Here is a 41,951-nt window from a genome sequence, read left to right as displayed (position 1 = left end):
GCTGCTTTATCTGTGAAGGCATCAGTGCTGAATGTTTTGTCTGAATGCACAACTTGTGATGCTGCAAAAACGCTTGAACTGATTAATAATGTTGCTGCTAGTGCTGATACTGTGGTTAATTTTTTCATTGTAGTGCCCCTAATAATTTGTTTATAAGCTATCTATTTATAAGCTTTATGTTGTTGTCGCTACCTATTGGCGTTCGCGACTTACGCTATGTTCTATTCTTTGTTTTTTTCGTGCTTTTTTGTTTCTATTTTTTACATTACCAAGCGCTGATTAGTTATCGCTTCTTAATGCTTTGTAGTTGTAATCTACATTGACAATAGCGCGGTATTCTACTTGTCCACGTGTTTGTGCAAATTCTTCAATTGATACGCGAGTATCTTTAATTTTTAAGTCTTTAGTTGGTGTTGTAGAGATAAGAACCAACTCGTGACGTAATTTGTTTTCAGGTAACTGTTTAAGTTGGTTTACATAATTAAAACCGGCTTCATAAGCTGCTGCTTTATTTGTGAATGCATCAGTGCTGAAGTTTTTGTCAGAATGAACGACTTGTGTACCAGCAAAAACGCTTGAGCTGATAAGTAGAGTTGCTGCTAGAGTTGTTAATTTTTTCATTTTGAATACCTTAAATAATTTGTTGATACATATTTGTATTGAATGAGTGGTTAATGCGTTACCGCTGTTTCCTCACTCGATGTAGCTATTATGCCTATCATTTATGTGACCGTCATCACTCTATTTTTCCATTCATTGTGGCTTTTTTGTCACCAATCGAATTTAGAATGAAAAAAGCTAAGTGATTGTTCACCGTTTTACCTTGTTGTTTATTTACCTGTGACGTGGGCTTGTTTCTTCTTGCTCACTCACATTAACAAGGTTTGAATCAGCCAACTCCTTTGCGTCATCTTGTTTTAATACACACTCACTTCAAAAGACCTACTTAGTGGGAAATAAATTTCCTTTATTGCAAATATTTTTTGCAAACCGTGTATTTATTCATCTGTTATCACCTGACAACAACGGTTAAGTTTTATCCCTTATCGGTCGTTGCTGAGGAAGATAATAGTCTTCCTGGGGTTAATAGCAGGTTAAGAAATGACAAATAATTGAATTAATTTATCCATCCTAAAAGTGGTGATACGGATGAGAAGAAGAAAAGGTTCACTTTGCGGTGATAAGAGTTAACCCTAGTTATAATAGCGCCTAGGTAGGTTTTTTGTGATGAATAGGAGGGGATAAAAATATTTTAAAAGTGAGGTTAAGCAATTAAAAGAGGGGAAATGTCTTCTTTTTATCAAACATTAAATCAATGAGAGCAATGCTTGTAAGCGTATTACGTGGTAAAAGATTTAAATAAAAAATCGAAGCTTATTTATTACATCTTTATTATATTTTTATTGCATTTTTATTGTAAGCTAAATTAGCCAACAAGGTTAAATAAGGTGTTAAGCTTACATGTGAAAATAAAAAATAGTGTAAATAAAGTTAAATAACTCTTGTAGAAATGACTTAACATATGCGTTTTTTGTAGTTAATAAGTAGAGTTATGTTATTAAAAAAAACATTAAAAAATGAAACTTATTTATTGAGTGTGAAGATTTTTTCAGGCTATACTTTCTACAATAGAAAGTAGGTTAATCGTTAGAAGGTAGCCTAATGGTGTCCATACGTCACCATTGGTAAGTGGCCAGAAAAAAGCCAATAATTCCGAGTTAATCGTCAATATTTTGCTAAGTTCATTACTATATTCATTACTAAATTAAATGCTAGATTGACTGTCTGAGGGAAACTGCTTTATCGTTGATACTGGTGGTTATAATTGAGTAGTAATAGTTGAGTAGTAATAATTGAGAAGTAGATTAATACAGTTAATTCTTTATCGAGTCATTAGGTTAAAACGGCTAGTCTGGAGGTTCGAGTTAACGACTGAATAATGTATATTGCTTGCTAACGAATATAAATATAGTTAAATAAGAAATGAAATAAAATTGCTGCCCACTAACAAACTGGCTAAGAAAGTAGATAAGCAGCAATGTTGGTCATGGTTAGTGTCTATTTAAAACATTAAACCAAGCTTAGTTTTGTTTTTTTATTGTGGTGTAGTGGTAATCCACATCAACTACAGCACGATAAACAACTTGATCACGCGTTTGAGCAAACTCTTTAATCGTGACTTTTGATTTATCAATAGTCAGATCTTGTGCTGGCGAATTACTGATCACTGTTAACGCGTGGCGTAATTCGTTCGCTGGCAATTTTTTGAGTCCATCAAGGTAGTCAAAACCTGCATCATAAGCTGCTGTTTTATTTGTGTACGCATCAGTGCTGAATGTTTTGTCTGAATGAACAACTTGTGTTGCTGCAAAAACACTTGAACTAACTAATAGTGCTGCTGCTACTGCTGTTAATGTTGTAAAATTTTTCATGTTTATGCCCTTAATAATATTATTTATAAGATATATGTTGTCGCTACCTATTGGCGTTCACGACTTGTTTGTGTTTTTCTTTGTTAATTCTGTTCTTTGTACTGCTAAGCGTCGATTAATTGTCATTTTTTTTCGTGGTGTAGTTGTAATCAACATTCACTATTGCGCGGTAAGCAATTTGTCCGCGAGTTTGCGCAAATTCTTCAATTGATACGTTAGTGTTGTTAATTTTAATGTCTTTAGTTGGTGTGGTAGAAATAAGGACCAATTCATGACTTAATTTGTTTTCAGGTAACTGTTTAAGTTGATCAACATAATCAAAACCTGCTTCGTAAGCCGATGCTTTATCTGTAAATGCATCAGTACTGAAATTTTTATCAGAATGTATTATTTGCGTGCTTGCAAAAACACTTGAGCTAATGAGTAAAGTTGCTACTAGAATTGTGAAGTTTTTCATTTTTAATGCCTTAAATAATTGGTTCAGTTCTTGTTAATGAGTTGTTTGAGTTGAATGAGTTATTAATGTGTTACCGCTACCGCTACCGTCTCACTCGATATAGCTATTATGCGCTTCATTTGTGTGATCTTCATCACCTTTTATTTCCATTCATTATGGATTTTTTGGTCATTAATCGAATGTTAAATGACCAGGTTTACTCAGCATTCAACTTGAATTAAAAGAGCATAAGTATGTAGCGGCAAAGTAGCCTGCAATGCCATTTTTAAAGATTGGCCATTTAGGTTGTAAGCACATATTTTTAAAATATTGACAGCGGGTTCACGTAGTGAACTGATTGAAAGTTAATCATATTTTTCTAGTCTGGATATTCGAGCAGGTGGCGAAATAATGCAGCTGATTAATAGCGGCTATAAGCATAAAGATGAAGAGCTAATGGTTAAATTAAGTTTTTAGCGGTCAGTCGTCAGCCATTAGCTATTAGCTATTACCCTAAAGTGACAGAAATAAAGATGTTTCTGCGCGGTTTATTCGGGGGAGTCTAATTTGAAAATTCTGTTTACAAAATAAAGTTGCGTGGTGACCGTCGATAAGGATTAGCTATTTGAGCGGTATAAAGTTTAAAAGTTGAAAGGACTTGCTAGCAATAGATCGCATTATTGTTAGCAAGTAACGGTTATAGCTTTTGTCATTCTATTGCTTTTTCATTAAATAGCTTCAGCCACTCTGCAACCATTTTCATATTATAACCACAAATCCTTAATAGGTGTGTCAGGGCTAAAATGATACCCCACTTGCGCCTGTAGCAACTCCGCAGTAGCAATTGCATCGGTTAAGGCGTCATGTGGTTGATAAGTAGGTAAATTATAGCGCTTTCGACTTTGCCCTAGGCGAATCGAGGCTGGCTTTTTGCCACGTAATCTATTTAAAAATCCAGCTGCTAGTTTTCTTTGAATGTTAGATTCTATTTGCATAGTATCAACTACAGGGAAAACAATGCCTTCTTTAAAAAGCGCACGTAAATGCAAATCTAAGAAAGGGCGCTCGATATTACGGTAATGAACCACTACTACTTTACCCGCTAACTGCTCAAGTAACTGATCTAGAATACGCCTTAAGTCCGGTGCACCTTTTAAATCTGAATGGGTGATCCCATGAATAATAATAGAGTCTTCTTGTAACTTATCTTTAGGGTTAATAAACCAACTTTTAGCTTGATTACAATAAATGCGTTTTAAGGTAAAAGGTACTAAACCAATACTAATAATGCTATTTTTTTTAGGATCTAATCCTGTAGTTTCAAAATCTAAAGCAACAAATTCAATGTCTTGAAGTTTTGTATCGTCATGATATGTGCCCACATCATAAAACTTCTTGAGACGTTCATCCTTGCTTAACTGGGCTTTTAACTTTAAAAAAGCAGACCAGTTTAAGACCTCTTTGTTAATAAAATTATACATAGACGATCCTTAAAGAGTGGCACTATAACGATATTTTAAGAAATTTTGCGCGTTACTTAATACTAAAAACGCATCCTTTAAATTTCGTCTTTCAAAATCAGACATATTTTCAGGTTCAATATTATTATCAGGCTCAATATCCGATTCAATATCTAATGCTTGGTGACGTAATCTTACTAACGAAATAAGCTCCATGGCATGCTGTAAATCTTCACCTTTAGATTTAGGTAAAATGCCTGCTTCAATAATATCTTCCAAACGGTCAAAGGAGTTTTGAGATTGAGAACCAATGGCTAACGCATGCACACGAATTAAGTCTGCAAGTGGTGCTGTTCCGCGACGTTTTAAGTTGATGGAATTATTATGACGACCATCACTTTCCATCACAAAATCTTTAAAGAAACCCAGAGGTGGTTTTCTATTCAGCGCATTACGGGCCAAACAAGCCAAGAAACGATTGTTCTTTTTGGCGCGACGTAAAATAAAGGCATTTAAATGCTCAGCCCATTTTATGCGTCCATAAACACCGGTTAAATCAAAGAAAATATTACAATTTAATAACGCTTTCGGATTTGGATTATCAATCCAACTAGCAAAGCATTCTTCCCATTCGATTTGCGTTTTACGAAACTCTGGATTGGTGGCCATAATATCACCGGTACAATAAATGTAACCGCAGGCCGCTAAACCATCGCAAACAAAGTGCGATAATTTCTCAAAATATTCACCGTGTACTGCTGGGTCATAACTATTATCAAGAATAATGGCATTATCTTGATCGGTTACCATCAATTGTTCATCACGGGCCATTGAACCCAATGCTAAGAAGCAAAATGGAATAGGGGCCGGGCCAAACTCCTCTTCCGCCAATTCTAATAAACGTTGTTTAAAGCTACGTCCAATCTCTGACATCGCACGCCCAACCATGTGCGAGTTCGCATCTTCGTTCACCATACGGACAAAACAATCTTTCAACTGTTTTGATAATAGAGCAAGATCTTCAGGGCTTTGTTGCTGGAAAATGCTACTAACAAACAACAAACTATTTTGAGATTCATAGCGAATAATGTCAGACACTTCAATTAAGCCAATCGGTTTTTTATTTTTAAGCACAGGTAAATGATGCACGTTGTTGCGTAGCATGATCAACATGGCTTCAAAAATATAGGCATTATGATCTAAAGAAATCAGTTCTGTAGACATGACCTCAGAAACGGGGCTATCAATACTTAAGCCTGCAGCAATCACTTTTGCACATAAATCATGTTCGGAAATTAAACCCACTAGGTTATTTCCTTCACTGTCATCGAGGCTCGGGTCATTAATTAAAGCGGCGGATTGATATTCTTCTGCCATCATTTGTGCAACCGCTTGCACACTGGTATCAATCGGAACAATCAAAGGTTCGCGTGTAATTAATTTTTTTACTTTTGAAGTGGTAAGCGCATTGGCATCATCACTATTACTTTCTACCGCTTGTTTTAAACGAGTACTATCTTCTGCTTCTACGAAATCAGCAAAGGATTCAAAACGCTCACATAAATCATAAAAGATAACCGCTGGAATGCAGTATAAAAGGGTGTCTTTGGTGGTTTTAGCGGGAAAACGTACTTTATTATTGGTGAGTAGCCCCATTTGCCCAAATAATTGCCCTTGGTCTAGACGATTATAGAGATTGCCATTACGACGAAATAATTCAACAATACCGCTGCGGATCATATACAACTCGCTAATCTCATCCTTAAAATCGATGATGGTTGTATTGGCACGGAAATAAGATATTTCAACACTTTGTACCACTTCAGCTAAAGCTTCTTCGGGCAGTTCATCAAAAGGGGCGTATTGACTGATAAAGTCTTTTATTTCTAATAATTCAACGTCCATAGGCTACTCATTATATAGGTGAGGGTTTTGTGCGATATTACACAACTTTTATTGACTATGTTAGCGGCGACTGATCTTTCCTATCTATTTGTTTAAAAAATATCTTAGCAAATGAAATAGCTATAATTGATCGAGCCTATAACGCTTATAAATTGTTCATAATGAAGTGGTTAATGACGATTAATTCAATGCTTAGGTAAATCTATCAGTATTAGAAGGCGCACTAAATATTAACTTTATGTTATATAAACCTAGGTTGTCTTAACCAGTAATTTAAAGCACTATATTGTTCTCGTATGTGCACCTTAAATATCACACTAAAATAATACTTTAATGGCCTGTTTTTTTTCATTGCTATGACCATGATAAGGGTAATGTAGGATTATTAAAGGACGTCCATTTTGCACAGAGTTAAAGGCCACATCGCCTTTGCTCATATTGATTGACTAATAGTGATTGAGTAGTAGCTATTGCTAACAATGGCTATTAATTGCATCACGATTAACTGTTATTAATAAGGAAATATAATGACTGACTCAGAAGCTCGCCGCCCATTAAAAGTGCGTGATTTGACGATTATGAATAAAATAGCGACGGCTTTGAGTAAGCCTAATATTTCACCTAATCAAATATCAATAGCTAGTATCTTTTTTGCACTACTAGCAGGGCTTTGTTTACTTTCGATAGGCGCTGGCGCAACTATCTGGCTGAGTTGGTTAGCTGCTTTATTGGTGCAATGCCGCCTATTATGTAATTTATTTGATGGCATGGTAGCCATGGAAGGGGGAAAATCAACATCATCTGGTGAATTATTTAATGATATTCCAGATAGAATTGCGGATCCCTTGATTTTAGTCTGTGCTGGTTATGCCATTGCTAGCTTGCCATGGGCGATTGAACTCGGGTGGTTAGCCGGACTATTGGCGGTTAAAACGGCTTATGTGCGTGTGTTAGCAACATCTATCGGTGCACCAACTTTATTTACTGGCCCAATGGCAAAACAACATCGAATGGCGGTGATCACCTTTGTCTTGCTATTACTGCCTATCGAAACATCAATATTTGCAACACAAGGATATGTTTTACTCCTTGGCCTATCGATTATCTGTTTCGGTTGTTTACTGACTTTATATAAACGCGCTCGCTCAGCATACCAATATTTAGAATCGCCAGAGCAAAATCAACACACCAAACGTCAGCACACCCATACTCAACACAACAATACTCAACACAACAAGCCTCAAGACAATAATACTCAACACAACAATACTCAACACAATAATCCTGAGCACAATAATCGTCAACGCCATAAGCATGAGGACAATACTGATGTTTAATATACCGACTCACTCTTTTTATATGATGATATTTGTAGTGATCTTACTGGTCACGGGTTCTTTAATTCGTTGGCGTTTGCAGGTAAAAAATCCACAAACAGATTACTTAGAACTAAAACAACGCATTCAATCTTGGTGGTGGATGATTGGCATTTTATTTGGCATTTTATTAGCCCCCACAACCATCTCCATTATCTTTTTTGCGCTGTTGAGCTTTTTAGCGTTAAAAGAATTTTTTTCGATCATGCCCACTCGACAAGCCGATAGACGCATTTTATTATGGGCCTATCTTGCCATTCCATTGCAGTATTATTGGGTTGCTAGCAACTGGTATGGCATGTTTCTTATCTTTATTCCTATCTACGTGTTCTTATTTTTACCAATGCGCGCAGTGTTTATTGGAGAAACCAAAGGCTTCATTCGCTCTTTAGGGACTATTCACTGGGCAGTCATGCTGTCGGTATTATGTGTTAGTCACATTGCTTATTTATTACAACTTCCCGTTAAAAATGAGCAAGCCGGAGCATTGGGATTAGTTTTATTTCTGATTTTTATCACTCAGTTTAACGATGTATGCCAATATATTTGGGGTAAAACCTTAGGTAAACATAAAATAATTCCTAAAGTAAGCCCTAAAAAAACATGGGAAGGATTTATTGGAGGAGTGATAACCGTCACCCTTATCTCTGGTTTTGTTGCGCCTTACTTAACGCCACTAACAATGGTCCAAGGCTTTGTAGCTGGTACATTAATCGCAATCAGCGGATTTGTGGGCGATGTGGTAATTTCGTCGGTTAAACGAGATTTAGCGATTAAAGACAGTGGTACATTAATTCCAGGCCATGGCGGGTTATTGGATCGAATAGATAGCTTGATTTATACGGCGCCATTATTCTTCCACTTCCTCTATTATTTACATTATTAACCGGTATCAGGTGAGGGCATCTCGAATACGTATTACTTTTCATCAAATAAGCGTGCTCGTGAATATCAAAGTAGGATTTAATAAGGATTATTAATGAACCGATTTTTAAAAATATTATTTTTTGCACTATTGGTTAAACCTATGGTCTTGTTGGGTTTAGGTTTAAATGTGTTTTTTAAAGCGAAACTGCCTAAACAGGGACCTGCGATTGTTGTTGCAAACCATAACAGCCATTTAGATACCCTCGTCTTGATGAGCTTATACCCATTAAGTCAAATCCATAAAATAAGACCCGTTGCCGCCGCTGATTATTTTTTAAAAAATAAACTACTGGCTTGGTTTTCATTGAACATTATTGGCATTATTCCAATGCAACGTAAACATATACGCGATACGTCAGTCTTATTTGCACAATGCCATCGTGCATTAGACGACGGAGATATTTTGCTTTTATTTCCAGAAGGTTCTCGTGGTAAGCCAGAACAACTCAGTGATTTAAAGCGTGGCGTACACCACTTAATTAAAAGCAGAGAAACACTAAAAGTAGTACCTGTTATGATGCATGGCTTAGGCAAAGCGTTACCCAAAGGTGAGATGATTTTTGTGCCATTTAACTGTGATGTAGTGGTAGGAGATGCAATCCCATTTAATAGCGATGCAAAATGTTATATTGACTCCGTTAGCGATGCGTTAACTCTGCTATTAACCTTGTGTATGACGCGTCAATCTGTTGTAAAAGACGATTTAGAATAACATTGTTCGTACTCATGATAGTCACCGTAGCAATGAAGCTTAAGATTATTGTTATAACTATCGCCAGACTTTGAATTAACCCAGGATTAAATCCATTATTAATTCAAATTCAATCCAAGATAACCATACACAATCTCATGTTTTAACTTAGCACTATTTATGACTATTTTATCATTTTCAAAAAGGATTTTTTAATGGGAATGTCGACAAGATTAGACTTGTTTATTGATGTTGTTCAACACGGATCCTTCGCAAAAGCCGCTGGAATACGTAATATTGACCGCTCTGCATTATCGAAACAGATAAAGTTATTGGAAGATGACCTAGGGGTGCGTTTATTAAATCGATCAACGCGGTCAGTTTCGCTCACGGATGCTGGCAAGGAGATATTTAAACAAGCTGAAGCAATGAGAGAATTATTGGCTAATACCCAGCGCCTCGCAGATTCCTTTCATTCAGAACCCAAAGGGTTACTGCGTATTACCTGCCCAACGTTATTTGGTAAAATGTATATTCAAAAAGCCGTGGCACTGTTTATGGCCAAGTATCCACAAACTCATATCAAATTAGTATTTGAGGATAAACGCTCGGATATTATTGGTGAGCGGTTTGATATTGCTTTTCGCATCGGACCGGCTCGAGACTCAAACTTAATTGCTCGTAAGTTAGCGGGAGCTAAGTTCGCAATACTGGCCTCTGAAAGTTTTATTAAAACCTACGGTGAACCGAAAACACCTGAAGAACTTATTAAATTACCTGCAATTATCTATGCCAATGGTGAAAATACATTTAATAAATTAACGCTCTCAGAAACACCTGGCAGCGATCAAATGCGTAGTCATAATATGGTCGGGCGTCTCGAGGTCAATGAAATAAGCGTTATCATTGATGCGCTACAAGCTGGATTGGGTTATTCACAACGCGGCTTATTTACTTTAGATAAAAATATTAAAGAACTAGGGTTAGTACCGTTACTCACAAATTATAAACTAGAGACGAGGGATTGGGGTGTTTACGCTGTTTATCCCCACAGAAATCAAACGCCTCTGGTGAAGTTATTTATTGAAATCGTAAAGGAACTAGTCGGCTCTCCGCCGATATGGGATAACTATATTGATAACTTTGATCAAATGTATAAATAGGCTAAAAGTATAAATAGTCGAGAGACATAAACAGACCTGATCTATAAATAATTTGGATGTATATAAAGCAACGTCATAAACAAAAAAAAATGCCGCTAACTATGTAAGTCAACGGCATTTTCGGTGATGAACCTTTTCTTATCGTTATAACGGTAAGTTATAACGATAAACTAAATTAGTTTTGTGTTTTGATTGTAGTGAAGTGGTAATCCACATCAACTACTGCACGGTAAGCTACTTGGTCACGTGTTTGAGCAAACTCTTGGATCGTTACTTTTGATTTATCAATGGTTAAGTCTTGTGCTGGTGAATTGCTGATCACAGTTAGTTCGTCTAGGCAAGCCGTGTATTTATTCATCTGTTATCACCTGACAACAACGGTTAAGTTTTATCCCTTATCGGTCGTTGTTGAGGAAGATAATAGTCTTCCTGAGGTTAATAGCAGGTTAAGAAATGACAAATAATTGAATTAATTTGTCGATCGTAAAAACAGTGATACGGATGAAGTAAACAAAAGGTTCACTTTATAAAGGCACTAATATCAGGTCGTGTGGGCTGGTTTCGTTGGGAGGAGTTAATGGTAGCTATATAGTAGTAGACTTTATATCGACTCAAAGTCTCATCAGTTTTGTATTAATGTCTAATTTTCATAAACGGCTAAGTTCAATCAAATCAACTGTTTCAACTGGTTTATCTCATTAACAATCATTAAAGGAAAAAATGAAAAACAAACAGGATTAATAGGTTTAGCCGTTGTATAAAAACACATAAATTATTTTCAAAAACGGTTTGAAAATCATAACAACCATTAAATTAAAGCCTGTGAGGAGTACAAAAAACAAACAGAAAATACTTATTATCCTGCACAGTAAGTCACTAAACCACACTATAAAACAGATCAATCATTAAGAGTCGGCATAAACAATTATCGATATTTTATGTTCAAGGTAGAGTTCTTAGGTATGTTTAAGAAAGCATTTACTGGTGACCATACGACACCGTTAAATAAATCATGTAAAAATACAGGTTATTGCAATATTAATTCAAAAAATAAGTGTTAGGAGAGAATAAAAAAGAGGGAGTTTAAACTACTGTGTGGGCTATTTTAGCCTTATTATGCAATAAGGCTTTATTAGCTGTACCCATTAATAAACGGTTTAACATTGCATTAAGTTAAGAGTAAGTTATAGAGGCTGATAGCGCTGGATAGGCTAACTAATAATGCACAGAGACCGACCATTAATGAGATGTAGCGTTTTGTCCAAATCGCATTTTTGGTTGTGAGTTCAACATCGAAGGCGAACTGTTGATTACGAGTTAACGATAATATATATAAAGAAATGGTAAAACTGATCAAACTTATTCCACTAATAAAAATGTAACTATGTTCTTGGTTATAACTTAATTTCAGCACAAGCAGGGCGTTAATCAATACAACAAATACAGTCCTAAACCATGACAATGTGGTGCGTTGGGTTTGTAGGCCACTATCTCTTTCGCGAGGTTTCATATAAACAGTAGTAAATAAGCCATGACGAATGAAATGATAAACATGATCAAGCTGATCACATTTAATACCTTGGTATAAGGAAGTTCTGCTTCTTTCCTCATGGCTTTTTCATTTTGGCTCCAACGTCGATAAGCAAAATAAGCCAAACTCGCGGCAAAAATACTTAACAGCAGCACGATTATGTCTCGATACGCTTGTGGTGCCAAGTTAGGTGTTAGTTGATCAATCGCAACGGCAGAGGCTAAAAACGCCAACGCAGTACGTATCCAAGCTAAAAAAGTACGCTCGTTAGCGAGTGTGAAGCGGTAGTCTGGTGATTTCCCGCATTTTTTCCAAGCCATATAATACCCTTTTAAATCTATGTGATATTCATAATCAGTGTCAATAAGTTAATAACTGAAGATGTTAATGCGCAGTGCGCGGTGTTTACATTCTTGTCCTTAAGCATAAAATGAAACACGACTGCGCAATATCGTTTATAAAAATGCTTCAGCTTCTGTTACTGCATATTGTTTAGAATCTACCTCTTCAGCATCTATTATGGTCGGTTCTTCTTGCCCTATCGCTAACATCTGTTTGACTAACCTTTCTCTCATTACCTTAACAACCCGCTGGTGGCTTCTGTACCCTATAATATTATTCAATTCCCATGGATCAGCTTTAATGTCATACAGAAAGTCATCGATAAAGGTGTTATCGGGGAGTTGTCTAATACTGTATTTCCAGCGAGACGTTCTTACGCAACGACCTACATGAGACTCACTGATTTCCGCATAGATATGCTCTCTGAAATTATTGTCAGTTCGATTCACAAGCGGAAGAATAGATTGGCCACTCATGTCATCAGGTACAGGAATCCCACAAGCATCTAATAAAGTAGGAGGAACATCCACCAAGCTAATGTTATTGGGAAGGCGCCCGCCGTGACTAAATTGTGCTCCAGACCATACCATTGGTATTTTTAAAGAAGAGTCATGACATGAGCGTTTATATTCGGTATTTCGTGTTTTGAAATGACAACCGTGATCACTAGTAAATAAAACAATGGTGTTTTCTAATATACCTAAACTTCTGAGGGCATCTTTTACTCTTCCGTAGGCTTCATCTATTCTTTTTACCATTCCATAATAACCCGGTAAATGTTGAGCAGAGGTACCGCCCAGCGCCCTTAAATCAGGTGGCGTCCAAGCATCAATATAACGTGATTGATAGCCTGTTGGAGCAGGGTAATCATCTCTTGTATTTTGCATGTGGGGTTCGAGTAATGACACCATCATAAAGAAGGGTTGATCTTTCTTTTTATCAATGTGTCTAATTGCTAAGTCGATGGTTGCATCGACACGGTAACCGGGCAACCTGACTTCTTTTCCTGTTTCATCAAATAATACAGTTTCATAGGCATCTGAAATAAACTCAAGAATATTAGCTGCACACCATGTTTTATATCCGCCTTGCGGTTCTTTAAACGGGGCGGTATCACAGGCATTAAGGTGCCATTTACCGAAGTAGGCAGTTTCGTAACCTGCATCGTTAAAATGATGAGCAAGTGTTCGTTCAGTGGTTGGTAGCACATCATCATTTGTATTGCAGTTAATCTCTGATGAGTATTTTCCGGTTTGTAAAGCAGCTCGTGCAGGTAAACATACAGGTTGTGGCGTGAATGCATTTTCACAGTGCGTCCCTGTCATCGCATCATAATCAATGTTTGGAGTGAGATTTAATGGGTTACCGTGAACACCTAATGTGTCTGCTCGTTGTTGGTCAGTAAAAAAGATCAAAACATTTTTTTTATTTTTAGCCATTTTATCACTCCTTATTTAAATTAGATTTTGTTTTGGGATAGTATTCCCTACGCTTTAAATATGGACAATACTACTGAGTTGTTCATGTGATCAAGTTCTCGATTGATATTATTTTGTAACTATATATTAAATAAATTTGATCTTAATCGCACTATTATTTTAATTAAAGCTTAATATTTAACGAGTTTGAAGCAGTTTGTTAACAATTTGATTGCAAGTTATTAACAATTATACTTAAAAGTAGTTAGTTAGTTATTATTACATTTTAATGAAGTGATATGGACAATAATATTAAGAGGTGCACGATGAAGCAATGTATTAAGAAGATCACCACATTTATTTCGTTAGGGTTGTTTGCCTTTTCGGTTCAGGCTAAAGCTGATGATTGGCCACAAAAACCAATTACAACGGTTGTACCTTGGGCTGTAGGGGGACTAGCTGATCAAGTTAATCGAGCAATGGCTCAATTTGGTGCTGATGAGTTCGGCCAACCTATTATTCCAACTAATCGATTAGGTGCCGGTGGGGTGGTAGCGCTCACGGAATATCTTCGTGAAAGACCGAACACCACTAAAATAATTTATGGTAGTGAAGGTAATTTTTCAATTAGTCCAAAAACCAATAAAGTCGCTTATAAATGGGAAGACTTTACGCCTATTATGAATATTTATACTTCGTCTTTTGTATTAGTTGCTACTCCTGATTCTGGTATTAAATCCTTTGAAGATCTAAAAAATTACGGTGCTGAGAAAAAGGTGTTATTTGGTGTTAATGGCCTTAATGGTACTGAGTTTCTAATTATTTCTGCTTTGTTATCTGAAATGGGCATTGATTATGAAGCTGTTGGTTTTAATGGTGCAAATGAAGCGATGAACGCAACGATTGCGGGTGATGTTGTTCTCGCGGTAACGCATGCTTCATTAGCCAAAGAGTATGTTAAAGCTAACAAGTTGGAAGCGCTGGTCGTTTTTGATGAAAAACCCTTAAAAACAGATGTCTATGATTTACCTCCTGTGACTGAATATGGTTACGATACTTGGATAGTTAATCGGATGATGATGCTGACTCGTAAAGGTACCGATCCTACTTTAGTGAATAGTATTCGAGCACATTTTTTAAATATTCTAAATAATCCTGAGTTTATAGCGATTGCTGATAATTTAGGTGTGAATATCGATCCTGTTGATGGTGATGCATTAAATGAACATGTCATGACAACCATTGATAAAGTAGAACGTTTTTGGGAAATGGCTAAAAAATAGTTAGAGGAGTGTAGAGATGAAAATGACGTCCAATATCTTAGGTGGCCTTTTATTTGTGGGGATATCTTTATTTATTCTATTAGTGATACCCGATCAGGTACAAGCGAGTAGTCAAGTAGGGATAAATGCACAATCCTTTCCTCGTTGGATCGCCACCTTGATGTTGGTCTGCAGTGTTTTCCTGCTCGTTAATGAAGTCAGACTGCAAAGAAAAAACGGCTCTATTAACATCTCGGCGTTTAATGTTGATTTTAAAAAAGAAATTAGAGCCGTTTTATTTATTGTATTGATTGTCGCTTATGCATTGGCGACTCCCTTTATTGGTTTTTTGTTTGCTTCCATGGCGTTTAGCGCGCTGGCATTACTCTTCTTCAACATTACTAATATTAAATTTTATATATTCTTAATGGTTTGTTGTGTGGTTGTGCATTACGTTTTTAAATTTTTATTGCTCGTGCAACTGCCTTAGGGAGTTAAGATGGATAATTTATTTATAGAAGGCTTTATCGCTTTTTTCACCGTTTCAAGCTTTGTTTATCTTAATCTTGGGTTGTTATTGGGATTAGTGTTTGGCTCTATTCCTGGTTTAACAGTGATGCTGTGTTTAGTTTTGTTTATGCCGTTCACTTATACGATGGATGCTATTGCTTCATTTATGTTTTTGTTGGGGATCTATTGTTCAGGCAGTTATGGCGGTTCAATTTCTGCGATATTAATAAAAACACCGGGTACGCCTCATGCTGCGGCCACTATGCTAGATGGTTACCCTTTAGCACGTTCAGGCAAACCTAAAAAAGCATTGTTAACAGCGCTGTATGCTTCTGGTTTCGGGGGAATATTTAGTGCATTAGTATTGTTATTTGCAGCCCCATTAGTGGCTAAAATAGCACTTAATTTTGGACCTCCAGAGTATTTCATTTTATGTGTTTTTGGTTTGCTTATTATCTCGGGGGTCAGTAGTGGTAATTTACTCAAAGGCATTATTGCTGGTTGTTTAGGTTTATTATTATCTACCGTTGGTATGGATAGTATTAGTGGCGTATTTAGGTTTACCTTTGATGACTTTAACCTTTATGGTGGGTTAAATTTAGTGATTGTTCTGATTGGTTTATTTGCTATATCTGAAACCATTTCCAATGCAAGTAAGTACAGTAAAACGGTGAAATATGCATCGATAAAAACAGATGACAATAAAGATGATGTATTACCATTAAAAGAATTCTTTAGCTCTTACCTCACGCTCTTACGTTCATCTGTTATTGGTACTGTGATAGGTTGTATACCGGGAACAGGTGCCTCGATGGCTTCATTTTTAAGTTACGATACCGCAAGAAGAAACTCTAAAAACAAAGCCGCCTTTGGTAAAGGATCTGAAGAGGGGATTGCGGCGGCTGAGTCTGCCAATAATGCAGTTACAGGCGCTACGTTGATTCCTTTGTTAACACTGGGGATCCCGGGAGATGCTGCTGTTGCTATCTTATTGGGAACACTCATGATTAATGGACTCACACCGGGGCCTAATTTATTTCAGGAGCATGGAGTAGAAGTTTATGCGGTGATGATTGGTTTGATTGTTATTAATATATTTATGCTAATACAAGGGCGTTTATTGATGCCTTTCTTTGCCAAGATCACTAAAGTTGATTTCTCTCTATTAACACCTTTAATCGTGATATTTTGTTTTGCTGGTACCTTTTCAATCAACAATACGATGTACGATATCTTTGTCGCGATTATTTTTGGTGTTGTTGCTTATGTACTAATTAAACTTGATTTCTCGCCTATTCCTATTTTATTGGGGTTAGTGTTAGGTAATCTAACGGAAATGAATTTAAGAAGAACGGTGACAATGGCACAAGGAGACTGGTTTTTTGTTTTATCTAGACCTGCTTCTTTAGCGTTAATCGCCATATTTGTTTCACTTTTAGTTTGGTTTGCTTATTCTCGTTTACGTCAGAGAAGTTTGGCAAGTAAAACCGAGGAACAAATAGCATAAAACCTAATAGCCATTAACGGACATTAGTCATGCACATGATGCAATGGTAACGAGCTAATGGTATTGATTTAGTAATGGTGAGAATCTAAGAATGCTAATGCAAAGTATTAAAGAAAAACGGCTAATTTAGTTAGCCGTTTTCTTTTTTGAATTGATTGGGGCTTAAGCCAACGAATCGTTTAAATACCCTAGAAAAGTATAACGGGTCACTGTATCCGACTAATTTTGAAATATCAGCGATTGAATCACCGGTATTAACGAGCATGTTTTTAGCACAAGATATACGCTGTTCATCTCGCCATTTTAGAATGCTGACATGGACTTGTGTTTTAAAAAGATTCATCAGCCTAGATTCAGATAAACCTACCTGTTCTGCCAAATATTCAATGCTGAAGTCTTTGTCTAAGTTACGAGACATTATATCGATCACTTCTAATACGCGTTGGTCGTAACGTTCTCCGCAGATACTCGGTTGCAATGATTTACAGATAATAATTAATTTTTCTAACCCTGCATACGCTAGTTCTGTACTTAATGGTAAATCACTTTTTATGTTTTTTTCAATACGAATAAAACAGCTATTAATGACATCAATGTCTTTTTGGTTAAGGATATGCGAGGTGTAAGTATCACCTATCATTTTATCCCATGACAACCACTGCTCCCAATGTGCTCTAGGTCTGAAGTAAACCCAGCGTCTTTCCCATGATTCAAATAGTGGATTGCGTGAATAATAATGAGGAACACCGGGCGGAATTAATAGAATGTCATTCTCTTCAACAACAAATGTTTCGCCTTCACAAACGATAACACCACTACCTTTTGTGGTGATGTTTAAGGTGAAACCTTTCATGCCATTAGGTCTATTAACTAAAAAGTCAGTTTCATTATCTAACTCGCTATAGGTTCGGCCTGACATTAAATCACTGCCAAATTCATAACCTGGTTTTGATGGGTCAGTTTCCACATTAAATCCTTCTTTTGATCAGTTACTAGTATACACTTTTACAACCTACAGCCGTTATTTGATAGATCTCAAATACATGTTTTTTCAAGGAGTTGTTTTACATTAAAACAAAAATAATAAAACGATACGTTTATATTTTGCTAACCTTTATGTCGTTGAAATTATTTGCTATTGGCCATCTCTGAATAAGGGCTCAATTTTAATTTCGACCAGTCGCTTAATGTATTGATAGTTTGGTCGGGAGAAGGGGCTGTATAGGCTAATGCCGCAATCGAAAGTACCTTTACTAACGTTAAGCTTTTGTTTTTAAAATCAGCAAGTTTCAGTGCAGATCCAAATGAACGTTTGATGGTGACGTTACTTAAATCGACACTATAGAGTTCGTCTAATGTTAAGTGAATAACTCCTCCCAGAAAAACAAACCCACCGGAAAGCCAAGCAATGATCACTGTCTGTTCTGATGTTTGTGGAGCTAATCGCCATATAATTTGCGTTGTAAATAGTGCAATCAATAAAACAAATGACAATGAATGACAACTTCCTCTATGTACGGTTATTTTTTCAAAAATAGGTCTGACTAAGTATCGCATCAATGCGTACACCAAGAGGGGTAACGCAATCAGTTCAAGTAAACTTAATTGTTGAAACTCTACAAAGCTGATCATGTCACTGCTCACGTACCGGAGGACGATTAAGACCGCACTGAATGCAAACAGATTGAAGATGATATCCAATGATGTGGAATTGTCTGAGTCTATATCGGGTAATAACCCGCCAATGGTGCCTAAAAACCATAGACCAAGTGCGGTATTGAGATTGATATGTTCGGCTGATAAAAGCGTTGCTGCTGCAAGGCCGGTTGCCACTGCTGCGACATTAAAATGCGTATTAAAATTTGCCATTATTTTCTTCTGTAGAATATTTTAAGCGCATTCTAACAACTGTGGTCACGTTTAAAAATGAATATTTCTACTTAAATAACAGAATCTTAAACGCTTAAACTTTAATAAGGTTGTGTTACTTTTGTTCAATGCTGTTATTTTTAAAGCCAACCTTGAACAACCTAGCTTGGTAACGCTCACTTCGATTTAAGCCGTTAATTTTTGAAGTGTGAGGAATATTTGTTATAAAGTCCGTATTCTTTTCTACTCTTTTAAATGTTTTTTTCACTTTACTATGGGAAGCCTGAAGCTAAATGACGTTATCACTATTTGAAGATGAACCGCCTATTGACCTGATTAATAATGATGGAGTGGTGGCCTGTTGGCAGCAATTGTTAACGGAAGATGAAGCTTCTGCGTTATTTGATGAGTTATTAAATGCCGCCATTTGGCGACAAGAATCAATCACTGTTTATGAACAACGTCATTTACAACCCCGTTTGACGGCTTGGTATGGTGACTATGGTGTGAGTGCTGATGGTGGTTATCAGAAGTTATATCAAACGGTGGAGTTTACTGCGCGTTTGTTGTCATTAAAAAGCCAGATAGAAGCCGTGACCGGTTATCGTTTTAATTGTGTATTGGCAAATTTGTATCGTGATGGACAAGATTCGGTGGGATACCATGCTGATAATGAAAAAATATTAGGGGTAAACCCTGTGATTGCTTCTTATAGTTTGGGGGCTACACGTCGGTTTTTATTAAAACATAATCAAGATAAGTTACAAAAGGTGGCCTGTGAACTGCAACATAATAGTTTGTTATTAATGCATGGCGAGCTACAGCATCATTGGCAACATTGCATTACTAAAACTCAACGCAATGTTGCACCACGCATTAATTTAACCTTTAGGCTGATTAAACCACTTTAGCAGCTATTAGTAGATGCAATCAGGCTAGTACCTTTTAAATTCAATGTAAAAAGTGTTATCAGATAATGACTAAAGCGATCAATGTTTCATTGCTTAAGCTGCTATTTGATAAGACTCTTTACTCGCATGTTTCGCTTTACGGTTAAATGAACCTTTGCCTTTTTTCGCTTGAACGACTCTCATACTAAAAATCTTACTGGTCACTAATGCGCCCATTGCTGAGTGATTAATGGTGCCACGACCAAGCTCGGTTTGTTTTTGTGTTTTTGCTGAGGTTTGGTTTACATCTAGGCTTGATGCCTGTGCTTTTAATCCTTTGTTACGTTTTGCCATTAGTTGTCTTCTCCTTTGAAGTGCGGCGATGTAGTACTTTTACGCTCAGTGATATTAATTGCAATAGTAAAATTAACAATATTTATTATTTGCTTCAATCGTGCTGAGATAAAAGGGCTGTAGTGGTTCATTTTAATGGGCTGATGATGCTAACGACTTTTATTGTTAAGTAGTTAGTTTATTGTTAAGTAGTTAGTTTATTGTTAATTGGTTAATTGGTTAATTGGTTAATTTATTGGTTAATTTATTGGTTATGTTGCTCAAAGCCTCTTTGATGGAGAGGTAAAAGAAGAAAACATGCTAGCAAGCAGTGCCTGATAACATGTTTTAATTGGATGGCTTATTGCTATTTATTGCGTTAACAATTTAACTAGCACGTTAGGTGTGCTGATTGAACAATAAATTAGTGGCCTGTTACTACTTGAACTGCGGGTTTAATATAAAAACCTAATATTTCATATTGGAAGTACCAAACGGTTACTGAAGCAAAGTAACCAACGAGGATCGTCCAAGAGTATTTCATGTGTGCACCAAAGGTATAAACGCCTTTTAGTTTACCCATTACACCAACACCTGCCGCAGAGCCAAAAGAGATCAGACTGCCACCGACACCAGCGGTTAATGTTACTAGCATCCATTGTGCTAATGGAATATCGGGTGATGATTTTAATACCGCTGACATGACTGGTACGTTATCAACAATGGCTGATAAAAAACCGACACCTACATTGACGTACATAGGATCAAACATAGTATATAGTTTCGCGGCATGGGATAAGAAACCTGCAAAGTGAAGTGCGCCAACGGCTGCCAGAATACCAAAGAAAAAGAGAAGCGTGTCATTTTCTACTTTGGAAACAGACTTATAAATTTGAATATCATTATTATGATATTTTTTTAGTGTGTATGCATAAAGCTGTAATAATGAAAGGCCAAATAACATGCCCCACATCGGTGGTAAATGCATCAATTGTTTTCCTAATACCGCTGCTGCAATGGTGAAAATGCCAAGGCCAACAATTACTTTACCACCCTTGTGAATTTTAACGGGTTCAGCACCTTCGATTTTGGCAGGACGACCCTCAGGCACAAAGCGAGAAAGCAAGAAAGCGGTAATAGCCCAACCAGTAATAGATGCAGGAAAGAGGAATAAGAAGTCAATGAATGAACCTTTGCCTGCTGACCATGCCATTAAGGTTGTAATATCACCAAATGGTGACCATGCACCGCCTGCATTAGCTGCAACAACGATATTGATAGCCGCTGGAACAAGAAAGGCTTTGTTATCTTTTTCTATGGTAATCAATACGGTTGAGAGAATAAGGGCGGTTGTTAAGTTATCGGCTACTGGTGATATAAAGAAGGCTAAAAAGCCGGTTGCCCAGAACAGTTTTTGATAGCCAAAACCAGATTTGAGTAGTTTTTCTTTTAATGCATCAAATACATTCCTTTCAATCAGTGCTTCGATGAAGGTCATCGCTACAAATAAGAAGAAGAAGATCTCTGCAATTTCTAATATCAAATGTGCAATTTCAGTATCAAATGCTCTGAAATCGAGTCCGTTAAATGCGTAGTACCCACCGAGTAACATAAACATGAATGTGCCGGTGAACAGTGCGGGTTTTGCTTTGTTTATATGATACTTTTCTTCGGCTGCAATAAAGTAATATCCTACGACGAAGATGGTTAATAATAGCCAACCAAATGGTCTAACCGCTAAATCAACGGCATGAACTACGCCCTCTACGCCTTCTATTTTTGTTGTCATTTTATCTCCTTTAAATAGTGCAAGCACTCATCAATTTTTATTATTATCTGGACAAATTTTGAGAAAGGTTTTTTTACGTTATTAATCTGAAGCTTAAAAGTTTAATCACTTTTGTGTTTAAAACCTTATCTTCGGTCAATTTATTGTTCATTTGTATGATGATTTAGAAAATAACTATTTTATAAAAGTGGTTATGCTTGCTGAAATTTGCTGAGTTTTTGCTTATGGTCTTTTTTGTATCAGTGTCGATAAGCAATGGTTGATAAAAGCTGGCGTGGTTTATTAATTTTTGCAAAATCATAGATATAGGCTTTTTTATTATTAAAAAGAGTTTGTAAAATGTGATCTACGTTATATATTGTTGATAACTCGGACTGTTATTTAAGGCCCATCATGGACTCGATTCTTATCATCATCGCTATCTCATTAGCGATCGCTAGTATTATTAATATTGTGCTGACTAAATTCGCTATTTCACACATAGTGGGTTACATCATCACCGGAACAATTATCAGTAATATTTTTGATTTCAATGGTCATGCTGACCTTTCATCACTAGAGTTGATTGGTGAATTTGGTATCGTCTTTTTGATGTTTACCATTGGTTTGGAGATGTCTTTTTCTAAATTAAAGAAGTTGAGAAAAATCATTTTTTTGAATGGTTTTGTACAAGTCGTCGCCAGTTCTGCGATCATCTTTTTAATCGCTTTTTACTTGGTTAAACTTGATACCACTTCTGCCATTATCATTGCCTTAGCTTTTAGTTTGTCATCCACTGCGATTGTGGTGACCTATCTTAAAAAATCCAAAGACATTGTCACTCCTTACGGCGAAAAGTCGGTGGCGATTTTAATCTTTCAAGACTTAGCGGTTATCCCTATTTTGTTATTGATTGGATTTTTAGCAAAAGAAGGGCTGTCAGTAGGCGATGTACTATTAAAAACCTCGGTTTATGCCTGTTTAGTGATTGCATTTATGTTTACTTTAGGCAAAAAAATAATTGAATGGCTATTACACTTTTCAAGCCGTGCTCGCATGGAAGAGATGTTTCTTGGCTCTGTATTAACCATTGTATTGGGCGCTTCTCTGGTAGCGCATGAAATGGGATTTACTTACTCTTTAGGTGCTTTTATTGCGGGGATGATCATTGCGGAAAGTCATTTTCATGTGAAGGTTGAATCTGATATTGCTTCTTATAAAGATCTCTTATTAGGTGCCTTTTTCTTTTCGATTGGCACCAAAATAGATGTGATGTATTTTCTAACTCACTTGCATTTAGTGGCCGGCGTACTCGTTTCTGCGATGTTGGTTAAAGCCACTGTTGTGTATTTTTTGATAAGACAAGAATCGAACAAAAGTGATTCGATAAAGTCGGCATTAGCACTTTGTCAGGTTGGTGAATTCTCTTTTGCTATTTTTGCATTAGCCACTAGCCAAAACTTATTATCACAAGAACTGGGCGGTTTTCTTATTTTGGTTGCTGTATTGTCGATGATTATCACTCCCTTTATGGTCAACAATATCTATAAGTTGTCAGCTTTGTTTGTCACTGAGTTTTTCGAGGCAGATAAAATTACGCCGGTTACTATTGAGCAACATACGATTATTTGTGGTTTTGATACGTTAGGGCGAATTGTGGCTAAAGAGCTACATACTAAAAATCAACGTTTCTTGATTATTTCCGATAACTTACAGCATGTTTTAGTGGCGAGAAAAAGAGGCTACCAAGCGTATTTTGGTCATTTAGACAAACAACCTGTACTGGAATCGCTCAAGGTAGAACTGTCTTCTAGTATTATTTTGACGGTTAACTCGATCAGAAATATCAAGATTATTTGCGAATCCGTGTTGGAATATCACCCTCAAGCAAATTTGATTGTGAAGATTAACTCCTTAGATGACAAAGAAGAGTTATCGGATCTTGCTATTAGCTCATTTGTTCATGCACAACATGAAACTGCGATGTTGTTAGTAAAACAAAGTCAACAGACTAAAGAACTACCTTCGTCAATGGCCGCACAACAAGGTTAGTTGGCCACTTACCTATAGAGCGATTAGATAGTCCTAAAAGGTATGGTGACTAGGTAAGCGATGGTTATTGATGTTGCTGAAAGGTACGGTTATCAGGTGTCGTTGAAAGGTATAGCTGAAAGGTATAGCTGAAAGGTGTTGCTGAAAGGTATAGGTACTAGGTATAGCTACTAGGTATCGTAGAAATTATAGTTACAAGCAAGTTTGCTGCAATTCCATTTGCCGTAAACTTGTTTTTAGTTTGTTCTGGTTTGTGAGAAGATTATTTACAACTTATTTTTGTACTAATAAATGTTTTGCAAGGTAATTTGCTACCGCTTCATCATCACATCGACCAATCACTTCTAGGTTTGGTAAAGCTTCTTTAACTTTATGGTGTGCCGTCTCCATGATTAAACCTTTACCTGCCATTGATAACATTTCAAAATCATTCATGCCATCACCAAACGCAATACAGTCCTTTAGTTCATAGCCTTTCATTTTAGCAATCGCTTGCAATGCATGACCTTTAGACACACCTTTATCCATAATTTCAAGACAGTTTGGAGAAGAGAAAGTGATATGCACTTTATCCGCAAATTTAGCATTTAGTTGCGTTTCTAGTAAGGCGAGTTTGTCGTGGTTTTTTTGCTCATGTTTGATGAATATTTTTGCAACGCCGTCTACAGGTGGGTTGTTGATATCAAATACTTTATAAGAAAAATGCGCTTCGTTGCTGGTATCGTAAAAATCTTCTCTACTCACTAACCAATCATCATTTCGATATAAGTTAGCTTGTAGTGTTTTATCCGCGGCCAATATTTTCATGATGCTTTGTATTGTATCTGCTGCAATGTTTTGTTGAAAGATGAGGGTGTTCTCAGTGTCATGAACTCGTGCACCGTTAGAAGTGATCATAAAAGCGGGAATACCCACTTGCTCACGCATAGCTGCAACATCCACATGATGGCGGCCTGTCGCAAAAATAAAGGATTTGCCCTGTTGATGTAATTGAGTGAGGATCTGTTTGGTATAAGTGGTAATTTGGTGTTCTGATGTCAACAAGGTGCCATCGAGATCTGATGCAACAATTTGATACATATACATTCTCTATTTGATTGGTAAGTGATTAATATATTCAACCTTATTACCTCAAAATGCAACTTGCAAATCCCATCTGCTTTTCTTCCTATTCTATGAATGACGTTTCTTTATTTTTTGCGTTGGCATCACAACTTTGATTGTACTTTTCACCTGTTTTAATGACAGGTTTTAATTGCTTTGAGTTATTAATAACAGGGGAAGCCATTTCAATAAAGTTACCTATTGTAAGCGTTATAACGACTGATCTCGATGTATTTTTATGCGAATGTTTTTGATAATTATTTTAGAACTTATAGTTTTTTTAGCAGTCGATAGTTATGAAAGTTATTGTTTTATCAACTTAACCGTTGTGAGCTTTCGATTACTTTTCCACTTTTGGGTAGTTTTTCAATCAGTAAAAGTTAGCTTAATTTCTACTGTATTAGTTTTTATTACCTCCGAACATAAATTGGCTAAGTTGTCTGAAAGATAATTTTAATAAAATCATGAGCTTTTATATTTTATTTTGAAATTCACTAAGATTCTTATCTATTTAGCTGGTGGTTTTTGCAACCATCGCTAGTTAGTGACCTTTGGACCTAAATAGAGAGTACCTGTACGACCTAATTAGACAGTGCTTTTACCCATAACTTAAGAGTTTAAATATATGTCATTATTATATAAGTCTTCACGTTTTAAATTTTGGAAAAACCTGAGTGTAATGAGTTTTTTATTACCTAGTTTATCAATCTCAATCATTTCCTTAGCTGCGCAAGCAGACTCACCAAAAGAGGTGGATCCAGTGAAGCCACTTTACACAGTGAACGGTAAATTTGACCGTAACACTGTTGCAGATATCGCACGTAAATTAGCTAAAGCACCTTACAAAGAACCGGACCTTACTTTACCGACCAGTTTACAGGAGTTGAATTACGACGAATATCGAGATATTCGCTTTAACCCTACCTCTTCTATTTGGGCGAATACTGAGCTGCCATTTCAAATGCAACTTTTTCATCGTGGTTTTTACTTTAAAGAAACCGTTGAAATAGCGATTGTTGATGGTGGGGAATCAACTCATTTACGTTATGACCCTAGTCTATTTACAACCGGGGAAGTGATGCAAAAACCATTGCCAACGGGTGATATTGGTTTTGCGGGATTGCGTCTGCATTATCCGCTGAATAATGCTGACTACTTTGACGAATTGGCGGTGTTTCAGGGCGGTAGTTATTTCCGTTCTTTAGGTAAAGATCAAGCCTACGGATTATCATCTCGAGGTTTGGCGTTAAAAACAGCAGAGCCTGAAGGTGAAGAGTTTCCTAGTTTCCGTGCCTTTTGGATTGAAAAACCTTCCGCAGAGAGTACGTCGATTGTTGTATATGCGCTGTTAGATAGCCCAAGTACAACAGGAGCCTATCGATTTACCATTCGTCCCGGTGACAATACTGTGATGGATATTGAAGCAACACTTTTCCCGCGCGTTGATTTAGATAAAGTAGGGTTAGCCGCCGAGACAAGTATGTTTATGTTCTCTTCTTACGGCCGAGCAAATGTTGACGATTTCCGTCCACGTGTGCATGATTCTGATGGGTTATTAATTATTAATGGCCGTGGTGAACGTTTATGGCGTCCGCTACGTAATCCCACTAACCTTCAAATTAGTGCTTTTGCAGATAACGCACCCTTAGGGTTTGGACTCGTGCAACGCGACCGTGATTTCAAACACTTTCAGGATTTAGAAGCGCATTATGAACGTCGTCCAAGTTTGTGGGTAGAGCCCGTCGGTAATTGGGCGAAAGGAGCGGTAGTTTTGGTAGAAATTCCAACCGAGTCTGAAATCAATGACAATATTGTCGCTTATTGGTCGCCTACTGACATTATTCCTGCTGGGTCTGAGTATCAATTTTCCTATCGTTTATTTTGGGGAAAAAAGCCGACGGTTGAACAAGGCGAAGCCATCGTTGATTCTACAAAAAGTGGCCGCGCAGGTATTAATGGGCCAACACCCAAACGCTTATTTGTTATTGATTACACGTTCCCTAATCCCTCACATAATGATAATCAGCAAACGCCTAAAGCAGTTATCAAAAATTCAGCGGGTGTAGTTGATAATATCGTCGTGACTGAAAATCCTCATAATAGCGGTTACCGTGTTACTTTCGAATTAGATCCTTTGGATGTTGAATTGATTGAATTGCGATTAGATTTACAGTTTTCCGATGACCGTAAAGCGGAAACGTGGATGTATCAATGGACAAACTAAGCGCTGTAAAAGCTGGCCATTCTGCATCTAGCCTTGATCCGAAAATTGACGCGCATGTTCAACCCTGTGCATTTGATATTAAGCTGGGCATGCCCGAGGAAAATATCGGGGATATGCCTGCTCAATCTTTAGCTGTATGTAATGCTGAGCATAAACACTCGCCAGTGAATCCAAATGGTTGCCGTTCCCACACATGGCGACGCTGGTTGGTATTAGGCTCTGCTTTATTGTTATCGGTGTGGGGCATTAATGAAATGCGCTCGGTACTGACAATTGAGCAGGTGACCTTTGTTCAGTACTTATTCCTATTGTTATTTGGTTTAACCTTTAGTTGGATCACCGTTGCTTTTACCGGTTCGATAGTGGGTTTCTTTTTAGTTGTTCGTCAGAGACGCGCGATCCCTACGCGTTTAACCGCGAAGTTAATGGGCCGAACTGCGGTGTTAATGCCGACCTATAACGAAGCCCCTGAGCAAATATTTTCGTCCATTGAAGTGATGGCATCTGCAATTGGTAAGCTAGGAGAAGGCAACGCTTTTGATTGGTTTGTTATCAGTGATACCACCGATCCCGAAATTATTTTAGCCGAAGAGGCGGGGTTTCATTTACTACGTCAGCGTATGGGTAAAACGGTTAATGTTTATTATCGTCGTCGACCTAAAAACAGTGCCAGAAAAGCTGGGAATGTAGGCGATTTTTGTCGACGTTGGGGTAGTAATTACGACCATTTATTAGTTTTAGATGCCGATAGTTTAATGGAAGCTGATACTCTCATTGAGTTAGCGCGTCGTATGGAAGCGGATCCTGATACTGGATTAATTCAAACCATTCCTCAGTTAATTAATGGCACTACGTTAATGGCGAGATTACAGCAGTTTGCAACCTGCGTGTATGGCCCCGTTGTTGGAACTGGCCTTGCCTGGTGGACGGATAAAGAAGGTAATTTTTGGGGACATAATGCGATTATTCGTCGCGAAGCGTTTATGTCTGCGGCAGGGTTACCTGACCTTAAAGGGCCACCTCCTTTTGGTGGTCATATTCTTAGCCATGACTTTGTGGAAGCCGCTTTAATTCGACGTGCTGGTTGGAGTGTGATTATTGCGTCGGATCTTGGTGGATCTTATGAAGAATGTCCTCCTTCTATGACTGATCTTGCTATTCGAGACCGTCGATGGTGTCAGGGCAATTTACAGCATAGCCGTGTTATTACTGCTAAAGGTTTGCACTGGGTGAGTCGTATGCACTTGCTGACTGGGGTGATGTCTTATTTAGCTTCGCCATTATGGTTGTTATTGATCATGGTGGGGTTAGGGCTTTCTTTACAAGCTGAATATATTCGACCTGAGTATTTTGCGAATGAATTTTCATTCTTTCCATCTTGGCCAACCATGGATGCTGCGCGTGCGTTGAGCTTGTTTATTTTCACAATGGTTATTTTATTTACCCCTAAAACGTTGGGTTTTATTTCATACCTCATTGATACAAAATCACGAAAACGTGCGGGTGGTTTTATTGTCTTAACGCTTAGTTTTATGCTTGAAGTGATTATGTCTGCTTTGATCGCACCGATTATGATGTTGATTCATAGTGGTGCCGTTATGTCGATTTTGATTGGACAAGATTCAGGTTGGAATCCCCAACGTCGTGGCGATGGTAGTTTGCCGATTAAGTACCTAATCTACAGGCATCGTTGGCATATGACGTTTGGTGTGTTTTTAACCGTGGCTGCTTATTTCAATTCTTTAGCGTTATTAGCGTGGTTGTCGCCCGCGATTGCTGGCATGTTGTTGTCAGTACCTTTATCTATGTTGACTGGTTCTTGGAGATTAGGTGCGGTGCTCAAAAAAATGCATTTGCTACGTACTCCTGATGAAACTCAAAGGCCGGCTATTCGTCAATCTATGGATGAGACTGTGCTTATTTATCATGAAGCGATTAAGGCCAGCCCAGACTTAGTGGAATTAGTCAGCGATCCACATTGGTACGCATTGCATTTAGCGTTTATTGACCGTGTTCCAGCGCGTCCTCTTGGACAAGTCAATGCTGTTGAAGCAACCGCAACTATGAAGATTAATGAAGCAACAACGATCAGTGAAGCGGTTAGTTATTTAACTAAACAAGAGCAAGCTCTTGTACTCGCAACTCCTGAGTTATTCAAAGCCTTATCTCGTTTATCTGCTCAATAAAACTAGTGCATGCGCAGGGGCATTATTACGGACATCATTATGTAAAATTATGGACAGCTAACAAAGTTATTCCGTTAGCTGTCCAATGTTAGTGTCTGAGCGGGTGTTCTAGTTAAAGTTTCTATATTAACTACCTATGTCAACTATCTATATTAACTATCTATGCGACTTTCTCTGCTAAATATATAATCTTAAGTTCTGGTTTACTTCTTCGATTAACGAGTTCGGTACTTCATTCTCGACTGCTAATGCTTTCCATGTTGAGACTATTTCAATTGTTTCATCGATCACTTCGTTGATTCTTGTTTTAGTAAAAATAGGGCTGAGGCGTTCAAATTGATAGAAGTCTTCACGGTTAAAGTTTTCACGTTTACCCGCCAAACTCATCCAGTGACTATTTACCCATTTATTACCAGGCTTGAAGCTGTATGCAATATCGTAAGCTGGTGATAATGCCCATTTCTCTTGTTCATTTAATATAAAGGCGAAGTTCTTAGCGTGATCATCATGGTTTCTTGCGACCACATTAAACACCATGCGTTTAAATATCTGCATCGCTTCTACTTGGCTTAATCTTAATTGACGCGCGATACCTATTAACTCTTCATAGGAAAATGAGCCGGGTTGTTTATAACTGACATGGGCAAGACCATTGAGGGTTTGTGTATGAACTTTTTGATTACCAATCCTATCAAATCGTTGTGTAATGAAATGTCGTCTTGCACCTTCATTTAACAAATGACACTCGGTCATCGTAATTCCACAACGACGGGCCATTAAATAATAAACATACTCCATGGCACCAAAACCCATTGGGTCACCGAACGTTTCATTATTTTTATTGTGTTCACTAACACCGTCAAACTTCATTAAATAATGTTTAAAACCTGCTGGTACTTGGGTTTGCCCTGATCTTACTTGGGTGAAGTTTTTATTAAAAGCCAACACCGCTTTAGGGCGTGCGCCACCTGCACTCATACCCACAGACATGAGCGCTAACATGGCCTCCTTATCCTGTTGATCTGGGTGTTTTAGTTGTGCACTAAAGTTGCCTCTTTCGGTTAGTATTTCTTGTGCGACGGAGACTAATGATTGTATTTCTATTTTATTGGATGCGTTGAATTTTTTAACTTGAGTCGCAGGGGAATAAGTTAATGCGCCCATGCCGCGTTTGCCTGTATATTGCAGCCTTTCAAGTGGCGAGATACTTTCTGGTGTGCGACCTTGACTTGCAACCCATGCATTAAGCACTGAGTTACCAAAGTCATCGGGTAATGAATCTGCTATTAATCCGGGCAAACCTTTAAAGGTCGGTTTATCCAGTCCTGGGAAGCTATAGATATTTTTTGATAAGGGCATCTTAAGCGGTGACAGCTCAATACCTGTGCGAATAAAACTGGCGTTATATTCAAAAGCACCCAAACCTGTTTCGGTGTTAAAGCTGAGTGCACCGACTTCATGATCTTTATATTTAACACTGACTGCTTCTACCATTCGAGTTCACTCTCTGCTTTTTTGTTGCTTAGTTTATTCGATTCAAGTGACCTTTTGGACGCACGTTTACGTTCAGTCCCTTTCATTTTTGCAATTTGGATTGGTGAAGCGGGTTGTTCTGGCAGAAAGAGTGCAAGCTGATCTAACAAACCGAGGCCTTGCATGACAGCAATCATTGTCTCTAGTTTGGTTCGGCCTGCTTCTACATTCACAATGGTGTTTTTAGATAATCCCACCATTAAAGCGAGTGCTTCCTGTGAAAGGTTTGCATTCAATCGGGCTTGTTTGAGGCGTCTACCTAATGTTTCAGCGATGGCTCTTGGGCTATCATTACTATTCATGCATCCTCCGTTTTTATTAATAGTACACCACTTAATTACAATTTAAAGTCTATTATTACCATTAAAGTAGTCATTAATCTGATTATTTTACATTAACTACTATTTTGTTGGTTGTTATGGTGTTGGTGTTTAATTTGGCGCATGTTAAGTGCCATTAAAACGGTGTTTATAGGTGTAAATGACCAATAACAACCAGGTTTATGGTTGTTGCATGGTTTGTTGTTAATGTTGTTAATGTTGTATGTAGATTATTATGTAGATTGCTATATAGGTTGGTGATGGGAAGGGCGATATCGGGTGATGATGGATGGCTCGACAATATTATTATTGCCGAGCCAGTTTTGTGGAATCGTTAAGGTTTGTATAGCAGTTAAGATGTGTAATATCGTTAAGGGGTATATAAGGGCTGAGGTTTATAAAATAGCTCTGATTTATACAATAGATTTACACATTTTTTGCATATCTCGCCATAACATTGGCACCACAATAATAGTTAGTAACACATTAGAAATCGGGAGAGATAACCAAACACCATCGATGCCTAACCATTGTGGTAAAAAGTATAAAAACGGTAATTGTACCGCAATGTTACCTATTGAAATTGATAGGGCTTTAGCCCCTTGGTTGACCGACATAAAATAAACAGTAGCAATAAATAAGAATCCATCTAAGTACAATGCAAATAGATGTAAGCGCAAACCTGTTTGTGTTTCTGCTGCTAGTTCAGCGTCTGCGTTACTGAATAAATGAATGAAAAGATCCGGAAAAATATTGAGTATTAACACGATGCCAATACCTAAATAAAGCACAACTTTTAATGCCAATATGACCGTAGCTTTGATCTTCTCAGTTTGTTTGGCACCGAAATAAAAGCTGACGGGTGGTTGCATACCATTAGCAATCCCCTCTGCTGTTACATAATACAGCGTGGCAATGTAACCAATGATAGCAAATGCACCGACACTAACAGATGAACCGTAGGCCATTAATAACTTATTATGCAGTGCAATCACTAAGCTGAAATACATAAACATAAATAAGCTCGATGCACCTAAGGAAATGATTTTTATTGCGACATCGAGTTTTAAGCTTAATCCTGCCAGCGTTAATTTAGTCTGTGCTTTTGCTGAAAAGAAATAAGCAATCCCGATACAAAACACCAATGATTGTGAAGCGATCGTCGCAATTGCTGCACCTTGCAAACCCATCGAATGGATCCCAATTAAGATATAATCGAGCGCAATATTAACCAGTGCACCAAAGATCATTAAACCTGTCGCAAAATTAGGACTGTTGTCGTTACGAATAAGCATGGGAATAACCGCAGCGGCAATAGCAAAACCAGCCCCCCAAACAAAAACACTTAAATAATCCCGGCTGTAGCTGAGTGTATTACCGGTAGCACCTTGTAGATTTAATAATGGGTCACTCAACGTGCTGATTAAATAAGTGGATAATGCCGCGAGTATGATAATTAACCAAAGGCTATTAACTAACACTTGATACGATTTGTGAGCTTTTTCTTGGCCCCGATAAATTGACATTAAACTGCCGCCGCCCATACCAACCATTAATCCTAACCCGATGATCACGCCAATGATTGGCATGGTCATATTAATGCCTGCTAAGCCTTCAAAGCCAACATAATGACCAACAAAAATACCATCGATAACTTGATATAAGCCATTAACCACCATGGCTGCAATAGAAGGAATTGCATAGCGCCAAAACACTTTACTGATAGAGTCATCAGTTATTATTGGTTCGTTTGAAACGTTAATTTCAGACTTCACAGACGCTGTTAGTGGTGGGAGATCTATCGCTTGGTTTTGCATTTTATTCTCTACTTTAATGATGCTGTTAACTGTTTTGTATTATGTGGTGATGTGCTGATATTTTGAACTGTGGTCGGTATTGAGACTGCTATTAATTGTGTTATAAACAGTGCAATTGAAAGTTCACTCAATATGAAAATAGAATGAGATTGAAATTAATCAGACATTATTGTTAGCCGTATTATGCTTGTTAATTAGATTGATGGTAGTTAATATCTATCCGTTATTCGGATGGTTTTCGCGTGTTCTTTAGTCTCGTGCTTTAATCACGTACTTTAATTATGTTAAACAAAACGGTGTGATGATGAATTGGACGTTAGATCAACTAGAGGCGTTTGTCCTCGCAGTCAAACAAGGTTCGTTTTCTGCTGCTGCTCGCAAGCTAGGTAAAGCACAATCTAGGGTGAGTACTGCTATTGCAAACCTAGAAGCAGACTTAGGGTTTGAACTGTTTAATCGTGATGCTCGCTTACCGGTTTTAACGCCGCTAGGTGCGGAGATGTATATTGAGGCGCAAGCGGTGTTATCTCAGTGTCAACGCTTACAAGCACGTGCTTTGACTGCAAACGAGGGGGAAGAGTTGGCGTTAACCATTGCGATTGACGAAGCGGTGCCTATCCTTAGTTTTGAATCGTTCTTTAAAGAGGTGAGTGAGCGTTTTCCGTTATTAAAGTTAACCATTATTAATGGTTCTCAAGATGATATTGCTAAATGGATTGAAGATAAAACGGCAGACTTTGGGATTTTATTTCATTTACAGCCACTGAGCCAGGATTTGGAATTAGAAATCATAAGTCAATTTAAACACGCCTTAGTAGTCTCTACTGATCATCAATTAGCAAAGGTGCCGGTGCCTACTTATGCGCAATTAAACCAACATCGGCAATTAGTTATCCGTAATCGTTTAGGCGGTACTCCCGAGAAGTCTATTTCCGTACAGCATTGGTATGTGGATAGTTATTACCATATCAGCGGGTTAGTGGCCCGAGGTATTGGCTGGGCATTGGTGCCTGAGCATATTGTGAATGATGAGTGGCATACCGGTAAGTTAGTGAAACTTTCAACGCAACATATTCCGGATTCATTGATCGTTGAAATGGGTATTGTTAAACGCGTTGATACGGGTAAAGGACCGATCATGGCCTGGATGATTGAAGCGATTAAAAATATATTCAAATAACGTCATTCATTTTATAGCTATTAAAGCTTTCGTAAACCTCGCTGTTATGACTCGCTGTTATGACTTACTGTTATAAATAGGGCCTTTGTGAATGTTGTGGCTATATAGCTTGAATGTTGCGTCGTTAGCAATACAAGTTGTTAGCGCATGAAAGGTCATAAATATATGATATATTAATCCTTTTTATGATTGAAGAAACTTATTTGCACGGTCATGATAAGTATAAACTGAATATAGACATTAACTAAATACGAAAGCAGCTGCTATTTATAGCTTTGCTATAGGTGGTATGCGGATACCCACACTTAACTTTGGGGATGAGATGGCATTTAATATTATGGGTAGTGATATTTATCTACCAAAACAAACCTGGAAAGGTGAAGACTTTGATTCACATCTAGGGTTAAAGCCAGGCACAAGTGAACACAAATACGGTGTTGAAAAACGCTATATTGCCTCAGGCCATGAAACCGCTATCTCCATGGCTGGCGAAGCGGTTCTAGGCGCATTAAAAAATGCCACTCTGCACATTGATGATATTGATTTCATTATTTATGCCAGTGCTACACACCACCAAACCTTACCCTACGATGCTGCGGCCGTATTAGCGTATCTGAAGGCGCCTACAAAGTTAACCAGCGTTGATATTAATAGCTCCTGCTTATCATTTTTATCTGCATTAGATTATGCACAATGTCTTTTCCTCGCTAAACGCCATCAACGTATTGTGATTGTCAGTAGTGAATGTGGTACGGGTATAACACTTAATAAAACTACGCCTGCCTCTATTGAAGTCGCCACTTTATTTTCTGATGGTGCCGCCGCTTTTGTATTGCAAGCAGAGCCTTCAGCAAAAGGGTTTACAGGGGCATATTTTGAAACTCACCATCAAGGCTATGAACTTTGCCAAGTGAGAGGAGGCGGTAGTGCTGTCAACCCGCACACTCATTCTCATGCTGATTTATTAGCGGCCAGCCAATTTGAAATGAACGGTAAAGCATTATTTAGACAGATGGCGATAGCGATGCCAGCGTTTTTAGAAAAGGGGTTGCAACTAGCTAATATCAATAAACAATACATTGATTATTTATTGCCGCATCAAGCAAGCCATCGTGCCATTAATAAGTTACCGCGGCTCACTGGTTTTGCTAAGCATAAAGTAGTCAATAATGTAGCGCAGTTGGGGAATCAAATTGCGGCATCATTACCTATTAACTTGCATCTGTTACGTCAACAAATCGCACAGAGTAGAGAGCAAATAAGCTCATCGGAAAAGCCTCATACCGTTTTATTGTTTGGGACCGCGGCGGGTTTATCATTGGGAATGGGATTGTTAACACTATGACTGCAGATGCTCTTCACAAAGCACGAATGAAGATATTGGTGACTGGCGGTACAGGCATGCTCGGTAGTGCAATTATTCGTTTATACCATCAGCAACATGACTTACATTTTATTGGTCGTAATGAAAAGCTCGTTAAACAATTAACAGATAAATACCCCGTGACTGGCCATGTTATTGATTTAAGCGATCAACAAGCTTTATCAAGCATTTTACAAAGTGCATTTGGCGAAAATGATGGTATTAAGGTTGCCAGTGATACTAAGGTTGCCAGCGATATTAAGGTTACTAGTCACGCTGATAATAAGTCGGGGCATTTTGATGCCATTATTCACTGTGCGGCATTTTCTAGCGCATGGGGAACTTACGACGCCTTTTATCAAGCTAATGTTGTGGCAACGGAAAACCTATTAACTCTGGCCAAACAACACCGTATTGGTACATTTGTGCATATTTCAACAACCAGTGTGTACTTTGACTTTACTGACCGTTGGTTGATCAGTGAGCAAGATCCGGTCGCAAAAACCTTTTGTTGCGATTATACCCAGACCAAATATTTAGCAGAACAAGCGGTATTAGCAAATAGTCATGGCCAAGGTCTTAATACGGTTATCTTAAGGCCCCGAGGTATATATGGACCGAATGATCGCGCTCTTGTGCCTCGTTTATTAGCAGCGGTAAACGGTAATCGTTTGTTAATTCCCTCTGCCAAAAATCCGGTATTAGATTTAACGTACGTCGACAATGTTGCTGATGCGGCTTTGCTAGCGTGTGTAAAAGCAACAAGTTTGGAAAGTGGTCATATCTTTAATATTAGTAATGATCAACCCATGCCGATTAATGATGTATTAAGACAATTACTCTCCGCTTTATCAAAAGGTGAACAACAGCGACCAATTAAATTAACGCCATTACCTTACGCATTATTAGCCCCTGTGATTGCGTTGAATGAAAAAATTTGTCGTTATTTATCGCATCAACCCGAGCCTAAAATCACTATTTATAGCGCAGGGTTATTAAACTTCCACCAAACGTTGAATATCGATAAAGCCAAGCAATGCTTAGATTATCAAGCCAATGTCAGTATTACCGAAGGAATAACACGATATGTCGACTGGACTAAAAATAAAACTGTTTGAAGGCGGGCATTGTGTTCATCCGGGCTTTGTTGTTAAACCGGGGAGTGGATTAAAAGCGCGTTCTTTTCCGGCTGCGGTGGCATTAATTGAACATCCTGAGCAAGGTTTTGTATTGTTTGATACTGGCTACCACGAGCAATTTTTTAATGTTACTCGACGCTTTCCTGAACGTTTTTATGCTTGGGTAACACCTTGTAAATTAAAACATGGTGATTGCATTACAGAACAGTTAAATGTAGAAAATATAAAGATTAATTCAATTCAGCACTTAGTGTTATCACACTTTCATGCAGACCATATTGCAGCAGTGAGTGAGTTCAAAAGCGCCAGCATACATTGCACTCAACAGGGACTCGATTCGATACAACAATCAGGTCGCTTTAATGGCGTACGTAAAGGTTATTTAAAACAATTATTACCCGCTGAGATAACCCCTCAACTACAAATTCATGAGGACTTTCCGTTATCGTTAGCCACCATTCTTACTGGAAATGACGGAGTATTCGTACCGGAATTAACACTCAAGTGTCGGGACTTATTTAATGACCAGCGTTTATATTTAGTCGCCTTACCAGGGCATGCTGCTGGGCAAGTGGGGTTGTTATGCCGGCTTGAACATCAATGGGTCTTTTTATTAGCGGATGCCTGTTGGTTGATTGATAGCCTTGCAGAGAATATAAACCAACATTGGATAGCCAATTTCCTGTGCGATGATGTTAACGAATATCGTCACACATTGGCGCAATTGAGATGCTGTTATCAGCATTACCATGACATCATCGAATTTGTGCCATCGCATTGTTCGCAGACTATTGATAGGTTAAAAGCGCAAGGTTGGATGCAATGATCACCCTGTTACAGTCCTTTTATAATGCTCGATATAAGACTTTTAAAGACAGAACACAATTGCAAAGCTGGCAAGCTGAGCAAGTAAAAAAACATCTCTCTTGGGTCACGCAACATTCTCCTTATTATCAATCTCTAACAGGGCAATCATTAGAACAATTCCCGATCATGAATAAACAGATCATGATGGAGAATTTTGATCAGTTAAATACACGAGGATTACAACAATCTCAGTTGTTTGAACTTGCGATTGAGGCTGAAACAACGCGCCAATTTAAGCACTCAAAAATACAGGATGTTACCGTTGGCCTCTCTTCTGGTACCTCTGGACAAAGAGGGTTATTTTTAGCTAATGCGCAGGAAAGGCAAATTTGGGCGGGCAATATATTAGGGAAATTGCTGCCTAATTTATTAACAACACATCGTATTGCATTAGTGCTTAGAGCCAATAGTCCGCTCTATAATACAGTCAATAAAGGCCCCATTAAATTCTGTTACATCGACATAACCCAACCGATTGCAGTATGGATGAAACAGTTAGATCAATTTCAACCGACGTTATTGATTGGTAGCGCACAAGCTTTACAACTTTGTGCGTTATTCACGGGCAAATACAGTGCATCTGAAATCAAACCTCAACGTATTATTTCCGGTGCAGAGGTGCTCACACCAGCAGATAAAACACTGATACAAGCGAAGTTTAGATGCCCAATCCATGAAGTTTATCAATGTACTGAAGGTTTCTTGGGCAGTACCGATAAATTAGGCCAGATGCGTTGGAATGAAGATATCGTGTTCATTGAAAAGCATTGGTTAAACGAACAAAAAACACATTACAGTCCGATCATTACTGACTTTCGTCGCCGTACTCAACCGATTATCCGTTATCAATTAGACGATGTGATAAAAGTGCAAACGCATGGGGTAAAAGAGATGTCAAATAAAGCCAATGTGTTCGAAGGTATTGGCGCTATCGCTGGGCGTTGTGGGGACTGCTTATTATTAAACAAGCAAGGTCAAAAAGTGCCTGTTTTACCTGACCTCATTTATCGTGCTATCAGTATCAAGTTAACTGAGCATTGTGATTATAAGATTTCTCAAATTGCTGATAACCATGTTGAAATTTCATCTGATAGCAAAATGCATGGCTTAATACAAAACGCGCTTAATGAACTTTTTATGCAGCAAGGTTTGAATTCGGTAGTGTTTAGCTTTGCTGATAAACCTCGTTGGAATACGACGAATAAACAGCGCCGAGTGGTTAACTTATGCGAGTTTTAATCACCGGCGCAAGGGCGCCTGTTGCAATTGAATGGGCACGATTATTAATGCGTCAAGGACATCAAGTGACGATGAGTGATTGTTGCCGGTTACCACTTGGTCGATTTTTAACAGGGATTGATCGTTACGTTAGAACAACATCACCTCGGCAGGATCCTCAACAATATCAAAATGAAATTGTTAAATTAGTAGAAGACCATCAAATACAGATGCTGATCCCCACCTGTGAAGAGATTTTTTATCTGGCTCAGTTTAGTCATTTGTTAAAGCAAACTAACTGTTTGATCAGTGAGCTTGAGTTACTTTTATCGTTACATGATAAGTCAGCCGTGTTTGAATTATTGTCAGGTTTAGCAGGGGTTAAGTTCCCTATGACCAAAAAGCTAACAACAAGCACACAAATAGACCCTGAGTGGGAAAGCATTTTAAAGCCGACTTTTTGCCGATTTGGTGAGCAAGTTATTCGTGATATAAAGCAAGTGGATTTACAGCAACTTGATATAAGCCATTCAACACCTTGGGTGCAACAACAAAAGTTGATAGGGCAAGCTTTGTGTAATTATGCGCTGTTTGATCAAGGTAAGTTGATTGCCCATCAAGTATATCGACCAGATTATTGTGTTAATGGTTCGGCAGCGACTTACTTCCAACCGATAGAGCATGAAGCCATTAATACCTTTATTAATGCTTTTGCAAAACAGTTTCAATTTCATGGTCAAGTCTCCTTTGATTTTATCGAGCATCAAGGTGAGTGTTATGTGATTGAGTGTAATCCTAGAGCAACAAGTGGTTTGCATCTGGTTGCAGAACATTTGCAGTGTTGGAGTTCCTTTAAAGCTAATGTTGGACAAGTTCATGCTGCTATTGATCAAGCTAATGTGAGTGAACTGCGAACGAGCGAACGACGTCAACTAGCAACTAACACTGAAAACAATAAATCGTCTCAGGCACAATATATTGGTTTCTCGATGTTAATTGCTGGTGGATTGAATATGTTATTTAAACGGCAAACTTGGCGTGATTTTTCTGCGGCTAAAAATGCACTTGGTGATAAAAACTATCCGTTACCATCCTGGGCGCTGCTATTAAGCAGTGCAGAATTACTGACAACCGCGTTATACCGTAATCAATCTTTGGCGGCGGCGAGCACTGCAGACATCGAATGGAATGGTCAGCATGGGAGTGGGATGTGAATAAACTTAGTGCTGCACAGTGGCATCAAACTTATTTTGATATGATGCTACAAGGTCAAAAAATAGATCAATTGAGCGCACTGTTTTATTGCTATCAACAGCAAGGTTTAATTATTCCGTCGACACTAAGTGGCGCCAATAGTGGTGTTGTTATAGATAATTGCACTCCATCAAATCAGTTTCAATTAAACTCTGAAGATTCAATATCTTACCGATCAGCTGAGGTTAAGAAAAACAATAGCTATGTGGTGTCACCATTAACGTTGATCACAGGTTATGCGCAAGATGAAATTCCTAAAGTACGATTTGCACCGTTGCGTTGGTTAAGTTACCAGCTAATTAAAGCAATTGAAAAACCACTGCAATTAGCGGGTGTCGGTAATGTACAAACTTTAAATAATCAGTGTTTATCCACCAATATGTATTCAACAGGTTGGTCAACAATCGATTTACCTGCGTTACGCCAACAAGCTTTAAACACAAGTAATCAACATGCATTAGTATTACGCTCTTTAAATGATGCGCAACATAGTCCTATTATTGAGCGCTGTGAAAAAGATGGTTGGATAGCTATTGTTACCCGACAAGTGTATTTGCATATCAACTGGCAAACGGTGGTGGCAGGGAAAGATTTAAAGCATGACTTACGTTTATTAAAACAACCGCAATGGCAGTTCAAAAAGTTGTTTGCTGAAGACGATATAAAACGTGCAAAAGTACTTTATGACTTACTGTATTTACAAAAATACAGTGAACATAATATTCAATTTACTCTCTCATATTTTATACAAGCTGTGCAGATGGGGTTGATATCATTGTATGGATTATTTCATCAAGGGCAGATGTTAGCGACTGTTGGCATGGTGATTATTGAAGCGGATATGACGTGCCCTATTTTAGGCTACGATACTCAACTGCCACAAAAACTCGCCTTATATAGACGTGCTTCAGCATTTACTATCGATTATGCAAAACGACATGATCTACGCTTTAACATGAGCTCTGGAGCGCCTGATTTCAAACGTAACCGAAGAGCAAAGGCCTGCATAGAATATAGCTATGTATATTGCCAACACTTGAGTAAACCTAAACAATTTACATGGAAAGTCTTCGCTTGGTTAACTCGCTATTTTTATCGCTCAATACTTGAAAAGCAAGGGCTGTAAGGTCATTTATTGCATTTTTTAATTTTTTCATTGTTGTTCATTGTTTGTAAAACTTAACCCATCTTCTGAGCACTAATATAATAGTGAGTGCTCATTATAAAAGCAGTCAACTGTTAATCTGTCCTACGGTTTAGCTTGATTACACTTTTTTGAATCGATAACAAAACATTCATTCATCTGAATAGGGGCTTAGTTAACGTTAATAGATCAGGATAAATGGATATTGAATCAAAGGTGCAGAATCAAAAAATCTATAGCGATGACGCTCAAACATTGATTGAACAATAATTGCAGTGTTTAGAAGTCTTATATGATTTTTATCAAACAAGACCAAACAAACAGGCGAAAAACAATAATTAGATGCAATAAATCTTTGCAAAGAGCTGTGCTAGTTGCGCTATTGGACCACTGTTACACGCTAATTGGGGGATAATATATATTATTACTCGGTGTGATGATTGGTAAAAATATTGAGCTGGTTTACTCGTTACTCGTTACTCGTTGCCCGATTGCTAGTTGGTAGCGACTAATGGCAGGCATCAAAATAAATAAACAAAAAAAATGCCGCTAACTATGTAAGTCAACGGCATTTTCGGTGATGAACCTTTTCTTATCGTTCTAACAATAAGTTAAAACGATAAACTAAATTAGTCTTGTGTTTTGATTGTAGTGAAGTGGTAATCCACATCAACCACTGCACGGTAAGCAACTTGATCACGTGTTTGAGCGAACTCTTGGATCGTTACTT

Annotated in this window: 36 protein-coding genes; 18 read left to right on the top strand and 18 right to left on the bottom strand. The window is 37.9% G+C overall.

Annotated elements, in window-relative coordinates:
• Positions 1 to 279: 279 nt before the first annotated feature.
• The 5 genes from H592_RS0120295 to H592_RS0120275 all read right to left on the bottom strand — a co-directional run bounded on the left by H592_RS0120295 (position 280) and on the right by H592_RS0120275 (position 6,233).
• Positions 280 to 621: a DUF3316 domain-containing protein gene (locus H592_RS0120295; RefSeq protein WP_028870376.1), complete on the bottom strand. Its 342-nt coding sequence runs from the start codon at positions 619 to 621 to the stop codon at positions 280 to 282.
• A gap of 1,460 nt (positions 622 to 2,081) precedes the next feature.
• Positions 2,082 to 2,432 (bottom strand): DUF3316 domain-containing protein, encoded by a 351-nt coding sequence (locus H592_RS0120290; protein WP_028870375.1) that lies wholly within the window; start codon positions 2,430 to 2,432, stop codon positions 2,082 to 2,084.
• A 115-nt stretch (positions 2,433 to 2,547) separates the two neighbouring features.
• A complete protein-coding gene (locus H592_RS0120285) occupies positions 2,548 to 2,889 on the bottom strand; it encodes a DUF3316 domain-containing protein (RefSeq protein ID WP_028870374.1) in 342 nt (113 codons plus the stop codon).
• Between the two features lie 743 nt (positions 2,890 to 3,632).
• A complete protein-coding gene (locus tag H592_RS0120280) occupies positions 3,633 to 4,349 on the bottom strand; it encodes a 3'-5' exonuclease (protein WP_028870373.1) in 717 nt (238 codons plus the stop codon).
• A 9-nt stretch (positions 4,350 to 4,358) separates the two neighbouring features.
• Complete coding sequence (locus H592_RS0120275; RefSeq protein WP_028870372.1) at positions 4,359 to 6,233, bottom strand: putative nucleotidyltransferase substrate binding domain-containing protein; 1,875 nt, start codon at positions 6,231 to 6,233, stop codon at positions 4,359 to 4,361.
• Between the two features lie 527 nt (positions 6,234 to 6,760).
• Between H592_RS0120275 and H592_RS23015 the strand changes: the two genes are divergently transcribed.
• The 4 genes from H592_RS23015 to H592_RS0120255 all read left to right on the top strand — a co-directional run bounded on the left by H592_RS23015 (position 6,761) and on the right by H592_RS0120255 (position 10,390).
• Complete coding sequence (locus H592_RS23015) at positions 6,761 to 7,570, top strand: CDP-alcohol phosphatidyltransferase family protein (protein ID WP_084296355.1); 810 nt, start codon at positions 6,761 to 6,763, stop codon at positions 7,568 to 7,570.
• Positions 7,563 to 8,495 carry a phosphatidate cytidylyltransferase gene (locus H592_RS0120265; RefSeq protein WP_028870371.1) on the top strand — a complete coding sequence of 311 codons (933 nt, stop codon included), beginning with the start codon at positions 7,563 to 7,565 and terminating at the stop codon, positions 8,493 to 8,495. The genes H592_RS23015 and H592_RS0120265 overlap by 8 nt, the downstream gene beginning before the upstream one ends.
• Before the next feature lie 93 nt (positions 8,496 to 8,588).
• A complete protein-coding gene (locus H592_RS0120260; RefSeq protein ID WP_028870370.1) occupies positions 8,589 to 9,248 on the top strand; it encodes a lysophospholipid acyltransferase family protein in 660 nt (219 codons plus the stop codon).
• A gap of 200 nt (positions 9,249 to 9,448) precedes the next feature.
• Complete coding sequence (locus tag H592_RS0120255) at positions 9,449 to 10,390, top strand: LysR family transcriptional regulator (RefSeq protein ID WP_245600461.1); 942 nt, start codon at positions 9,449 to 9,451, stop codon at positions 10,388 to 10,390.
• 175 nt (positions 10,391 to 10,565) lie between these two features.
• Here the strand turns inward: H592_RS0120255 and H592_RS23010 are convergent, their stop codons facing one another.
• The 4 genes from H592_RS23010 to H592_RS0120235 all read right to left on the bottom strand — a co-directional run bounded on the left by H592_RS23010 (position 10,566) and on the right by H592_RS0120235 (position 13,702).
• The gene (locus H592_RS23010) at positions 10,566 to 10,748 is read right to left on the bottom strand and encodes a DUF3316 domain-containing protein (RefSeq protein WP_037072386.1); all 183 of its coding nucleotides are present in this window, start codon (positions 10,746 to 10,748) and stop codon (positions 10,566 to 10,568) included.
• 810 nt (positions 10,749 to 11,558) lie between these two features.
• Positions 11,559 to 11,900 carry a DUF202 domain-containing protein gene (locus H592_RS24980; protein ID WP_028870368.1) on the bottom strand — a complete coding sequence of 114 codons (342 nt, stop codon included), beginning with the start codon at positions 11,898 to 11,900 and terminating at the stop codon, positions 11,559 to 11,561.
• Positions 11,897 to 12,241 carry a YidH family protein gene (locus tag H592_RS0120240; RefSeq protein ID WP_028870367.1) on the bottom strand — a complete coding sequence of 115 codons (345 nt, stop codon included), beginning with the start codon at positions 12,239 to 12,241 and terminating at the stop codon, positions 11,897 to 11,899. The genes H592_RS24980 and H592_RS0120240 overlap by 4 nt, the downstream gene beginning before the upstream one ends.
• A gap of 135 nt (positions 12,242 to 12,376) precedes the next feature.
• Positions 12,377 to 13,702 carry a sulfatase family protein gene (locus H592_RS0120235; protein WP_028870366.1) on the bottom strand — a complete coding sequence of 442 codons (1,326 nt, stop codon included), beginning with the start codon at positions 13,700 to 13,702 and terminating at the stop codon, positions 12,377 to 12,379.
• Between the two features lie 305 nt (positions 13,703 to 14,007).
• On the opposite strand from H592_RS0120235, the gene H592_RS0120230 reads away from it, so the two are divergent.
• The 3 genes from H592_RS0120230 to H592_RS0120220 are packed head-to-tail and all read left to right on the top strand — an operon-like array spanning position 14,008 to position 16,960.
• Positions 14,008 to 14,964, top strand: coding sequence for a tripartite tricarboxylate transporter substrate binding protein (locus H592_RS0120230; RefSeq protein ID WP_028870365.1), 957 nt, complete (start codon positions 14,008 to 14,010; stop codon positions 14,962 to 14,964).
• Positions 14,965 to 14,980: 16 nt separating this feature from the next.
• Complete coding sequence (locus H592_RS23455) at positions 14,981 to 15,433, top strand: tripartite tricarboxylate transporter TctB family protein (RefSeq protein ID WP_028870364.1); 453 nt, start codon at positions 14,981 to 14,983, stop codon at positions 15,431 to 15,433.
• Positions 15,434 to 15,442: 9 nt separating this feature from the next.
• Positions 15,443 to 16,960 (top strand): tripartite tricarboxylate transporter permease, encoded by a 1,518-nt coding sequence (locus tag H592_RS0120220; RefSeq protein WP_037072383.1) that lies wholly within the window; start codon positions 15,443 to 15,445, stop codon positions 16,958 to 16,960.
• A gap of 130 nt (positions 16,961 to 17,090) precedes the next feature.
• Here the strand turns inward: H592_RS0120220 and araC are convergent, their stop codons facing one another.
• Positions 17,091 to 17,927 (bottom strand): arabinose operon transcriptional regulator AraC, encoded by an 837-nt coding sequence (gene araC / locus H592_RS0120215; protein WP_028870362.1) that lies wholly within the window; start codon positions 17,925 to 17,927, stop codon positions 17,091 to 17,093.
• A gap of 161 nt (positions 17,928 to 18,088) precedes the next feature.
• A complete protein-coding gene (locus H592_RS0120210) occupies positions 18,089 to 18,829 on the bottom strand; it encodes a metal-dependent hydrolase (RefSeq protein WP_028870361.1) in 741 nt (246 codons plus the stop codon).
• A gap of 293 nt (positions 18,830 to 19,122) precedes the next feature.
• Between H592_RS0120210 and H592_RS0120205 the strand changes: the two genes are divergently transcribed.
• Positions 19,123 to 19,740, top strand: coding sequence for an alpha-ketoglutarate-dependent dioxygenase AlkB family protein (locus tag H592_RS0120205; RefSeq protein WP_028870360.1), 618 nt, complete (start codon positions 19,123 to 19,125; stop codon positions 19,738 to 19,740).
• A 93-nt stretch (positions 19,741 to 19,833) separates the two neighbouring features.
• On the opposite strand, the gene arfA is transcribed toward H592_RS0120205, so the two are convergent.
• On the bottom strand, positions 19,834 to 20,073 hold the full coding sequence (arfA, locus tag H592_RS0120200) for an alternative ribosome rescue factor ArfA (RefSeq protein WP_028870359.1): 240 nt from the start codon (positions 20,071 to 20,073) through the stop codon (positions 19,834 to 19,836).
• A 403-nt stretch (positions 20,074 to 20,476) separates the two neighbouring features.
• A complete protein-coding gene (gene nhaD / locus H592_RS0120195; RefSeq protein WP_028870358.1) occupies positions 20,477 to 21,841 on the bottom strand; it encodes a sodium:proton antiporter NhaD in 1,365 nt (454 codons plus the stop codon).
• A 393-nt stretch (positions 21,842 to 22,234) separates the two neighbouring features.
• Between nhaD and H592_RS0120190 the strand changes: the two genes are divergently transcribed.
• The gene (locus H592_RS0120190; RefSeq protein ID WP_028870357.1) at positions 22,235 to 23,872 is read left to right on the top strand and encodes a cation:proton antiporter domain-containing protein; all 1,638 of its coding nucleotides are present in this window, start codon (positions 22,235 to 22,237) and stop codon (positions 23,870 to 23,872) included.
• A 273-nt stretch (positions 23,873 to 24,145) separates the two neighbouring features.
• Here the strand turns inward: H592_RS0120190 and H592_RS0120185 are convergent, their stop codons facing one another.
• Positions 24,146 to 24,952, bottom strand: coding sequence for a Cof-type HAD-IIB family hydrolase (locus tag H592_RS0120185; RefSeq protein WP_028870356.1), 807 nt, complete (start codon positions 24,950 to 24,952; stop codon positions 24,146 to 24,148).
• A 649-nt stretch (positions 24,953 to 25,601) separates the two neighbouring features.
• On the opposite strand from H592_RS0120185, the gene H592_RS23000 reads away from it, so the two are divergent.
• The gene (locus H592_RS23000) at positions 25,602 to 27,200 is read left to right on the top strand and encodes an OpgD/OpgG family glucan biosynthesis protein (protein ID WP_051369291.1); all 1,599 of its coding nucleotides are present in this window, start codon (positions 25,602 to 25,604) and stop codon (positions 27,198 to 27,200) included.
• Positions 27,188 to 29,386 (top strand): glucans biosynthesis glucosyltransferase MdoH, encoded by a 2,199-nt coding sequence (gene mdoH / locus H592_RS0120170; RefSeq protein ID WP_156916167.1) that lies wholly within the window; start codon positions 27,188 to 27,190, stop codon positions 29,384 to 29,386. Before H592_RS23000 ends, mdoH begins: the two co-directional genes overlap by 13 nt.
• Before the next feature lie 177 nt (positions 29,387 to 29,563).
• On the opposite strand, the gene H592_RS0120165 is transcribed toward mdoH, so the two are convergent.
• From H592_RS0120165 to H592_RS0120155, 3 genes are all read right to left on the bottom strand, one after another.
• Positions 29,564 to 30,880 carry a type II toxin-antitoxin system HipA family toxin gene (locus tag H592_RS0120165; RefSeq protein WP_028870354.1) on the bottom strand — a complete coding sequence of 439 codons (1,317 nt, stop codon included), beginning with the start codon at positions 30,878 to 30,880 and terminating at the stop codon, positions 29,564 to 29,566.
• Positions 30,874 to 31,221 carry a helix-turn-helix transcriptional regulator gene (locus H592_RS0120160; RefSeq protein WP_028870353.1) on the bottom strand — a complete coding sequence of 116 codons (348 nt, stop codon included), beginning with the start codon at positions 31,219 to 31,221 and terminating at the stop codon, positions 30,874 to 30,876. Before H592_RS0120160 ends, H592_RS0120165 begins: the two co-directional genes overlap by 7 nt.
• Before the next feature lie 431 nt (positions 31,222 to 31,652).
• Entirely contained in the window at positions 31,653 to 33,056 is a 1,404-nt protein-coding gene (locus H592_RS0120155; protein ID WP_037072377.1) for an MATE family efflux transporter, read from the bottom strand.
• 304 nt (positions 33,057 to 33,360) lie between these two features.
• On the opposite strand from H592_RS0120155, the gene H592_RS0120150 reads away from it, so the two are divergent.
• The 7 genes from H592_RS0120150 (at position 33,361) to H592_RS0120120 (ending at position 41,203) form a co-directional block, all read left to right on the top strand.
• Positions 33,361 to 34,236 carry a LysR family transcriptional regulator gene (locus tag H592_RS0120150; protein WP_028870351.1) on the top strand — a complete coding sequence of 292 codons (876 nt, stop codon included), beginning with the start codon at positions 33,361 to 33,363 and terminating at the stop codon, positions 34,234 to 34,236.
• Between the two features lie 322 nt (positions 34,237 to 34,558).
• Positions 34,559 to 35,581, top strand: coding sequence for a ketoacyl-ACP synthase III (locus H592_RS0120145; RefSeq protein ID WP_028870350.1), 1,023 nt, complete (start codon positions 34,559 to 34,561; stop codon positions 35,579 to 35,581).
• Positions 35,578 to 36,717 carry an NAD-dependent epimerase/dehydratase family protein gene (locus H592_RS0120140; protein ID WP_211235698.1) on the top strand — a complete coding sequence of 380 codons (1,140 nt, stop codon included), beginning with the start codon at positions 35,578 to 35,580 and terminating at the stop codon, positions 36,715 to 36,717. Before H592_RS0120145 ends, H592_RS0120140 begins: the two co-directional genes overlap by 4 nt.
• Complete coding sequence (locus H592_RS0120135) at positions 36,686 to 37,564, top strand: MBL fold metallo-hydrolase (RefSeq protein WP_028870348.1); 879 nt, start codon at positions 36,686 to 36,688, stop codon at positions 37,562 to 37,564. The genes H592_RS0120140 and H592_RS0120135 overlap by 32 nt, the downstream gene beginning before the upstream one ends.
• The gene (locus tag H592_RS0120130) at positions 37,561 to 38,844 is read left to right on the top strand and encodes a F390 synthetase-related protein (protein ID WP_037072376.1); all 1,284 of its coding nucleotides are present in this window, start codon (positions 37,561 to 37,563) and stop codon (positions 38,842 to 38,844) included. The genes H592_RS0120135 and H592_RS0120130 overlap by 4 nt, the downstream gene beginning before the upstream one ends.
• The gene (locus H592_RS0120125; protein WP_028870346.1) at positions 38,832 to 40,037 is read left to right on the top strand and encodes an ATP-grasp domain-containing protein; all 1,206 of its coding nucleotides are present in this window, start codon (positions 38,832 to 38,834) and stop codon (positions 40,035 to 40,037) included. Before H592_RS0120130 ends, H592_RS0120125 begins: the two co-directional genes overlap by 13 nt.
• Positions 40,034 to 41,203 (top strand): hypothetical protein, encoded by a 1,170-nt coding sequence (locus H592_RS0120120; RefSeq protein WP_028870345.1) that lies wholly within the window; start codon positions 40,034 to 40,036, stop codon positions 41,201 to 41,203. The genes H592_RS0120125 and H592_RS0120120 overlap by 4 nt, the downstream gene beginning before the upstream one ends.
• A 647-nt stretch (positions 41,204 to 41,850) precedes the next feature.
• On the opposite strand, the gene H592_RS24990 is transcribed toward H592_RS0120120, so the two are convergent.
• Positions 41,851 to 41,943, bottom strand: coding sequence for a hypothetical protein (locus H592_RS24990; RefSeq protein WP_483826405.1), 93 nt, complete (start codon positions 41,941 to 41,943; stop codon positions 41,851 to 41,853).
• Positions 41,944 to 41,951 lie beyond the last annotated feature (8 nt).

Source organism: Psychromonas arctica DSM 14288, assembly GCF_000482725.1.
Lineage (GTDB): Bacteria > Pseudomonadota > Gammaproteobacteria > Enterobacterales > Psychromonadaceae > Psychromonas > Psychromonas arctica.
The sequence above is the reverse complement of the archived record's forward strand: the minus strand, read 5'-3'. Positions and strand labels throughout refer to the sequence as shown.

Coding starts and splice junctions, on each gene's coding strand:
- H592_RS0120295 (WP_028870376.1), bottom strand. CDS start 621: ATGAAAAAATTAACAACTCTAGCAGCAACTCTACTTATCAGCTCAAGC.
- H592_RS0120290 (WP_028870375.1), bottom strand. CDS start 2,432: ATGAAAAATTTTACAACATTAACAGCAGTAGCAGCAGCACTATTAGTT.
- H592_RS0120285 (WP_028870374.1), bottom strand. CDS start 2,889: ATGAAAAACTTCACAATTCTAGTAGCAACTTTACTCATTAGCTCAAGT.
- H592_RS0120280 (WP_028870373.1), bottom strand. CDS start 4,349: ATGTATAATTTTATTAACAAAGAGGTCTTAAACTGGTCTGCTTTTTTA.
- H592_RS0120275 (WP_028870372.1), bottom strand. CDS start 6,233: ATGGACGTTGAATTATTAGAAATAAAAGACTTTATCAGTCAATACGCC.
- H592_RS23015 (WP_084296355.1), top strand. CDS start 6,761: ATGACTGACTCAGAAGCTCGCCGCCCATTAAAAGTGCGTGATTTGACG.
- H592_RS0120265 (WP_028870371.1), top strand. CDS start 7,563: ATGTTTAATATACCGACTCACTCTTTTTATATGATGATATTTGTAGTG.
- H592_RS0120260 (WP_028870370.1), top strand. CDS start 8,589: ATGAACCGATTTTTAAAAATATTATTTTTTGCACTATTGGTTAAACCT.
- H592_RS0120255 (WP_245600461.1), top strand. CDS start 9,449: ATGTCGACAAGATTAGACTTGTTTATTGATGTTGTTCAACACGGATCC.
- H592_RS23010 (WP_037072386.1), bottom strand. CDS start 10,748: ATGAATAAATACACGGCTTGCCTAGACGAACTAACTGTGATCAGCAAT.
- H592_RS24980 (WP_028870368.1), bottom strand. CDS start 11,900: ATGAAACCTCGCGAAAGAGATAGTGGCCTACAAACCCAACGCACCACA.
- H592_RS0120240 (WP_028870367.1), bottom strand. CDS start 12,241: ATGGCTTGGAAAAAATGCGGGAAATCACCAGACTACCGCTTCACACTC.
- H592_RS0120235 (WP_028870366.1), bottom strand. CDS start 13,702: ATGGCTAAAAATAAAAAAAATGTTTTGATCTTTTTTACTGACCAACAA.
- H592_RS0120230 (WP_028870365.1), top strand. CDS start 14,008: ATGAAGCAATGTATTAAGAAGATCACCACATTTATTTCGTTAGGGTTG.
- H592_RS23455 (WP_028870364.1), top strand. CDS start 14,981: ATGAAAATGACGTCCAATATCTTAGGTGGCCTTTTATTTGTGGGGATA.
- H592_RS0120220 (WP_037072383.1), top strand. CDS start 15,443: ATGGATAATTTATTTATAGAAGGCTTTATCGCTTTTTTCACCGTTTCA.
- H592_RS0120210 (WP_028870361.1), bottom strand. CDS start 18,829: ATGGCAAATTTTAATACGCATTTTAATGTCGCAGCAGTGGCAACCGGC.
- H592_RS0120205 (WP_028870360.1), top strand. CDS start 19,123: ATGACGTTATCACTATTTGAAGATGAACCGCCTATTGACCTGATTAAT.
- arfA (WP_028870359.1), bottom strand. CDS start 20,073: ATGGCAAAACGTAACAAAGGATTAAAAGCACAGGCATCAAGCCTAGAT.
- nhaD (WP_028870358.1), bottom strand. CDS start 21,841: ATGACAACAAAAATAGAAGGCGTAGAGGGCGTAGTTCATGCCGTTGAT.
- H592_RS0120190 (WP_028870357.1), top strand. CDS start 22,235: ATGGACTCGATTCTTATCATCATCGCTATCTCATTAGCGATCGCTAGT.
- H592_RS0120185 (WP_028870356.1), bottom strand. CDS start 24,952: ATGTATCAAATTGTTGCATCAGATCTCGATGGCACCTTGTTGACATCA.
- H592_RS23000 (WP_051369291.1), top strand. CDS start 25,602: ATGTCATTATTATATAAGTCTTCACGTTTTAAATTTTGGAAAAACCTG.
- mdoH (WP_156916167.1), top strand. CDS start 27,188: ATGGACAAACTAAGCGCTGTAAAAGCTGGCCATTCTGCATCTAGCCTT.
- H592_RS0120165 (WP_028870354.1), bottom strand. CDS start 30,880: ATGGTAGAAGCAGTCAGTGTTAAATATAAAGATCATGAAGTCGGTGCA.
- H592_RS0120160 (WP_028870353.1), bottom strand. CDS start 31,221: ATGAATAGTAATGATAGCCCAAGAGCCATCGCTGAAACATTAGGTAGA.
- H592_RS0120155 (WP_037072377.1), bottom strand. CDS start 33,056: ATGCAAAACCAAGCGATAGATCTCCCACCACTAACAGCGTCTGTGAAG.
- H592_RS0120150 (WP_028870351.1), top strand. CDS start 33,361: ATGAATTGGACGTTAGATCAACTAGAGGCGTTTGTCCTCGCAGTCAAA.
- H592_RS0120145 (WP_028870350.1), top strand. CDS start 34,559: ATGGCATTTAATATTATGGGTAGTGATATTTATCTACCAAAACAAACC.
- H592_RS0120140 (WP_211235698.1), top strand. CDS start 35,578: ATGACTGCAGATGCTCTTCACAAAGCACGAATGAAGATATTGGTGACT.
- H592_RS0120135 (WP_028870348.1), top strand. CDS start 36,686: ATGTCGACTGGACTAAAAATAAAACTGTTTGAAGGCGGGCATTGTGTT.
- H592_RS0120130 (WP_037072376.1), top strand. CDS start 37,561: ATGATCACCCTGTTACAGTCCTTTTATAATGCTCGATATAAGACTTTT.
- H592_RS0120125 (WP_028870346.1), top strand. CDS start 38,832: ATGCGAGTTTTAATCACCGGCGCAAGGGCGCCTGTTGCAATTGAATGG.